This window comes from Nocardioides sp. zg-1230, assembly GCF_013155335.1.
GTDB lineage: Bacteria > Actinomycetota > Actinomycetes > Propionibacteriales > Nocardioidaceae > Nocardioides.
Window position 1 is genome coordinate 508456 of the sequence record NZ_JABJQZ010000002.1, and the last position, 55572, is coordinate 564027.

Sequence of the window (55572 nt, forward strand, 5' to 3'; positions counted from 1 at the left end):
ACCGTGGCGGGGTCCATCAGCGGCTCGGTGCCCGGCTGGTGCAGGTCGGTCTCCGTCGTGTCGGGGTTGACCCCCTCGCCCGCGGCCGGGATGCCCGACGGGGTCACCGGGCCGTCGTCCGTGATGGCCTCGACCTCGTCCTCGCTGAGACCCAGCGCGGGAGCGAGCACCGCGGCCTGCTTTGACGGTGCCTTCTTCGCGGGCGTCTTCTTCGCGGGCGCCTTCTTGGCCGCCGCCTTCTTGGCCGCCGCCTTCTTGGCCGGAGCCTTACGGGCAGGCGCAGGCGCAGGCGCAGGAGTGGCGAGGTCGGCGGCGAGGTCGGCGGGGACGTCGGCCGTCGTGGAGGTGCCGACGACCGGGTCGACCGGGGACGGGGCCGTGCGCTCGCCGGGCCACGGGGCCGCCGGGGCGGGGCCCGCGCCCGACGCCTGCTCGATCACCCGGCCGACGATGCGAGCCGTCGTACGCACTCCGGTCGTCGCGACGCCCACCGAGGTGCCGATGACGGCTGCGGCGGCGTGTGCGGGGAGCGTGAGCGCTCCGGTGACCAGGCGGATGGGGTTCACCAGCGGTTCCTCTCGTCAGGTTCTGCGTCCGGGACACGTCAGTACCCCGTTCGGTGTCGCACCAGACCGTGACATGCGCCACGAGCCCGCAGGCACCCCACTCCGGGTGGGAGCAGTGCGTGCGCCACCGATCCGAGGGTACGGAGCGGGTCCCACGCCGAGGTCGTTCGGCACCCGAGAGGAGCACACCATGACAGAGGACACCCGTCTCCGGTCGAGGTCCACCGCGTCCGGTTCGCCCGTCCAGGCGGCGGCCGCGCTGGTCGGTGCGGCCTTCCTGCTCGTCGGCGTGCTGGGGTTCATCCCCGGCATCACGACCGACAGGGGCAGCATGGAGACCGCAGGTCACGAGTCGCACGCCCTGCTGCTCGGCCTGTTCCAGGTCTCGGTCCTGCACAACGTGGTCCACCTCCTCTTCGGGGTGGCCGGGATGGCCCTCGCGCGGACGCCAGCAAGCGCGCGTGCCTTCCTCGTCGGCGGCGGTGCGGTCTACCTGCTCCTGTTCCTCTACGGGCTGGTCGTGGACAAGGACTCGCAGGCCAACTTCGTCCCGCTCAACACCGCGGACGACTGGCTGCACCTCGTCCTCGGCGTCGGCATGATCGCGCTCGGGGTCCTCCTGGCGAAGCGACCCGGCGCCACCGGCGTCGGTCGCTGAGCGCGGAGGCGTGACGGTGACGACCGGGGACAGGCTCCACTTCATCGGCACCGCCACGACGGTGATGTCGTTGGGCTCCTTCACGCTGCTGACGGACCCCAACTTCCTGCACCGCGGGCAGCGGGCCTACCTGGGGTGGGGCCTGTCCTCGCGTCGGCTGACGAACCCGGCGATCGAGCCCGAGGCTCTGCCGACGCTCGACGCGGTGCTGCTCTCGCACCTGCACGGCGACCACTTCGACCGGGTCAGCCGCGAGCGGCTCGACCGGTCCACACCGGTGCTGTCCACGCCGCACGCGGTACGACGTCTCGGCTCGTGGGGGTTCGACGCGCACGCGCTGGAGACGTGGGACCAGCACACCCTGACCAAGGCGGGGGAGCAGCTGCGGGTGACCGCGGTCCCGGCGGTGCACGCTCGCGGCCTGCTCGGGAAGATGCTGCCCCCGGTGATGGGGAGCGTGCTCGAGCACATCGCGGACGGGCAGGTACGACGCTGCGTCTACGTCAGCGGTGACACGCTGACCGGCGCCCACGTGGACGAGGTCCGCGACCGGTTCCCCGCCATCGATGCGGCCGTGGTGCACCTCGGCGGCACGCGCGTGCTGCTGCGCACGGTCACCATGGACGGGCCGATGGGCGTCGACTTCGTCGAGCGCTCACGACCGAAGGTCGTGGTGCCGGTGCACCACGACGACTACACCGTCTTCCGGTCCCCGCTGGGCGACTTCGTCGAGCGGGCGGGAGCCGCCGGTCTCGCCGCGGACCTCCGCTGCCCGGCGCGGGGCGAGGTCGTCAGCCTCGCTCCCGGGGCGACCGGCGACTGAGACTTCGCGCGGCCCTGAGTGCACACGCAGAACCGGCCCGCCCCCAGATGGGGACGGGCCGGTTCTGCGTCGTGCTCAGGACTGCGTCTGCGAGCGGACCTCGTCCACTCCCGACTGCCCCTCGGACTTGACCTTGCCGGCGCTGTCGGAGGCGGTGTCCTTGACCTCCTGGGCCGCCTCGGCGGCCGTCTCCTTGACGTCGCTGGCGACGTCCTGGGCGACCGACTTCGCCTGGTCCACGACCGGCTGGCCGTGCTCCTTGGCGGCGTCGACGACGTGACCGGCCGCGACGGCCTCCTTCTCGGAGGCGGGGATCAGTGCGGAGACGATCATGCCTGCGCCGAAGGCGACCAGGCCGGCCGCGAGCGGCGAGCCCTGCACCTTGTCCTGAGTGCCGCTCACGGCGCCCTGGGCGGTGCCCCTGACGGAGTCGACGGCACCGCCTGCGGAGTCCCTGGCGGACCCTGCCGTGCCGGACGCCGACGAGCTGACCCCGTGGGCGGTGCCCATGACCTTGTCACGCACGCCGAGCATGCGGCCGCGGGCCGCCTGCTTGCGCCGCTCGACGATGGCCGACGGGCTCACCCGGTCCTGCAGGGCGTCGACGTCGGTCGTCATCGACTGCCGCGTCTGCTCGATCTCTGCCCTCAGTTCTTCTGTGCTCTGGCCCATGCTGCGTCCTCCTTGAGTGTCTGCTGCGTCTCCGGCAGCTGCGGGTTCGTGTTCTTGAGCTCCTTGCGGCCCCTGGCCGCGAGGACGGCGCCGACGATCGCCCACAGGATGGTGACGATCAGGAACGCCAGCTCGACGGGCATCCAGTTGTCGAGGAGGTAGGCCAGGGCGAACGAGCCCAGGATCAGGGCGAGCAGGCCGGACACGCCGGCACCGCCGAGCATCCCGGCACCCTTCCCGGCCTTGGTGGCCTCCTCCTTGAGCTCGGTGCGAGCCAGCTCGAGCTCCTGCTTGACGAGCGTGGTCAGGTCGTTGCTCAGGTCGCCCACGATCTGGCCGAGACTGCGCTCGTCCTCCACGCCCGCGCTCGCCACGTGGGAGCCCGGGCGGGTGGGGGTCGTCGGGGGCACGGGATCGAAGCCCTGCGCCCCTGTCACGGCGTGTCCTGCGTGCGCTGGCCCGGGACGCCGGTCGAGCTGGAGTCCAGGCTGGACGGCATCGTCTGCGTCGGGTGCTGCCCGGGGGTGTCGTACCCAGCGCCGCCGGTCGTGGCCATCGGTCCCGTCCCCACGCCAGTGGTGCCGTAGGTCGGGGCGGTGCCGTACGTCGTGCCCGACGCGCCGGTGGTGCCTCCGGACTCGGCCAGCGAAGCCGCTGCCGCGCCGTCGGCGGTCGCGCGGAACATCCGCCCGGCCACGACGCCCGCAGCCAGGGCGCCCACCAGGAAGGTGCCCGGACGGCGACGCGCGAAGTCGCGCGCGTCGTCGAGGAGCTGCGCCGGCTCACGGTTCTCGAGATGGCTGCCGAAGGCGCGCACCCGGTCGGAGACCTGCTGCGCCAGGTCGGTCGCCATGCCCTGGGACGGGCCCTCGCCCTGCGCCATCTTCTGCAGGTCGTCGCCGAGCGTCCGGAGGGTCTCCGACAGCTTGTCGCGACCGGTGGTGGCCTGGTCGTTCAGCTGCGTGGTGACCTGCTGCTTGGCGTCGCCCACGACGTTGCGGGCCTGCTCGGCCGCGGTTCCGGCGACGTTGAGTGCCTCGTCCTTGGCGGTACCGGCCACCTGCTTGCCCTGGTCGGCCGCCGTGGAGGCGGTGTCCTTGGCCTTGTCGGTGGTGCCGGAGTTGTTGCCCGACGAGTAGCCGCCCGCGTCGTAGCCGCCGGTGGTTCCGGTGGTTCCGGTGGTTCCGGTGGTTCCGGTGGTTCCGGTGGTTCCGGTGGTTCCGGTGGTGCTCGGGGTGGTGGTGGTCAGTGGGTCGTTTCCGTAGGTCGTCATGCGTCCTCCTCGGAGTGGGTGGTGGTGGTGCTTGCGTCCGGATCGGGGTCCGGGTCGCTGGCCGGTTCGGAGCCCGGCCGCAGCTGCCCTTGGTCGGGTTCCTCCCCGTCCGGCGTCGGCGGATCCGCGTCCTGGTCGTGGTGGGATTGCTCGGTCATGGCCGCTCCGTACCCCCGGGGTCGGGGGTCTCAGTCCACCCGTACGGAGGGCATTTGCGAGATGCATGGGAGCGCCGGAACGGGGCACTGGGAGCGATGGTCGCTTTCCTCCAGCACACCCCCACACGTCGGTCGTACGCCGACCTGACCGAGGCCGAGGTCGACGAGATCGGCCGCACCCTGGACGCCCTGCGCGCGGAGGTCATCGCCGACCGCGGCGCGAGCGACGCGGCGTACGTCCGCCGAGTCATCGCCGTCCAGCGCTGCCTGGAGGTGGCCGGGCGGCTGGTCCTCCTCGGCAGTCGCAGCCGCACCGCGTGGTGGCTGGGCACCACCTCGCTCGCGCTGTCGAAGGTGCTCGACAACATGGAGATCGGGCACAACGTGCTCCACGGGCAGTGGGACTGGATGCGGGACCCGCGGATCCACTCCTCGACCTGGGACTGGGACCACGCGTCCGCCCCGGAGCAGTGGCGGCGTGCCCACAACGACCGGCACCACGTCAACACCAACGTGCTCGGCAAGGACAACGACCTCGGCTACGGCATCCTGCGCGTCGACGAGGCCCAGGAGTGGGAGCCGCGCCACCTCGCCCAGCCGCTGTGGAACCTCGTGAACGCGTGCATCTTCGAGTACGGCATCGCGATGTACGACCTCGACCTCGGTGAGTCCCTCCGCACGGGCAGCGGCTTCTCCGAGCAGCAGAAGGGCGAGATGCGTACGACGGGGCGCCGGGCCGCCCGCAACGCGTTCCGCGACTACGTCCTGCACCCGCTGCTGTCCGCGCCGACCGGCTCGGCCCGCACGACCCTGACCGCCAACCTGGTGGCCAACCTGGTCCGCAACGTGTGGAGCCACTCGGTGATCATGTGCGGCCACTTCCCCGAGGGCGTGGAGACGTTCGAGGTCGCCGAGATCGACGAGCACGAGACGCGCGGGCGGTGGTACGTCCGGCAGATGCTGGGCTCCGCCGACATCTCCGGGCCGCCGCTGCTCCACGTGCTGTGCGGCAACCTCTCGCACCAGATCGAGCACCACCTCTTCCCGGACCTGCCCAGCAACCGCTACCGCGAGGTCGCCGGCCCGGTCCGCGAGCTCTTCGAGCGCCACGGCCTCGCCTACAACACAGCGCCGCTGTGGAAGCAGGTCGGCAGCGCGTGGAAGAAGGTCCTCCGGCTGTCGCTGCCGCCGAGGCGCTGAGTGTCGTCACACGTTCCGCCCCACGCACCGGGAGGCGAGTTCACCGTCGGCGTGGAGGAGGAGCTGATGCTCGTCGACGACGCCGACGAGCTGATGGGTGCGGCGGCAGGGCCGCTCGTCGAAGCCATGTCGCAGACCGGGTCGGACGAAGGCGTGGTCACCGGCGAGATCTACGTCGACCAGGTCGAGCTCAACACCCCGGTGTGCCGCAGCGCCGAGGACGCGTGGAGCTCGTTGCGCGACCTCCGTGCCCTCGTCGCCAAGCAGGGTGGCCAGGTCCTGGCCTGCGGGGTGCACCCGACCGCGCCCGTCGGCGTCCCCGACATCACCACCTCGCCGCGCTACGACCGCATCATCGACGAGTACGCCGGCCTGCTGCGCACGCCGACCGCGGCCCTGCAGGTGCACGTCGGGCTGCCCGACGAGCACACCGCGATGCTGGCCTACCGCGGCCTGCGCAACCGCCTGCCGCTGCTGCGCGCACTGGCCGCGGGATCGCCGTACTGGCACGGGCTGGACTCGGGTCAGGCCACGGCACGGGCGGCCATCATCCGGTCCTACCCCCGCACCACCATGCCGCCGCTGCTGCGGTCGTGGAACGACTACGTCGCGCGCACCGAGGCGCTGATGACGGCGGCCGAGGCGTCCGACCACACCTACGTGTGGTGGGAGATGCGTCCGCGACCGCTGCTGGGGACGTTGGAGGTGCGGGTCATGGACGCCGTGCCGTCCCTGGCGACCGTCGCTGCGTTGACCTCACTGGTGCAGGGCATCGCCCGACGCGCGGTGGAGTCGCCCGACGAGGTCGACCTCGACGACGACGTGCTCGCCGTCAACGACCACCGGGCGGCGCGCTACGGCCTCGACACCCGCGTCGTGGACGTGGACGGATCGCTGCGCCCCCTGCGCGAGGTCGCCGCGAGGGTGGTCACCGAGGCGCGGGACGTGCTCGCTGCCGACCGCCTGGACGCGCCGCTCGAGCAGCTCGAGCGCGAGCTCGCGGGGGAGACCGAGCCCAACCGCCAGCGACGGGTGGTCGCGGCCGGCGGAATGCCCGCCCTCCTCGCCGACCTCGTCGCCCGCACCACCGACCTCGACGGCTGAGCGGCGTACGCCGACGGCAGTCGCGGCCGACAACGGGGAGGATCGTCCTGACATGTCGAGGACGATCCTCCCCACTGTGCTCAGTACGTCGTCGAGTCGACTGCCGTGCGCGCCGTGCCGAGCACGGCGCGGCGCCGAGCGTCGAGGGCGGACGAGCGGCGGGAGAGCCGCTGGTCGAGCAGCTCGGCCGCCTCCGTGGAGCGTCCCGCCATCGCCAGGACGTGCACGAGCGTGTCCTCGACCACCTCGCGCTGGGCCCGGCTGCCGCCCAGCGGCGCCATCGTCGCGACCACACCGGTCAGCGTCGCCGCGGCGGCGTTCCACCGCTCCTCGACGACCTGGACGAGCCCGGTGCACAGGGGAGCGACGACGTCGCGAAGACCCGGTCGTCGCTCTGCCGGGCGTGGGCCTCCAGCCCGGTGAGCGCGGTGGCGTCGCCGTCGGCGGCGAGCAGCACGGCGCTGTGCATCGCGGCGAAAGGCGTCGGCGGCGCGGTGAGCCACTCCGCGGGGGCCTGCGCCCGGACCTCGGCGACGGGGAGGTCGTCGGTCCACGCACCGGTCACCCGGCCGCGCCACAGCAACGACCCGCTGTCGACCACGACCCTGCTGCCGCTGACGACCGAGGGTGCGAGCTCCCGGGCCCAGCGGCGGCGTACGGCCGCGACGTCGTCCTGCATGAGCTCGTGGAGCGCCGCGTGCCAGGAGAAGTGCGAGCGGTGGTTGGCCTCCGGCCCGCGGGTGCGGATCCACTCGTCGAGCCAGGCCAGACCGGCATCGTGGTCGCCGGTCTCGTAGTGGACGTGGGCGCGGGCGTGGACGGCATGCCCCGAGGCGGGCTCGACGGACAGGGCGTAGGAGGCCAGGTCCTCGGCCTCGCCCCAGCGCTCCTGGTCCTGGCGGACGAACGCCAGCTGGCCGGCGTACCACCAGTCGTCGCCGTAGGACCGGCCGAGGGACTCGACCAGCTGCGCGGTCTGGGTGCCGCTGGTGAGACCGCCGAAGGCGACGGTCGACACCGTGACGCTGACCGCGAGGGCGTCGCGGGGGAAGAGGCGTACGTGCCGGAGCAGGGCCGCTGCGCCCGTCGCCTCGTCGGCGCGCAGCCGGGTGGTGACGGCGTCGAGGAAGGACGACTCGCGGTCGTCGAGGTGGCGGTCGGACGCGGCCCGGTGGGCGGCACGCAGCGACTCGCGCCAGTGCGTGGTGGCGCCCCACTCGTGCCCGAGCAGCGCCAGGGCCGCGTGGGCCTGGACGAAGCCCCCGTCCGCGGCGACCGCCGCGTCGAGTCCCTCCTCCACGCCGTCCTGCAGGCGCAGGAGGCGACCGAGCGCGGCGTTGTAGAGCTCGGCGGCGTCCTGGCTGGCGGAGAGGGTGAGTCCGTAGGGGTCGACCGGTCGGCGGCGGGCCTCGCCGTGCAGCGACCGTGCGACGATCCGAGCCACGTCGTAGGCCTGCTCGCGGATCTCCGGCATGGCGGTGGACTCCCACAGGTTGCCGCGGCGCAGCGAGCCGACGGCGAGGAAGGGGAGCGTGTCGGGCAGGGTGCCGAGGATGCGTCCGTCGTCGGCGGTGTCGATTCCCAGTCCAGCCGGGCCGGGACGGACCAGGCCCGACTGCGCGAGTCGGGTGAGCAGCGGGTCGGCGGCGATGGTGCCGACGGGGCCGGTGCAGTTGACCACGGCCGCCACCCGCAGCGTCGTCCCGTCGTCGAGGGTGACGTGGAGTGCGGACCGGTCGGCGCGTACGGCGGCCAGCGTGCCGCGGTGGCGCACCAGTCGCCCCACGGTGGCGACGGCGTCGAGCCGTCGCGACGTGGCCGGCGCCATCCGGTGGCGGTGCACGTCCCACGAGCGGGCGTCCTCGGTGATGAAGCGGCGCTTGTCGGCCTCCGACAGGCCCCGCCAGAGCTGGGCGGTGACCGGACGCAGGCCGTCGACGGCGGCGCGCCAGTCGCCGGTGGCCGCGACGGTCTCCTCCACGTGCGCGGCGAGCGTCGCGCGCAGCGTGTCGAGGTCCTGGGTGCGCGTGATCCCGGGCGGGGGCGGCACGGGGGGAGTCGTGGGCAGCACGTGCGGGTGCGGCACGGCGTCGGTGCGCGAGACCACGTGGATGGTGCGGTCGGGGCGGTCGGCGGTGATCGCGAGGTCGACCATCGTCAGGCCCGACCCGAGCATCAGCACGTCACCGACCTCGGGGATCTCCTGCGTCCACGGGTCGGCGACGAGCCGGGGGTCGGCCGCCAGCTCGGGCGGGGCCCAGCCGGTGCCGGGCCGGCTTCCGGTGGCCAGCACGACTGCGCGTGCCTCGAGCTGCTCCCCGTCGGAGAGCTCGACGACGAACCTGTCGTCGGCGCGAGTGACGTCGGCGACCTCGGCGTGGCGGCGTACGAGCCGGGCGTTGCCGGGGAACTCGGTCGCGGTGGTCAGCAGGCTCTCGACGTAGCGGCCGAAGACCGCGCGCGGGGCGAAGTCATGGGGCTGGAACCTCGGGTCGTGGTGGTTGCGGAGCCAGCGCAGGAAGTGCTCGGGGTCGCGGGGGAACGCGCTCATGCCCGAGGCCGGGACGTTGAGGAGGTGTCGCTCGTCGGTCGTGGAGTAGGCCTGGCCGCGCCCTGTGCTCGGCGCCGGGTCGACCAGCTCGACGCGGAAGCGCGAGGACAGGGCCGTCACCAGGTGGGTGGCCACCAGGGTGCCTCCCGCACCGGCACCCACCACGACGACCCGACAGTCACCCTCGTTCGTCCGCACGCCCGCTCCCCTCATAGTCCACTGAGTTACTTGACAAACGGTAGCAGGGCGGTCGCTCCCGCCGACTCGGGGGAGCGAGCGGGCGTGGCGCGGCACGCGCGTAGGTCGTGCCGCGCCACGCGCCGGTCAGCGGTCGATCAGCTCCTCCATGAGCTCGATCTCGGCTGTCTGGCTCTCCTCGATCGACTCGGCCAGGGCGATGGCGTCGGGGAAGAGGCCCTCGGCCTGCTCGGTCTCGGCCATCTCGATGGCGCCCTCGTGGTGCTCGATCATCATCTGCATCCACATGGTCTCGAACATGTTGGCGCCGGAGTCGCGGAGCTCGGCCAGGTCGTCGGGGTCCATCCCCATCCCGTCGCCCATGCCCATGTCGCCATCGCCCATGTGACTGTTGACGTGGTCGCGGGAGGTCTCGGGGACCTCCTCGCCCCAGTCGGTGAGCCAGTCGGCCATCATCTCGATCTCGGGAGCCTGGGCCTCCCGGATGTCCTCCGTCAGGCGGGCGAACTCCGGGGACAGCCGGCGACCCTGCGTCATGTCGACCATCACCAGGGCGTCGGCGTGGTGCGGGATCATCTCGGTCGCGAACTCGACGTCGGCGTCGTTGTAGACGTCGCCGTTGGCTGCGGTGTGCTCGGCGGCGGGGGTGCCGCCCGAGGCGTCGTCCTCACCGCAGCCGGCGAGGCCGGCGCCGGTGAGGGTCAGGAAGAGCGCTGCCGCGGTGGCGCGGCGCGCGCGAACATGCGTGCGTGCGGACATGGGGGTCTCCTTGTCGGTGGTGTCCGTGCTGCTGTGAGGTCGCGTCAGCCGGCCGGGCCGGCGGGCGGCTCAGCAGCGGAGGACCGACAGGGCGTGGAGGTCCGGTGGGGCGTGGGCGTTCCTGGCTGCGACCGGGGCGGTCGCGCTGCGCAGGGCCCGCGGACGTACGGCGACGAGGCCCGGCGCGGGGCGGACGAGCCGGAGCAGGGCGATCGCGGCGGTAGCGAGGACCGCGACGCACAGCCCGAGGACCTGCATCGCGTGCTGGCCGCCGTCGTGGCCATCGCCGTCGAGCGTCGCCACGGGCGTCACCGGCGCCGCGTCGCGCGCTGCGTCGGGTGTTGCGTGCTGGGCACCGTGGTGCGCCGGGTGGTGCGCCGCGTGGTGCGCGTCCGTCACGCTCGACACGCTCTGGGTCGAGGCTGGGACTGGCACGGGGATCGGCTCGGCCGCGCTGGCGTGCGACGCAAGGCCGTGCATGGCGAAGATCGCCAGCAGGGCGAGCGCCGCCCACCACGTCCGGAGCATGCCTCCAGCCTAGGTCGCGCGTCGCATCACCACACGAGGGAACCTCGCCGAGGTGGCCTCGGTGCGTGCGGCGAGCTCGAAGCCGGCGTCCTCGAACAGCTTGCGGGTGCCGACGTAGGCCATCGTCAGGTCGACCTTCTGCCCGCGGTTGTCGACCGGGTAGCCCTCGACGACCGGCGCGCCCTGCTGGACGGCGTACGCCACCGCACCCTCGAGCAGGACGTGGGAGATGCCGCGGCCCCGGTGCCCGGGACGAACCCGGATGCACCAGGCCGACCATGCCGGCTGGTCGTCGACGTGCGGGATCTTCGTGGAGCGGGCGAACGGCAGCTCGGCACGGGGCGCGACGGCCGCCCACCCGACGACCTCGTCGCCGTCGTAGGCGAGCACCCCGGGCTTGGTGCGCCTGCGCGTCAGGGACTCGACGTACGCACCGCGCGCGGGGCCGGCGAGCTCGCGGTTCTCCTTCGCGGGGATGCGGTGGCTCAGGCACCAGCACACGCTGGAGGCCGGGTTCTTCGGGCCCACCATCGTGCGCACGTCGTCGAACCGGGCGTGCGTCGCCGGGTGGACGACGAACCCGCGGGACCTCACGAGCGGCGTGCTGGCCATGTCGCCACGCTAGCCCCGCGCGCCGACACGCCCTGTTGAATGGAGGCATGGGTACCGGACCGAGGATGCGCAGGATCGGCCTGCTGGGCGGGATGAGCTGGGAGAGCTCGGCCCTCTACTACGAGATCCTCAACGCGGCGGTGCGCGAGCGCCTCGGTGGCTACCACTCGGCGCGCGTGCTGATGTCGTCGGTCGACTTCGCGGAGGTCGAGGCCATGCAGGCCGCGGGGGAGTGGGAGGCCGCCGGCGCGCTGCTCGCGGCCGAGGGTGCCGCGCTGGAGGTGGCGGGCGCGGAGTGCCTCGTGCTCTGCACCAACACGATGCACAAGGTCGCCGACGCGATCGAGGCGGCCACCGACGTCCCGCTGATCCACATCGTCGACGTGACCGCCGAGGCCGTCCGGGCGACCGGCTTGTCGCGGGTCGCGCTGCTCGGGACGCGGTTCACCATGGAGCAGGCGTTCGTCCGCGACCGGCTCGCCACGCACGGCATCGAGGCGCTCGTCCCGCCGGGGGAGGACCGCGAGCTGGTGCACGAGGTGATCTACGGCGAGCTCGTCCACGGTGTCGTCCGCGAGGCGTCGCGGGCGGCGTACGTCGACGTGGTGGACCGGCTGGTCGCCGACGGGGCCGAGGGCGTGGTCCTCGGCTGCACCGAGATCGAGCTGCTGCTGCGACCCCAGGACGTCGACGTCCCCGTCTTCGCCACCACGCGGCTGCACGCGTTGGCGGCCGTCGACTTCGCCCTCAGCCGAGGGTGACGTCGCGCACGACCAGGTCGAGCCAGTCGTCGAGGCGCCCGAGCTGGTCGGTGCGGCCGAACAGTGGCCGCTTACCCGGTGGCGGGAGGTAGCCCACGGCGTCCATCACGAGCCAGTGGGCATCGGCCCGGGTGCCGGTCTCGGCGGCGTAGTGCTGGAGGAGCTCGAGCGCCGGGTGAGTGCCGTACGCCAGTGCTAGGTTGGACGCCGCGTGGGCCGCGTCGAGCCACGCTGGGCCGGTCGAGGTCTCCACCCAGTCGACCACCCCGGTGATCGCGTCCCCGGACCACAGCAGGTTGCGGTGGCTGAAGTCGCGGTGCAGGAACGTCGGTTCGTACGCCGGTGCCGGCCCGGCCAGCACCTCGAAGGCGCGGCGCCACGACTCCGGGTGACGCGACCAGGATGGAACGACCCACTTCTCCTCCCACGCCCAGGACTGGAAGGTGCGGAACGGCTCGGCCGGATGCTGGTCGTGGATCGTCGCCAGCAGGTCGGCCATCGCCCCCAGCTGCCGGTCACCGGGCTCGTGGCTGTCCTCGAGCAGCTCACCGTCGAGGCGGGACATCAGGTGCGCGGCGACGCCGGCCACCCTTCCGTCCGCGTCGAGGGCGAGGCTCCTCGGCGCCGGCACGGGCGTCTCGGCCATGGCCAGCTGCGCGTCCCGCTCACGGCTCGTCAGCGCGGCTCCGTGGGTGCGCCACGGCTCGGCGGTCATCAGCCGGAGCACCGACTCGCTGCCGTCGTCGTGCCGCAGCGCGAGCATCGTCGACGTCAGGCCGCCGACGAGGGCGTCGTACGACGTCACCCGCGACCCGGTCGCGGAGCCGGCCCAGGCGAGTGCGGTTGGGAAGTCCACGTCGTCCGGCACGCCGCGACGGTAGCGGGTGCCGCACGTGCGGCGGCTCTGGCCCTCGAACGGCCGATTCGAGGGCAACATGCGCCGCACGTGCGACGGGCTGGGGCCCGACCGCCACACGTGTCCGAGATGTCGCCCTCGGATCGGCAACCGAGGGGCGACTTCACGGACACGTGTCCAGGGAGCGCTCAGCCCTGGGCAGGCCAGAGCGAGTGATAGGCGTTGATCGCCGGCTGCCCGCCGAGGTGGGCGTAGAGCACGTGCGAGTCGGCGGGGATCTCCCGGGAGGTGACCAGGTCGATCAGCCCGGCGAGGGACTTCCCCTCGTAGACGGGGTCGGTGATCATCGCCTCGAGCTGCGCGCCGAGCGCCATCGCCTCCATCGTCGAGTCCACGGGCAGGCCGTAGAGCTCGCCGGCCCATCCCTCGAGGACGGTGATCTCGTCATCGCGGAGATCCCGGCCGAGCTCGATCAGCTCCGCGGTGTGGCGGGCGATGCGGGCCACCTGGTCGCGGGTCTTCTCGATCGTGGCGCTGGCGTCGATGCCGAGCACGCGACGTCGTACGCCGGTGAGGTCCTCCAGTGCGGCGAACCCGGCGATCATCCCGGCGTGCGTGGAGCCGGTGACCGTGCAGACCACGATCGTGTCGAAGGTGACGCCGAGCGCCTTCTCCTGCTCGGCCACCTCGAAGGCCCAGCTCGCGAACCCGAGACCACCGAGGCGGTGCTCGCTGGCGCCGGCCGGGATGGCGTACGGCGTGCCGCCCCCCTCCTCGACCTCGCGGATCGCGTCCTTCCAGGAGTCTCGGATGCCGATGTCGAAGCCGTGGGGGTCGAGGCGCGAGTCGGCGCCCATCATCCGGCTGAGCAGGATGTTGCCCACCTGGGTGTTGGTCGGGTCGTCCCACGGCACCCACTTCTCCTGCACCAGCCGGCACTTGAGACCGAGGTGGGCGGCGACGGCGGCGACCTGGCGGGTGTGGTTGGACTGGTAGCCGCCGATGGACACGAGCGTGTCGGCGCCGGAGGCGAGCACGTCGGGGACGATGTACTCCAGCTTGCGGACCTTGTTGCCGCCGAACGCGAGAGGGCTGCTCACGTCCTCGCGCTTGGCCCACACGGTCGCACCGCCACCCCGGCCGGCGAGGTGCTGCGTCAGCCGCGTCAGCTCGTGGATCGGGGAGGGGCCGAACGTCAGCGGGTGACGTGGGAACTGGTCGAGGATCACGGGGTCTCCTGGGAGTCGGTCGGGTCGGGGATCAGGTTGGCGAGGTTCTGCCAGGTGCGGAAGGCGACGTCGGCCGCCGCTTGCTCGTCGCCGCTGGCGCAGGCCTCCACCAGTCGCGCGTGGAGGTCGACCGACTCCGTGCCGGCGTGGCTGGCGAAGCGGCGGCGCTCGAGGCGGCGTACGACCGGGGTGAACTGGTCGAGCACCGTGGCCAGCGCCCGGTTGCCGGACACCTCGACGGCGACGCGGTGGAAGGCGTCGTCCGCGCTGAGCGCGGCGTCGGTGTCACCGGCACCGATCGCCGCGGCGAAGCGCTCGTTGGCCTCGCGCATCCGGTCGAGGTCGCCCGCGGTGAGCCGGGCCACCGCCTCGGTGACGGCGAGCCGATGCATGGCGACGACGACGGCGTGGGCCTCGCGCACCTCGGCGAGGTCGATCTCGGCGACGACGGTCGAGCGTCCCGGGGCCGACCTGACCAGGCCGGTGTCGCCGAGTCGCAGCAGCGCCTCGCGCACGGGCGTACGACTCACGCCGAGCCAGGCAGCGAGCTCGGTGTCGCGGACCACCTCGCCCGGCGCCAGCGTGCCGTCGACGATCGCGTCGCGGAGCCGGTCGTGGACGGTCTCGCGTAAGAGGCTGGGTCGCAGTGGGTTGGGGGACGTGGGCACCGGCATGCAATATATTGCACATCGCAGGGCCGTTCCCGTCAAGCGGTAGTCCAGTGGCAAATGGTCGCGAATCTGCCGATCTGACGGCCGTTTCCCACTGGACTACCCACCCGTCGCGACCGTTGCCTACTGGACTACCCCGGCCGGCGAGGGCGGTCAGGCCCGGGAACAACGCCGGTGGTTGAGCGTTGGACCAGGCATGAAGAAGATCGGGTTCTTGAACTTCGGCCACTGGACCGACTCGCCGCAGTCCGCGGTGCGCTCGGCGTCGGACACCCTGCTGCAGTCGATCGACCTCGCGGTCGCGGCCGAGGAGCTCGGCGCGGACGGGGCGTACTTCCGGGTGCACCACTTCGCGCGCCAGCTCGCCTCGCCGTTCCCGCTGCTCGCCGCGGTCGGCGCGCGCACCAGCCGGATCGAGATCGGCACCGGCGTGATCGACATGCGCTACGAGAACCCGCTCTACATGGCCGAGGACGCCGGGTCCGCCGACCTGATCGCGGGCGGCCGGCTCCAGCTCGGCATCAGCCGGGGATCACCGGAGCAGGTGATCGAGGGCTGGCGCTACTTCGGCTACGCCCCCGCCGCGGGCGAGGACCAGGCCGACATGGCCCGCCGCCACACCGAGGTGCTCCTGCAGGTGCTGGAGGGGGAGGGGTTCGCGCAGCCCAACCCGCGCCCGATGTTCCCCAACCCGCCCGGCCTGCTGCGCATCGAGCCGCACTCCGAGGGCCTGCGCGAGCGCATCTGGTGGGGTGCCGCCTCCGACGCCACCGCCCGCTGGGCGGCCGAGAAGGGGATGCACCTGATGAGCTCGACGCTCAAGGCCGACGAGACGGGCGAGCCCTTCCACGTCCAGCAGCGCAAGCAGATCGAGGTCTTCCGCGAGGCGTGGCGCGAGGCCGGCCACGAGGGTGAGCCCCGCGTGTCGGTGAGCCGGTCGATCATGCCGATCACCACCGACCTCGACCGGATGTACTTCGGCCACGAGGGCTCGAGCTCCGACCAGTTCGGCCAGATCGAGGCCAACCTGCGCGCCGTCTTCGGCAAGACGTACGCCGCCGAGCCCGACGTGCTGGTCAAGGAGCTCGCCGACGACGAGGCGGTCGCCGCCGCCGACACCCTGCTGCTCACGGTGCCCAACCAGCTCGGCGTGGACTACAACGCCCACATCCTCGAGACGGTGCTCACCGACGTGGCGCCCGACCTCGGCTGGCGCTGACGCCTCACGCCGCGCAGGTCACGACGGGGCGGCCGCCCGCAGCTTCTCCAGCAGCGGGCCGGCCGCCTCGCTGATGAAGCGGTCCTGCCCCTCGTCGCCGACCTGGACGAGGGCCACGTCGGTGAAGCCCGCCTCCCAGTAGGCCGAGACCGCCTCCACGATCTTGTCGAGGTCGGGGCCGCAGGGGATCGACCCGGCGACGTCCTCGGGGCGGACGTACGTCGTCGCGCCGGAGAATCCGGCCGGGGTGGGCAGGTCGGCGTTGACCGACCAGCCGCCGGCGAACCAACGGAACTGCTCGTGCGCCCGCTTGACGGCGGTGTCCTCGTCGGGGTCCCAGCAGATCGGGATCTGTCCGACGGCGCGAGCCTCCCGGCCGATCCGCGGGGCGCCCTCGACCTCGTTCCACGACTCGACGATCTCGGCCTTCGGCTCGACAGCAACCAGGTGGTCGCTCAGCGGCGCGAAACGCTCGATCGCCCGGTCGCCGGCAACGGCGACGCCGATGTCGACGCCCTGCTCGGGGAGGTCCCAGATGCGGGCGGAGTCGACCTGGAAGAAGTCGCCCCGGTGGTCGACCAGCTCGCCCGTGTGCAGCGCGCGGATCACCTCGATGGCCTCGGCGAGCATGTCCTGGCGCTCGGCGATCGCGGGCCAGCCCTCACCCACGACGTGCTCGTTGAGGTTCTCGCCGCTGCCCAGCCCGAGGACGAAGCGGCCCTCGGCGAGGATCTGCAGCGTTGCGGCCTTCTGCGCCACGACGGCGGGGTGGTAGCGCAGGGTCGGGCACGTCACGTAGGTCATCAGGCCCACGCGCTCGGTCGCCTGTGCCACGGCACCCAGCGTCGTCCAGGCGTACGGTGCGTGCCCCTGCTCGGTGAGCCACGGCGAGTAGTGGTCGCTCATCACCTCGAAGTCGAAGCCGGCCTGCTCGGCGGCGACGGCGTACGACACCAGCTCCCGCGGGCCGCTCTGCTCGGTCATCAGCGTGTATCCGAAGCGCGTCATCCTGCGACCGTAGCCAGCCGCCCGGGGCCACCCACCGCCCGAACAGGTGAGCCGCTCAGGTGGCCGGTGCTTGTCTGGACGCATGGACACCTCAGACGGACAGGACAAGAAGACCGACCAGGACGGCCAGGAGGGCCAGGTCTCCGAGATGGCAGCGGACGCCCCGGAGCCGATCAGCTCCGGCGACTCCGTGGCCGGCCAGCCCGACCCGCAGCCCGGTGAGGTCGACGAGGGCTCGCAGGGACCCAACGCGATCCCGGACGACCCCACGGGCGAGCACCCCCACAAGCCCTGACCTGCGGTAGAACGGCCCCATGAGCAAGCCAGTGATCGTGGTGGTGGGCGCCGGGCCGGGCGTGAGCGGGTCGGTGGCACGCCGATTCGCCGACGAGGGCTACGACGTGGCGCTCCTCGGCCAGGACCAGCACGTGCTGGACCAGCTGGCCGCCGACCTCGGCGCCCGCGGTGCCGCAGTGGGCCATGCGTGCGCCGACGTCACCGACGAGCAGGCCGCACGCGACGCCGTACGCCGCTTCGGTGAGCACACCGGGCGCATCGACGTCCTGCACTTCAACCCCAGTGCCTTCCGCGAGAAGGACCCGCTGACCCTCACGGTCGAGGAGCTCCTCGAGGACGTCGCGCTCGGCGTGGGCGCCCTGCTCAGCGTCGTGCAGGCCGCCCGACCCTTCATGTCCGCAGACGGGCGGATCAGCGTCACCGGCAGCATGGCGGCCGACGACCCGTGGGAGGGCGCGGCGTCGCTGGGCGTGCAGAAGGCGGGCGTGCGCAACCTCGTGCACAGCATCGACAAGACCCTGTCCGGCGACGGCATCCGCGCGGTGTCGGTGACGGTGCGCGGGGCGCTCTCGCGCGAGGGCGCCTTCACTCCCGACCGGGTGGCCGACGCGATCTGGGACGCGGTCGCGAGGCCGGACGCAGACTGGAGCAGCGAGGTCGCCTTCGAAGGCTAGTCTCGAGGACGTGCAGCCGATCCATCCCTCCCGTCGTGCGACCCGCCGCCTCGCCGCGCTGGGGTCGGCGGCCGTGCTGCTCGTCGGAGCCGCGGCCTGCGGGGCGGACGAGACCTCCGAGCCTGCTGGCGCATCGTCGTCGGCCTCGGACGGCGCGGCGCCGATTCCGGCCGCCGACGCGCTCGCGCGGGTCGCGGACGGCGCCGAGGTCGTCGACGTACGCACCGCCGAGGAGTTCGACTCCGGCCACCTCGACGGCGCGGTCAACATCGACTACCAGGCGGCTGACTTCGCCGAGCGGATCTCCGAGCTGCCCCGCGAGGAGTCCTACGTCGTCTACTGCGCGTCGGGTCGTCGCGCGACCGGCGCGGTCGAGCAGATGCGCGACCTCGGGTTCACCGACGTCGTCAACGGCGGGGGCTACGCCGACCTCGCCGGCTGACCCGGCGGGTCAGCGCTTGCGACCCCAGAGCAGGTAGGCGATCGGCCCGACGGGCTGCACCGACAGGGCCGGGACCCAGAGCAGCTTGGGTCCGCGCACGAGCTCGGCGGGGCGCTGCTTGAGATCCTTGGCGCACCACGCGGTGACGGCGACCTCCACGATCCCGGCCACGGCGACGAGCTTCTTCTGCGCGGGCGTCATGTCGCCCCAGGACTTCTTCTGTGCCATGGCCCCGAACCTACCGGGCGCCGGCATGGTGATCACGCACCGCCGAGCCCGTTGATCAACAGCCAGGAGACGACGACGCCGGCGAACGCCGCGGCCAGGCCCCACCAGGCGCCCGTCAGCGCGCGGCGCCCGGTCGGCGCGCCCTCGCGGGCCAGGCCGGGCAGCGCGATCGTGACCGCCGCGCCGACAGCGGCCATGGCGAGCAGCTGCACCGGGACGATCCAGTTCTCCGTGCCCGGGTCGTCGAGGACGTACGCCGTCGCCGGCAGGCTGAGCATCCCCAGGACCAGCAGCACGACGATCCCGACGAGGCGCTGCGCTGACCGGCTCACGGCGCGAGGGTAGTGCTCAGCCCTCCTTGGCCACCAGCGTCAGCACGTCGTAGGTCGCCACCGGCTCGTCGTCCTGGTTGGTGACGAGCGCGTCCCAGCGGACCTCGCCGTAGTCGGCCGAGGAGCGCGGGGTGACCTGCTTGACGGTGAGCGTCACGCGGATCGAGTCGCCGGCCTTGACCGGGGTCAGGAAGCGCAGGTTGTCGACGCCGAAGTTGGCGAGCACCGGCCCCGGGGCGGGGTCGACGAAGAGCCCTGCTGCCATCGACACGATGAGGTAGCCGTGGGCGACGATGCCGCCGAAGAGCGGGTTCTGCGCGGCCGCCTCCGGGTCGGTGTGGGCGTAGAAGGTGTCGCCGGTGAACTCGGAGAAGTGGTCGATGTCGGCGCGGGAGATCACGCGCGGCTGCGAGGCGATCGTGTCGCCGACCCGCAGCGTCGCCAGCGAGTGGCGGAACGGGTGCTCCGGCGTCTCGGTGCGCCGCGAGCCGCGCGTCCATCGACCGGTGATCGCGGTGAGCATGTCGGGGGAGGCCTGGATCGCCGAGCGCTGCATGTGGTGCAGCACGCCGCGTACGCCGCCCAGCTCCTCGCCGCCGCCGGCGCGTCCCGGGCCGCCGTGGACCAGCATCGACAGGGGAGAGCCGTGGCCGGTGCTCTCGGGGGCGTCGTCGCGGTCGAGGACGAGGATGCGGCCGTGCCAGGGAGCGAGCCCGAGGACCAGGGTGCGGGCGACCTCCGGGTCGTGGGTGACCACCGAGCCGACCAGCGATCCCTTGCCGCGCGCGGCCAGGGTGACGGCCTCGTCGAGGGAGTCGTACGACATCACGGTCGACACCGGGCCGAAGGGCTCGACGTCGTGCGGCTCCACCGCGCCGGCGCGGGCCCGGAGGAGGACGGGCGCCATGAAGGCGCCGCGCTCACCGTCACCGGCGAACCCCGTGGTGGCACTCGGGTCGCCGAGGACGACCTCGGCCGAGGAGCGCAGCGCCTCGACGGCCTTGCGGACCTCCTCGCGCTGCCCGAGGGAGGCGAGCGGACCCATCCGGACGGACTCGTCGTCGGGGTTGCCGACCGTGATGGTCGACAGCTTCGCGGCGATCGCGTCGGTCATCTCGTCGGCCACGGCGGACGGCACGATGACGCGGCGGATGGCCGTGCACTTCTGCCCGGCCTTGGCGGTCATCTCGGTGACGACGCCCTTGACGAAGAGGTCCCACTCCGGGTCGCTGGACGTCACGTCGGGGCCGAGCACCGAGCAGTTGAGCGAGTCGGCCTCGACCTGGAGCGTGCAGCCGCCGTGGAGCACCGAGGGGTGCTGGCGCAGGATGCCGGCGGTGTGGGCCGAGCCGGTGAAGGCCACGGAGTCCTGCACGCCGAGGTGGTCGAGCAGGTCGCCGGCCGAGCCGGCGAGCAGCTGGAGCGAGCCCTCGGGGAGGATGCCCGACTCGATGATCCGCCGGACGACGAGCTCGGTGAGGTACGCCGTCTGGCTGGCGGGCTTGACGATCGACGGGAGCCCGGCGACGAAGGCCGGCGCGAGCTTCTCGAGCATGCCCCAGACGGGGAAGTTGAAGGCGTTGATCTGCACCGCCACGCCGGGGCGCGAGGTGTAGACGTGCTGGCCCATGAAGACGCCGGTGCGGCCGAGCTGCTCGAGGTCGCCGTCGCACACCACGATGTCGTTCGGCAGCTCGCGGCGGGCCTTGGACGAATAGCTGAACATCGTGCCGAAGCCGCCGTCGATGTCGATCATCGAGTCGCGTCGGGTCGCGCCGGTGGCGAGGGAGAGCTCGTAGAGCTCGTTCTTGAGCCCGGTCAGGTGGGCGGCCAGCTCCTTGAGGAGCAGGGCTCGCTCGTGGAAGGTCATCTCCCGGATCGCGGGACCGCCGACCGTACGGGCGTGGTGGGCCATCGCGCCCAGGTCGAGCCCGGCGCTGGAGATCCGCGCGACCTCCTCGCCGGTGGCCGCGTCCAGGAGGGGGTGGCCCTCGGCGGAGGCGGCGTACCAGCGTCCGGCGGCGTAGCTCTCGAGCAGTCGGGTCACGGGGGACTCCCTCGAAGTCGGGTCGGCGTCGGGTGGGGGCCGCGGTGTTTGCGTGCCCGGGGTGACGGGTGACACACTAATAGCAGACCGATCGGTCAGTAAATGTGGTCGCAGACCCACGTCGGAGGACGCATGACACTCACGCAGACGCCGCCCGCGGGCGATCTCGAGGCCGGCTTCGAGGCCACGATCGCGCGCAACGAGCGGATCGAGCCCCGCGACTGGATGCCGGAGGGCTACCGCAAGACCCTCGTGCGCCAGATCGCCCAGCACGCGCACAGCGAGATCATCGGCATGCAGCCCGAGGGGAACTGGATCACCCGGGCGCCCAGCCTGCGCCGCAAGGCGATCCTGCTCGCCAAGGTCCAGGACGAGGCCGGGCACGGGCTCTACCTCTACTCCGCGGCCGAGACCCTCGGCGTCTCCCGGCTCGAGCTCACGGAGCTGCTGATCGCCGGCAAGCAGAAGTACTCCTCGATCTTCAACTACCCGACGCTGTCCTACGCCGACGTCGGCACGATCGGCTGGCTGGTCGACGGCGCCGCGATCTGCAACCAGGTGCCGCTGTGCCGCACCTCCTACGGTCCCTACGGCCGCGCGATGATCCGCGTGTGCAAGGAGGAGTCCTTCCACCAGCGCCAGGGCTACGAGCTGCTCGCCACCATGATGCGCGGCACCGACGAGCAGCGCGCCATGGTGCAGGAGTCGGTCGACCGCTTCTGGTGGCCGGCGCTGATGATGTTCGGCCCGCCCGACGACGCCTCGCCCAACACCGCCCAGTCGATGGCGTGGGGCATCAAGCGCCACACCAACGACGAGCTGCGGCAGAAGTTCGTCGACATGTCCGTGCCGCAGGCCGAGGCCCTCGGCGTCACGCTCCCCGACCCCGAGCTCCGGTGGAACGAGGAGCGCGGCCACCACGACTTCGGCCAGCCCGACTGGGACGAGTTCATGGAGGGCGTGAAGGGCAACGGCCCCTGCAACGCGCAGCGGATGGCCCACCGCCGCCGCGCCCACGAGGACGGCGCCTGGGTGCGGGAGGCCGCGACGGCGTACGCCGCCAAGCAGCGGGCGGCCGGGCAGAGGAAGGCGAACGCATGAGCGAGCTCTCCGCCGAGGGCGGCCACGGGGCCGTGCCGCTGAAGGACGTCCCGACCGGGCAGGGGGTGACCCCTCCGGAGCCCGAGTGGCCGCTCTACGAGGTCTTCGTCCGTGGCAAGCGCGGCCTCAACCACGTCCACGTCGGCTCCCTGCACGCCGCCGACGACCGGATGGCGCTGCTCCACGCCCGCGACGTCTACACACGCCGCAACGAGGGCGTGAGCATCTGGGTGGTGCGCGCCGACGCGATCACCGCCTCGAGCCCCGACGAGAAGGACCCGATGTTCGCCCCCAGCGGCGACAAGGTCTACCGCCACCCGACGTTCTACGCCATCGCCGACAACGTCCCCCACATGTGATGGAGGACCACGTGCACACGACGCCCGAGGACGAGCACGACAACGCCTACGCCGGCCTGCTCGTCAACGACGCCCACTGGGCCTTCGGCACCGACTTCGAGGACCCGCTGGCCGGCGTCGACACGACCATCCCCGAGGGCGTCGACGCGCCCACGCTGGCGGCGTACGCCCTGATGCTGGGCGACGACGCGCTGGTGATGTCGCACCGGATCTCGGAGTGGACCAGCAACGCGCCCGACCTCGAGGACGACATCGCGCTGTCCAACATCGCGCTCGACCTGCTCGGCCAGGCGCGGCTCCTGCTCGCCCGCGCGGCGAAGGCCGACGAGTCGGTCGTCCCGCGGCTGCCCGAGGGCTCGCCGGCACCGCCCGAGGACGCGCTCGCGTTCTTCCGCGAGGCCCACGAGTTCCGCAACGTGCGGCTCACCGAGCTCGTCAACGGCGACTTCGCGGAGGCGACCGTCCGGGTGCTGCTGTTCTCGGTCTGGCGGCTCGCGACCTTCGAGCGCCTGCGCTCCAGCCGCGACCACGTGCTCGCGGCCGTCGCGGCCAAGGGCGTCAAGGAGCTGGCCTACCACCGCGACTACTCGGCGCGCTGGTTCGTCACGCTCGCGCAGGGCACCGACGAGTCGCGCCGCCGGCTGCTCGCCGCGCTCGACGGGCTGTGGCCGCTGTGGCCGGAGCTCTTCGACACCCACCCCGTCGAGGCGGCGGCCGCCGCTTCAGGCGTCGGCGTCGACCCGGCATCGGTCCGCGAGGCCGCCGAGGACGTGCTCGACCAGGTGCTCATCGCAGCCGGCGTGCCGCGCCCCGAGGCGCCCCGCCGGGCCGGGGTGCTGGGCCGCACGGGTCGCGACGGGATGCACGGCGAGCCGCTGAGCCGCATGCTCGCCGAGATGCAGTCCGTGGCTCGCGCCCACCCGCTGGGTCAGTGGTGACGGGAGTGAGGCTGATGAGTCGTACGACGGAGCGCGCGCGTCGCGTGGCCGAGCGGGTCACGGACCCCGAGCTGCCCATGCTCACCCTGGCCGACCTCGGCGTGCTCCGCGACGTCGACGTGGTGGGCGACTCCCACGTCGTCGTCGACATCACCCCGACCTACTCCGGCTGCCCGGCGATGGCGGCGATGCGCGACGACCTCGTCCGCGAGCTGCAGGGCGCCGGGTTCGACCGCGTCGAGGTGCGGGTCAGCCTCGACCCGGCCTGGACCACCGACTGGATCACGCCCGAGGGCCGGACGGCCCTTGCCGCGGCCGGCATCTCCCCGCCCGGCCCGGCGCCGTCGACGTCCGGCCCGATCCCGCTGACCCTCCTCCCGACCGCCCGCCAGGTGCGCTGTCCGCAGTGCGACTCACCCGCCACCGAGCTGGTCTCGGAGTTCGGCTCGACCGCCTGCAAGGCGCAGTACCGCTGCACGTCCTGCCTCGAGCCGTTCGACCACGTAAAGGAGATCTGAGTCGTGGCAACCACCTTCCACCGGCTGACGGTGCGCGACGTCGAGCCGCTGACCGACGACTCGGCCGCGGTCACCTTCGACGTGCCCGACGACCTGCGCGAGCTGTTCGCCTTCGAGCCGGGGGAGTCGCTGACGCTGCGCCGGGTCGTCGACGGCGTCGAGCACCGCCGCTCCTACTCCATCTGCGCCCCGGCCGGGGCAGCTCCGCGCATCGGCGTGCGCGAGATCCCCGGCGGGATGTTCTCCTCCTGGCTCATCCACGACGTCGGCCCGGGGGAGCCTGTCGAGGTGGCCCCGCCGACCGGCAGCTTCCGCGCCGACCCGGCCAGCCCCGGCCGCCACCTGTGCATCGCCGCCGGTTCCGGGATCACGCCGATGCTCTCGATCGCGGCGTCGGTGCTGGCCAACCCGGCCAGCAGCGTCACGCTGCTCTACGGCAACCGCGAGACCACCTCGGTGATGTTCGCCGAGGAGCTGAGCGACCTCAAGAACCTCCACGGCCCGCGCTTCGACCTCGTCCACGTGCTCTCGCGCGAGCCCCGCGACGTCGAGCTGTTCTCCGGGCGCCTCGACGCCGACCGGCTCCGCCGCCTGCTGCCGCTGAAGGTGCACCTCGCCTCGGTCGACCACGTCTGGCTCTGCGGCCCGCACGGCCTCATCGACGACGCGCGCACCGTGCTGGCCGAGCTCGGCGTGCCGAAGGAGAAGGTGCACTTCGAGCTCTTCTACGTCGACGAGCCGCCGCCGGAGCTCCGGCACGCCGACCGGGTGGTCGAGGGCGTGACCAGCGACGTGACCGTGGTGCTCGACGGACGTACGACGACCACGCCGATGCCGCGCAACGCGACCGTGCTCGACTCCGCTCAGGCCGTGCGCAGCGACCTGCCGTTCGCCTGCAAGGGCGGCGTGTGCGGCACCTGCCGGGCCAAGGTGGTCGAGGGCGAGGTCGAGATGGTGCGCAACTACGCCCTCGAGCCCGAGGAGGTCGAGCAGCAGTTCGTGCTGACCTGCCAGACCTACCCCGTCAGCGACGCCGTCACCGTCGACTTCGATGCCTGACGCCCTGCAACCGGCACGCGACATGTGGGCGGCCGACGCCGCCAGCGCGGCGCTGGGGATGCGGCTCGTCGAGCTCGGCCCGGGCGAGGCGCGCGTGACGATGGCCGTGCGCGCCGACATGGTCAACGGCCACGACCTCTGCCACGGGGGCCTGGTCGCCTCCCTCGCCGACTCGGCGTTCGCGCTCGCGTGCAACTCCCGCGGCCCCGTCACCGTCGCCGCCGGGTTCGAGGTCGACTTCCTCGAGCCGGCGCGCCTGGGCCAGGTGCTCGACGCCCACGCGCGCGAGGTGGCGCTGCGCGGGCGCTCGGGACTGTACGACGTCACGGTGCGCGCCGGCGACACCGTGATCGCCGAGTTCCGGGGCAGGAGCCGCTCGCTCAGATGACCCGCACGGTGGGTCCGACGGCCCTACCCGGGCGGCGACGGAGTCCCTAGCCTCGGAGCAGGACGCGCCGGGTGCGCGGGTCCGTCTGGAGGCACGTCATGAGGATGTCGTGGATGTCGCCGTTGCTGGCGCTGGTGCTCGCCCCGGCGCTGGTCGCCCCGTCGTCCGGTGGGGCGGCGCCCCCGGCGTCGGTGACCACACCGCCGCCTACGCCGGTGCTCGTCGCCGTGCGGGCCGCCCACCGCGGCGACGTCGACCGCGTCGTGTTCGAGTTCCGTGGCGGCCTGCCCGCGAAGCGCCAGGTCGGCTACGTCGACCGGCTGTTCGCCGACGGGTCCGGTCGACGCGTCCGCGTTGCCGGGCAGGCGCTGCTCCGGGTGCGGTTCGAGCCGGCCCAGGCCCACGCCGACGACGGGTCGCCGACCGCGGCCCCGCGCCGGGTGGCGTACGCCCTGCCCAACGTGATGACCGCCGTCCGAGCGGGTGACTTCGAGGCGGTGACGACGTACGGCATCGGGCTGGCGAAGCGGACGCCCGTCCGGGTCACGACGCTGCAGGCGCCACCCCGCGTGGTCGTCGAGGTCGGCGCCGGCTTCGCCACCGTCCAGCGCAAGGTGTGGTTCTTCCACCGCGACCGGTTCGTCGACAACCGGGAGCCGTTCTTCGTGGCCCGGACGCGACCGGTCCGGCCCGGCACGCCCGCCACCGGCCCCATGGACCGGCTCTACGCCGGTCCGCTGCCGCGTGAGCGAGCGAACGGCCTGCGGGTGCTGCGCTCCGGCACGACGGGGTACGACGACCTGACGGTCTCCGGCGGCGTGGCCGACCTGCGCCTCACCGGCCGGTGCAGCAGCGGCGGCTCCACGGTGAGCATCGCCGGTGAGATCCTGCCGACCCTCAAGCAGCTGCCGACCGTGGACCGCGTGGTCCTGCGGGACAGGAGCGGCAGCACGCTCGACCCCGACGGGCCCGGCGACTCCACCCCGGCGTGCCTCGAGCCCTGAGCCCGTCCCGAACCCGCTCAGGCGCGGTGCCGCACCAGGCCGTCGAAGGCGAGCGAGGTGACCGTGTCGGCGAGGGCGTGGCCGTCGCGGCCGTCACGGAGCCACTCGGTCATCGAGTTGACCATCCCGAAGACGAGGCGGCTGGCCAGGAGCGGGTCGATGTCGGCGCGGATGGCCCCGGTGTCCGCGGCCTCGCGCACCATCTCCGCCAGGCGGTGGTCGATCTCGCGTCGGCGTGCGAGTGCGTGCTGCTCGGCCGGCGTGTTGCCCCGCACCCGCAGCAGGAGCGTGACGGCGGGCAGGTGCTCGGTGAGCACGACGACGCTGCTGCGCACGGCGGCCCGGAGGCGCTCCTCGGGGGTGTGGGACCGGTCGGCGTGGACGGTGTCGAGCGCGGCAGCGAGCTCGTCGAGCGCCTCGTCGAGGGCGCGCTCCAGCAGGTGCTCCTTGCTCGGGACGTGGTGGTAGATCGCGGACTTGGTCAGGCCGAGCTCGCGAGCGAGGTCGCCCATGCTGGTCGCGTCGTAGCCTTGCCGGTTGAAGAGCTCGATCGCGACGCGCAGCACCGTCTGCTGGTCGTGGCCGGGCCGGCCCCGTCGTACGGGCTCTGACATGGATGAACGTTCTCACGACCCCCTGCGCGCGACCGGAGGACCACACCGTGCTCGACCTCTCTCCCCAGCCCGGCGACCTCGAACCGATCGAGACGGCACCCGTCGAGGAGCTGCGCGCCCTGCAGCTCGAGCGGCTCCAGTGGTCGGTGCGGCACGCCTACGACCACGTCGCGCACTACCGCCGGGCCTTCGACGAGGCCGGCGTCGGCCCGGACGACGTACGGTCGCTGGCGGACCTGGCCCGGCTGCCGTTCACCACCAAGGCGACGCTGCGCGACAACTACCCGTTCGGGATGTTCGCGGTGCCCCGCGAGGACGTCGTACGCCTCCACGCCTCGAGCGGGACGACCGGCAAGCCGACCGTGGTGGGCTACACGCGCGACGACCTGGACATGTGGGCCGACGTCGTGGCACGGTCGATCCGGGCCGCGGGCGGTCGGCGGGGGATGATCCTGCACAACGCGTACGGCTACGGGCTCTTCACCGGCGGGCTGGGCGCGCACGCCGGGGCCGAGCGCCTCGGGTGCACCGTCGTGCCCGTCTCCGGTGGGATGACCCAGCGCCAGGTGCAGCTCATCCGCGACTTCGAGCCCGACATCATCATGGTGACGCCGTCCTACATGCTCTCGATCCTCGACGAGCTCGAGGCGCAGGGCGTCGACCCGCGCTCGACGTCGCTCAAGGTCGGCATCTTCGGCGCGGAGCCGTGGACCAACGACATGCGCCGCGAGATGGAGGAGCGCACCGACATGCACGCCGTCGACATCTACGGCCTGTCCGAGGTGATCGGCCCCGGCGTGGCGAGCGAGTGCGTCGAGACCAAGGACGGCCTGCACGTGTGGGAGGACCACTTCTACCCCGAGGTCATCGACCCCGTGACCGGGGAGGTGCTGCCCGACGGGGAGGAGGGGGAGCTGGTCTTCACGACCCTCACGAAGCAGGCGATGCCCGTGATCCGCTACCGCACCCGTGACCTGACCCGGCTGCTGCCGGGGACTGCGCGGAGCATGCGGCGGATGGAGAAGATCACCGGCCGCACCGACGACATGATCATCCTGCGCGGGGTCAACCTGTTCCCCACGCAGATCGAGGAGATCGTGCTCGGCATCCCGACCCTCTCGCCGCACTTCCAGTGCCACCTCGACCGCACCGGCAACCTCGACACGCTCACCGTCCGCGTCGAGCGACGCGACGCCACCACCGACGCCGAGGCCACCGCTGCTCAGGCCGAGCTGGCGCACCGGATCAAGGCGTCCATCGGCGTCAGCGTCGGGGTCGACGTCGTCGACGTCGCCTCCATCGAGCGCTCGGTCGGCAAGATGCGCCGGATCGTCGACCACCGCGCGGCGCGCTGAGCGGGATAGTTACCGGCAACGGGCCCCCGGGGGCTACAGTGGGGGACAGCGTTCCAGACGCCGTGCCGCTGTGATCACCCCCGATCCGCCGGACACCGCGCACCTGACGCCCGCTCCACACCTCCACGCCGTGGCGTGCAGGCAGAGCCGCACGGGCTCGCCTGTCCTACGACGCGTACCCGAGTCCGGGAGGACACCTTGGCCCAGCGCCAGCGTCAACGCGGCAACCGCCGCACCCCTGCGCACGCCCGCCACAAGGACAACGAGGGCATCGTCCCCGTCCTGGCGCGTGCCGTGCGCGAGCTCGAGTCGGCCGTGCAGCGCGGCCCGCTCGCGCCCGGCCAGCGGGTGCGCTTCCAGGTCGTCGCGCTCCTCGTGCGCGAGCACCGCAGCGACGTACGCGCCTCGGCCGAGCTCACCGACGCCCAGAAGGCCGACGAGCTCAAGCGCCTCGACGGGATCGCGACGATCCTTGCCAAGACCGCGACCCGCGACCCCTCCCTCTTCGGGCTGCTCTCGGAGGAGGCCGTCGTCACCGACAGCGCCCGGGACCTGCGCCTGGAGATGCTGCGCAAGGCCGGCGTCGAGGTGGCGCCGGAGGAGCCGAAGCCCGACGACGAGGCCGGCCCCGGGCTCGGCGAGCGCCGTGTCGTGCCGCAGTCGGTCCTCCAGCACCAGCTGGCCAACCCGTTCCTCAAGCCCGACTTCGGCATCGGCCGCGAGCGTCGCTCGGTCCACGGACGGCTGTCCTCCTGGGAGCTGCTCGGCCCGCTGTTCCGCTCCTTCGAGCTCGGCGGCTCGTCCTCGTGCATGGACCTCCCCGAGGCCACCTCGCTGAGCGCTCCCGGCAAGCTCGAGCTGATGCCGCACCAGGCGCGCATGATCGCCGCGGCCGCGGACGGCCACCGCACGTTCCTGCTGGCCGACGAGCCCGGCCTCGGCAAGACCGCGCAGGCGCTCCTCGCCGCGCAGGCCGCGGACGCCTACCCCCTCCTCGTGGTGTGCCCCAACGTCGTCAAGACCAACTGGGCCCGCGAGACCGAGCGCTGGACGCCGCGTCGCCGCGCCACCGTGATCCACGGTGACGGCGGCCAGGTCGACGCCTTCGCCGACGTCATCATCGTCAACTACGAGATCCTCGACCGCCACGTCGGCTGGCTCGGCTCGTTCGGCTTCCGCGGCATGGTCGTCGACGAGGCCCACTTCATCAAGAACAAGACCTCGCAGCGCTCGCGCCACGTGCTCGAGCTCTCCGAGCAGCTCCGGTCGCGCACCGCCCGCCCCCTGCTGATGGCGCTGACCGGCACGCCGCTGATCAACGACATCGAGGACTTCCGCGCGATCTGGCAGTTCCTCGGCTGGGTCGACGACACCAAGCCGCTGGCCCGGCTGATGGAGTCGCTCGAGGAGACCGACCTGACCCCCGCGGACCACGCGTTCTACCCCGCGGCCCGCAAGGCGGTCATCGACATGGGCATCGTGCGGCGTCGCAAGGTCGACGTCGCCGAGGACATCCCGGCCCGCCGCATCGCCGACATCCCGGTCGAGCTCGACGACGAGGACACCCGCTCGATCCGGGCGGCCGAGGAGGACCTCGCCCGGCGGCTGGTCCAGCGCTACAAGGCGGCGCTCGAGACCCGACGTACGGGCTCCGTCGTCGACGGCATCGACCACGAGCTCGTCCGCCGCGTCGCGACGTGGGAGCGCGAGGAGATGGACCAGGGCACCGGCGGGGAGAACGTCTTCTCGATGTTCCGGCGCATCGGCCGCGCCAAGGCCGGCCTCGCCGCCGACTACGCCGCGCAGCTCGCGCGCAACGTCGGCAAGGTGGTCTTCTTCGCCCGCCACGTCGACGTCATGGACATCGCGGAGGAGACCTTCACCCGCCGCGGCCTCAAGCACACCTCGATCCGCGGCGACCAGACCCCCCGCGCGCGCGAGCGGGCCATCGAGGCGTTCGTCAACGACCCCGACGTGCAGGTCATCGTCTGCTCGCTGGCCGCGGCCGGCGTCGGCGTCAACCTGCAGGTGGCCTCCAACGTCGTGCTGTCCGAGCTGTCGTGGACCGACGCCGAGCAGACCCAGGCGATCGACCGCGTGCACCGCATCGGCCAGAGCGACCCCGTCACCGCGTGGCGCATCATCGCCGCGCAGACCATCGACACCCGGATCGCGGAGCTGATCGACTCCAAGGCCGGACTCGCCGCCCGGGCGCTCGACGGCTCGGACGAGGAGGTCGGGTCCTCGGCCAACATCCAGACCGAGGCCCTGGTCGCGCTGCTCACCGACGCCCTGGAGCGCGAGCTCGGCTGACGGGCCGCTCGGCCCTTGTCCGGGCCCGTCTCCTCCGGTAGGCCTGTACTCATGAGTGAGGAACGCGAGACCTACCTCGACATGTCGGTCGATGACGAGGATCAGCTCCAGCCCGGTGACACGCTGGACGACGGTGACCTCGAGGACGTGCTCGACCGGGGCTACTCGCCGCCCGACCGGGCGCCGAAGGGCTACGACGACTACCCCACCGAGGCCGAGCGCCGCCGGGGCGAGTCTCTCGACGAGAAGCTCGCCGAGGAGGAGCCCGACATCGACCCCTACGCCGAGGACGACCGCGACGACGACCGCGAGGACGAGAACGCCCTCGACGAGCAGCTCGGCCTTGACGAGGCCGACCCGCGCACCGGCCGCCTGGTCGCGCCCGACTCCGGGCTGGGGGAGGACGTCGACAAGCAGGAGGTCGCCTACGACGTCGGCATCGACGGTGCCGGCGCCTCCGCCGAGGAGGCGGCCATGCACATCACCCGCGAGCCCGAGCCGTCGGAGGGTGACGACTACTGAGCGGCGACACGGTCAGGTTCCGGCTCTGGCCGCCGGTCGCGATCGGCGTACCCCTCCTGGTCGGGCTCCTCGCCACGTCCCGCTGGGGTGACCCGGTCGCGCTCGGCGGCTGGCGGGTCCCCGCCGGGTGGGCTCTGGTCGCCTTCTTCCTGGTCTGGAACGGGTGGTCGCTGTGGCCCTTCGCGCGTCACCGGACGGGGCTGCTGCCGGGCGGGGCGACGATGGCGCTGATCGAGGCGGGGCCCTACCGGCTCTCGCGCAACCCGTTGTACGTCGGCCTGCTCGCGCTGCACCTCGGGGTCGCACTGCTGGCGTCCAGCTTATGGGCGGTGGTGGCGCTGCCGGTCTCGTGGTGGCTCGTGTGGTGGGGCGCCGTCCGTCCGGAGGAACGGTTCCTCCGCGAGCGCTTCGGTGAGGAGTACGACGCCTACGTCCGCAGGGTGCGTCGCTGGTTGTGAGGTGGTGGTGAGGTGTGCGCGGCGCCTCAAATGACCCGGCTCGGGCATGGCTCCGTCGCGGGGGACGAGCGAAGAATGCACCTGCCAGGGTGCCGTCCGGGCGTCTGGCGCTCGTCGGGCCTGGAAGGAGCACGACCATGAAGCGCATGATCGCGATGTCAGCAACGGCAGCAGCAGGACTGGTGCTGGCGACAGCCGGCGCTGCGAGCGCCGGAGAGGTCAACGGCAACGGGGAGGACATCCCCGCGCCCGGCAACGCCGCGTCGGAGTGCGTGTTCTCCGGACTGGACACCGTCGACTCCGTCGAGCAGAACCCCCCGGGCTTCGACGACGACGCGCTCGCCGTGCGCGGCAACCAGAGCCCCGGTGGCGTCGACCGCTACCACGGTATCCAGAGCTACGGGATGTTCGTGCGGGCCGGGCTCAAGGAGTTCGTCCCTTCGCCGGGACAGGCGTGCAACGGCAGCTGACGCTGCAGCCCCCGGCCCGCCCGGGCCTGACCTGGGCGGCGTCAGCGGTGGGCGACGACGTTCACCACGTTGCCGTGCGGGTTGCTTTCCTGCGTCATCACCTGGAGCTAGGCGGCGGGCTTGTCGGCCGATCCCAGGTTGCCGACCCAGCCCATGATCTAGCACCACCGCTCTTGTCGAGTGGTTCGAACAGGTGTACGATTGGTGTAGCACGCCGACCCGCAAAGGACTCGTCTGAGGCGACGATGTTCCCGGGGTCGGGACAGTCACCCATAGAACCCGTCCTGGTGCTGGCGGGATGCCGTCGAAAGGCGAGCTCACAGGTGGCGACCGTGGCGAACGGGCCGGCACGTCTCACCGCACCACCCCGGGACTGGGTGGGTGTCCGTGAGCGCGTGCGAGGAGGTGGCCTGAGTGCATCCCATCATCGGGTGTGCCGCGGAGGTCCAGGCCGCACTCAAGGCCGCCGCGTCGGTGGAGCCGACGTTCATGACGGTGGGGGAGAAGCAGACGGCGCTGGTGGCGCTGGCTGAGATCCGCTCGCAGCTGGATGCGTTGACCGCGCGGGTGCTGGCCGCCTCCGACGACGTCGGAGAGCAGCATGGCGTGCGCGACGCGGCGGCCTGGGTGGCGATGCAGACGCGAACGACGCAGCGTGAGGCGCGGCGTGACCTGGCGCTGGGCCGGGCCCTCGAGCAACACCCGGCGGTGGCGACGGCGCTGACGTCGGGTGGGCTGCGTGCGGAGCAGGCCCGGATCATCGCGGAGGCGGTCGACGCGCTGCCGGCCCGCGTGGACAGCGAGACCCGCGAGCTCGCGGAGACCACGCTGTTGCAGCTCGCGATCAAGCACGACGCCCGCGACCTGCGCCGGATAGGCAAGCGCATCCTGGACGTGGTCGCACCCGAGGTGGGGGAGTGCCACGAGCAGTCGGTGCTGGAGGCGGAGGAGGCCCGCGCGACCGCGGGCGTCGAGCTCGTGATGAGCGACGACGGCAACGGCCGGAGCCATGGCCGGTTCACGGTGCCGTCCCACGTAGGCGCGATGCTCAAGCGCCACCTGCTGGCCCTCGCGAACCCCGCGCGGCACACCGAGGCCGAGCTGCGGGCCGAGTCCGGCGAGCTCAAGCCCCTACGCCGGCGCCTCGGCGAGGCGCTCATCGAGTACATCGAGCGCTACCCGTCCCACGCCACGCCGCAGACCGCGGGCGTCAACGCCACCGTGGTGGTGACCATGACCCTCGAGCAGCTGCTCGCCGAGCACGCGACCGCGATGCTCGACGACGGCTCACGAATGTCCGCCGGGCAGGCGCGGCGGCTGGCGTGCGAGGCGGGCATCATCCCCGCCGTGCTGGGCTCGGGCGCCCAGCCCCTCGACCTGGGCCGGGCGGCACGACTGTTCACCAAGGCTCAGCGCATCGCGCTCGGCCTCCGCGACGGCGGCTGCACTGCTCGGGGGTGTGAGACGTCGGCGTCTGGCTGCCACGCCCACCACGACGACCCCTGGTCGCGCCGCGGCCTCACTGACCTGGCCAACGGCCGGCTCCTGTGCCCGCGCCACCACCGCCTGGCCCACGACTCCCGCTACGCGATGACCGTCCACGCGGACAACAAGGTGACCTTCGCCAGGCGGACGTAAGCCGATGCGCTGCAGGGTTCTTCTGCTGCCCGAGTGGGGGCGCGACGGGGGCGCTCGTAAGCGACACTTCGCCCAGAATGGGTCACATGCGACTGCGTAGCTCAATCAGCCGGTGCACCCTGCGTACGGCCTCGAGATCACCGGCGCGGAGTAGACGCATGTGTGCAATCCGATGACGCACATGAAGCACCTCCGAGCGAACACGCTGCCACTCGTCGGCGCGCAGACCAAGTACAGGTGCCACGGCACACAAGCGCTCGGCAACCGTGATCAAGTCCGCCAATTGCATCCAATCGAGTGGACTGCGTATGCGATCAACCTCGACGGCTGACGCAATCCCGTCTCGACGCGCAAGTTCAACCAATCCAGCGGCAAACTCGTGCAACCCGTCCGTCTTCCAGGTAGGACCGAACTCTTCCTCCAACCGAACCGCCACCGCGCCGCGAAGCTGACGTTCCAGGGTGAACAGTTCCGATGCTACCCGGATCCAGGAGTCCGGCGCCTTAGTACAGCGGGCGACGGCGTCAGCCAACGAGTCAATCCAAATCTGACGATTTTCGAACGGTAGAATTTGGAGAAGATCACGGTCGCCCATACGAACTAACCCACTACCGATCAAGCTGGCCAGGATTGCTTCGTTCGGGACCTCTTCTGGCGAGATGTGTTCTAGGCAGGATTCGAACACCCACGAATCCATCAAACTGAGGAGGTCGGGGCCGAGCTGATCCCATGCCCGGCTAGCAACTTCTTTCTCTGCAGCCGCGGCAGCCCGACGCTTTTCGTTCGCGCCCCCAGCGAGCGAGTCCACAGCCGCAAATTCCTCTAGAAGCGCGCGCGAACCACCAGCGAACCGGACCACGCGCTCTGCCGTGGCCTCATCTTCAACGAGCGGGAGCACGCATGCCTTCGCGAACTCGTCACTCACAAGGCGTAAGCGCACCGTCTCGGCATCTGCCAACAAGGAGCTCGCGGCCAGAACGGGGAATCGGGATAGCGGATAGTCCGACATGAACCAGATGCTTGCCCCACGGCCACGTGCATCGGACAGTCTCTCGCGAAGTTCGGAGAGTGCGTCCTCGATCAACCGATGGCCGTGCGAGGGGTCACCTGGGCTGACGATCGCGATCTCGGCCGCATTCGCGGTTGCCGCCCAGGCGCGCAGGGCGGGATCCGACAGGTCGAAGTAAGTGGTCTCGGCCGTCGGATCCACGCTCCATAGGGCATCTAGAAAGTCACGCGTTTGATGAACTGCTGCTACGTGGGTGAACGCTAATGAACCACTTCGAGCGAAGAAGCTCGACAACTCTGGGTACCAGTCCTTCGCAGAAGGGCTCACAACACTCGCGCCTGGTGCAGGACTTGGCACAACGATCCGAAACTGAGGTCCCCAGCAGGCGCCTCTGCAACCAAAGCGAGATCTATCAAACGGCCCATCTCGATCGGGTACTCGGCCTCCAAGCTCTCGAGGCTGGCGTCACCTGCTGCCGCAAGTCGCAGCAGGCTTGCTTCGGTCGGGTAGTGGCGTTCGAACGAACCGAACATTTGTGCAAGACGCTCGGCTACGCCGCGGCGCCACCGCTTCTTCACCGCTTCGACATTGTCGCTGCTGACCAACATCGGGAACGTATCCTGCGAGAGAGTGTCAACAACGGTGGCAGCTAGGGTTCGGTGCAAAAAGACATCCCCAAGACAGATCTCATACATGGTGTCGAGTGCGTCCGAGGACCATTGAACGCCCATACGGCGACCTACGTCGGTGGTAAGTCCGTCCACCTCGATTCGAGAGAGCGGCTCGAGATAGTAGGAGCGCGCCCAGTTGAACAGCGGATTCTCCACTCCGAATAACTGGCCCCGGTGAATGATGGCGCTGGTGATTCCTGAGATCACTACATTGAAGTTGGAGTGTTCTTGTACCAGCGATCGAAGCGCTCCTAGCGCTTCGGGAACTTCTGGTCGGGCGTCATGGCGGAGGGTCTCTGCATCACCGACTAGCGACTCAATTTCATCCAGCGCTAAAACGACTTGGATTCCGCGTTTTTGGCAGTCATTGAGACTGATCGCGAGCGCGCGCTTGAGGTCGCCCACCGAGGCTTCTAAGCCAAGGTCGTTTAGGTCTCCCCTCCGAACCTGCTTTGCACGGAATCCCTCAAGGAGACCTTGGCGCAGTTCTTGAACGAGCTCCACCCTCAGGCGCCCGCTCTGCTGGGGCAAACTCTCAAGGTCGCGCAAGACAAAAATGCGCTTGTCGTTACCGCTTACGAAGCGTTGGCCCAGCTCTTTGACGAGGGACGTCTTCCCAGTTTTACGAAGTCCGAAGACGCCGCAGACCTTTCCCTGCCGTAATTCTTCCTGCAGGTTCGTCAACTCCGTGCGCCGACCGAAGAAGTCTGCTCCCGTGACGGGGAGTGTCTCGTCATACAAGTTGCGACTTGCGAGCTTGCGCTGCATCTCCGCGATAAGAGTTCGTGCGATGGCGTCAGGCGTACTCCGGTGGGGTAGGTGAATGCCTAGCGTTGGCTCGCTTTGTGCCCACGCGTGCAACTTCGCCGCGGCATGGGGGTCACTGCTGGCGACCAGGATGAAGTGGTCTTCGCACGAGAAGGTTCGGGGCAGCTCGTCGCGGCGCTTCTTTGCGGACCCCAGGATGGCTGGTTGTAATTCGTGCGTCGGCGAATACATGACCATGACGTCACGAGTGAGTCCGAATCTGCCGGCGAGCGCCTCACCGGTGTTCAGGAGAAGCACCCATGTGCCATCTGCGTACTTACGGATGAAGCGAATCTCAGCGCCGAGCAGCCTGAACGCCTGGCGATGCTCAACCACTGCCGGGATCTTCTCGCGCATCCTGGCAAACTCGTTCGAGAGTTCGCCATCCACAAAGGGTCCCGGGTCGGTCACCTCTTGTATCTATCATCCCTGTCGCCCGATGAGGCGGTTTCAGGACATGTTGGCGGCCAGACTCGCGAGCCGTTCAAGCTTCGAGGACGTCACCTCAGGGCGTCGTCACCTCGGTCGCCTCGACCTCAAAACGCTCTACCGCGGCGGGCCTGCAGCCCTTTCGGCACGTCCACATCCAGCCGCTTGTGCCTGTGCGACGCGATGACTATGCGCTCACTTCGCCCCTTCAGGGTCAGCGTCGAGGTACGCGAGTCTCGGGCCTAACAGCCTGGTCGATGTTTCGAGACGGCTCAGGCCCATACGGGCGTGCCCATTGCTGCCGAACTTCCCAGCGGCGTGAAGCGCTGCGACCAGGGGACCGTTGAAGACCACCTCATGCTGTGTGCCACGCTTCCTCGAGAGCTTCAGCACAATGAGGGCTGCGGTGGCGCGGTTCGACGTCTGACGTATGGCAACGCTGCTCGAACCGTACGTCGCTTTGATCTCGACCTTTCGTCCGTCGCCGGCGACGCGTCATGTCCGGTGGACGACGCCGGGACAAACGTGATGTCGAAAAGGGCCTCAGCGCCCGCCTCGCCGATGGAACCGACGAGGTGGCCGTTCAGCGGAAACTTCCGTCCCGCGTGCATGGCATCAAGTCGTCGACAACTGAGTGAAGTTGCTCAACCAGCAGCGCCGTTTGAACGGACCGCTCTGCGTGGTTAACTCGGCCGCACTGTCCCACGCCCGGTGCTGTCATGGGTTGATGATCCCGGACTCCCGGCGGGGATATGCGACGAGCTTCGGTCAGCGACGGCGGCCGGCCTGGCTCCAACAGGTCAGCCGAGCGAATCGGCCATTGGCGGACCTACCCCGCCCGCCGCGAGGTCGTCGCCGGTTCGGACCTCGGGGACGCCGTCGGGGCGAATGCGGTGACGCTGCCCCGGTGTCGGCCCCAATCGCCGGACTAGGTCGACGGTGGCCTCGGCCATCGCTGGAGGCGGACTGTCCGGCGACTAGACGAGGTGGTTGAATCACCTGACGACGTGCTGGCGGCGATGCCCCGGGCAAGACCGATACGACTGGTCGGCATCCCGCCTCCTAGCGGTGGGCGGTTGTCGATCCGTACTCGGTCACGACCCACGCGTCATCGCCGATGGCGGAGCAGGTTCCGACGACGGCGCCCGGGCGCTCCTTCCGTCTGCTGACTTTCACACCGGCACGGCTTAGGTCGCCTAGTGTGCCGCTCTCGATTGTCTCCGTCGGAGTAGCCGTGGCGCCGGCCACGTACAGCGTGTGGCCGCGGCTCACGATTCGAGCGATATCCGCCTCAGTTGGAAGCGAATCGACTTGCGCCGTGTACGGGGCTGCCGCCACCACGCAATCGGCCGCGGTCAAACGGTTCCAAATGTCTTCGTGGTCGCCGTTCTGGCTTCCGTGGTGGCCCAACTTGACGAAGGTCGCGGGATTCCCGTGTAGAGGGAGCAGAGCGCCGCCCCAGCCGCGGTCCTGTGATCCAATGCGATCATCGTGCTCCAAGTCCCCGCACAGCAATATGGCCCGGTCGCCAACTTGTAGGTGGATGGCGGCGCTAGCTCGGTTGAGTAGCGGTCTCGGGAGGGTTTGCGGCGCGTTCCCCGCGAGGATGGGAGCTACCTGAGCGGTGAACTCGGTGATCGTGTCCTCGCAAGGCGCCATGCCGTATGTGGTCGGCGTGAGCGATCCCCCCTGCAGATTGCGTAGTAGCGACTGGTCCCTTCGACAACGTTCGAGGACCCGTCCACCGGTACCGGGCGGATCGATCAGAGCGAGGAGGGTCCGCAACTCTCGAACGCCTGCGTCGCCGCCTTTCCCGGGGCGGTCGGCCAGTCTGAGATGCGCCAGGAACTCGCGGGCGGCCATAGCTCCGGACAAGACGAGTCGGGCGTCCCGGGCGGTTTCGGCGAAGAGTCGTGATGCTCCCCGGACATGGTCGATGTCGAAGTGGGAGATGACCAAGGCGACGACTCGATCCATCCCGACACCGATCGAATCCAGGTAGTGCAGAGCTGCTGGGACCACCAACCCGTCTCCGTCACGCATATTGAAACTGTCGACGACGATCCATCGGTCTTCTCCGATGTGGACGACGATGGACTCGCCGACGCCTCTCCCGAGGACCGCGACCTGGACTTCGTCTTCGGCTGGCCTTGTCCCTGCCGTCAGGCCGGAGAATGCGCTATCCAAGGCTGGTGTCGCTGTCGTCGACGGTTGCCAGAATCGAGTCTGCCCAGTCGAATGCGGCGTTCACCTCGTCGTCGGACACTGCCAGCGGGGGCATCACCGTGAGCGTCGGGCCTCTGCTCCCATCCAGCCCGGCACCCAGGTCGAGCAATGCCGGTGCGCCGACCTCGAGCTCGTCGAGGACGAACTCGCGTGGGACCGTCAGCATGAGCTCCTCGCCGGTGTCGGGGTCTCTGGCCTCGACCAGAACAACGGCTTCCGAATTCTCGACGATGTACACAACGAGCGTTCCTCCGGCGGAGTCGTCGACGTTAGGGCGGCGCTCGGCGGTCGATTCATCCAGGGCCTGCTCGGTTTGGTCTCCGGCGTCGTCGTCGAGCGCGGGATCCGGCTGTGGTCGCGGCTTACCGGGATATAGGAAGCCGGCCACCTCGTCGCGAATCTGGCTGAGAGCGGTTGTGGCCGCATCCGCTGCCCGTAGCGCTGTAGCGGCATCTCGGAGGAGCAGCACAGTCGAGTTGTCTTCTGTCCTGCCTGAGACGGTGAACGAGGCCTCGGGGTGCGACAGCAGCAGCCTGGGGACCACCAGCCGCGCTTCGTCGGCAGCGGCGTTGAATCCACCTATAGACCGACGCAGCAACGCCGAGACGCGACGCGCGACCTGGCTATTGCGGTCCACAGGGCTGATTCGCCTCTGCCCGTTTACACGCCAGTGATCGCCGGCGATTTCGACGACGGGTCCCCAGTGTTTGATCTCGATGACGAAGATCCGGTTCGAGCCAATGATTAGGAGGTCGACGTCGTCACGTTCGCGGGTCGGGAGCTGGCACCCTGCGATCAGCGTCCAGGCGTCGGGTAGGTCCTGAGACAGCGCTTCGGCCGCTTCTTGTTCGCCAGGCCCCTTGTAGGCGACAACCGCGAGATCAGCCACGAATTCGAACCTCCCGGGATGCGTCTGGGGCACCCGCCCGAGTCGAGGCTTCGTCGGCACGAGTCGCGCTCACGCCGGACCGCTCGGTTGCTTCGTTGGCTTGCCGTGCGACGGATGGAGCGTCACTTTCCGATCCCAACGTTACACCTGGTGAACGTCGAGGGGGTCGTATAAGCCCTCGCGCGCTAGGTGGCGACCTTGCCGGCGACAGGTGGGTAGGCCGGTCCTGCTCCGTTATTGAGCGGACCGTCGCGTTGCCGTCCAACCGGTTGCCACGCTGCGGGCTCCGTCCGGCCATGCCGCAGACAGTGCGCGTAGGAGGCACGTCTTTCCGCCGCGTGCCGGTGTAGCTCGACCTGACCGCTTGGGCCTTGCTGCGAACGACTAGCGCGGTTGATCGAGGCCGGTGACTATCTCCTCACGCGCAAAGCGTGCCGATGAGGAGGTTGCGGGCACAGAGCAGCGCGCTAAGCGCTCGATATCCTGACCGTCCATCTCGAGAAGGGCCGGCACGCAGCCGATGTTCGCCGGTCTCGTGGCGGCAGCACGCCCTTCGTCCGGCGAGACTGGTGGAAAACCGTACTAGTGTCAGCGGGTGGCACGCAGGCTCGCGGATCCGCCGAGTAGCGCACCTCGAACCCTTCTCCCTCGGCTTCGAACCACGCGCCACGACAAGTAGTCGACTCGTAAGGTGGTCAGGGTGACGAAAGTGACCGACTGGGACTCGGAGGTCTTTGCAGCTTTGTTGCCACTGGCGCTGGGTGGCTTCGCCCTTTGGGTAATGCAGGGGGACGGTTGGTGGGCCGCAGTGGTGAAGTGGGTATCCGAGGGCACTCTCATGGTCCCGGCAGTGCTCCTCTGCTTCGCCATGCTGCGGCGGTCCCACCACTTTGAGAGTCAGCGGGCACGTAAGATCTGGAACACAGTTTTGGTAGTAGCGACCGGTGCGGTATTGGTGATCTTCGTTGGGTCAGTGCAACCAGGGCAGAGGGCCCACACGCAGACTGCGTTCGCCGCGTACAACGCCGTTCTTTACGCCGTGGTAGTTGGGTTCTGCGTTACCGTGGCGAAGACCAAGGTCAATGAGGTCGACGCATGACCACGTTGCTGATATCTGCTGGAATCGCTCTATTCGGCGTATTGGGCGCTGTCCTTCTTACGGTCGCTGCGCGCGAGGAGCGTGCAACGCGCGAAGGGGCGGCGGCTCCGACGGTGGGCAGTTCCGAGGCCAGAAACACCCACATCGGCGGCCAGAGAGTCCCAAGCGGCGCTTGGACGATGGAAGACGCCCGCCTGGTCGAGATGGCCGACGCCCTGGGGCGTCAGGTGTCTACCGGCAGCAATGACATCGCCGGCTATCTGACCGGCAAGCGTGTCCTCGTCACCGGAGCGGGCGGGTCGGTCGGTGCGGAGCTGGCACGTCAGATTAATCGTTCCAGCCCGGGAAGCTTGATCTTGCTTGACCGCGACGAGTCTGGCCTGCGCGACGTGCAGCTCTCCATCTACGGCCACGGTCTGCTAGACAGCCCCGACACCGTCCTGGTGGATATCCGCGACCAGGCCGCGCTTGCGCGGGTTTTCGCCGAGCACAAGCCCGAGATCGTGTTCCACGCGGCAGCGCTCACGCATCTGCCGATGCTCGAGCGATTCCCCGACGAGGGTTGGAAGACAAACATCCTGGGCACCTTGAACCTGCTTCGGCTCAGCGCGCGGCACGGCGTGGAGCACTTCGTCAACATCTCAACCGACGAGGCGGCCAACCCGTCCAGCGTGCTCGGCACGACAAAGCGGATCGCGGAGCAGTTGACGGCGTGGCAGGGCGAGCATATCAAATCAAGGCACTACGTCAGCGTCCGCTTCGGTAACGTGCTGGGCTCTCGCGGCTCGGTGCTGAACACCTTCAACGCCCAGATCAAGGCCGGAGGGCCGATCACCGTCACCCACCCCGATGTCACGCGCTACTTCATGACCATCCAGGAGGTCTGCCAGCTAGTCCTGCAGGCGGGAGCGATGGGAGGCTTGGGTGCCGTCATGGTGCTGGACATGGGGGAGCCGGTGAGAATCCTGGACGTCGCCAAGCGAATGATCGCCCTTTCCGGCGCAACCGGGGTCGACATCGTCTTCACCGGTCTCCGTCCGGGCGAAAAGCTCCACGAGACGCACCTCGCCGACGACGAGCACGCAACTAGGACCGACCACCCCAAGATTATGAGCGTCACCGTGCCGCCACTCGACCCTACTGACCTCACCGACCTAGCAGCAGGTCGTCTCTCGCACGGAGTGTCCGGGGCTTAGCCAGAGACGCCACATGCGCTTGCCATCGCCGCCCTGCCAACCTCACGTCGGCTTCCGACGCGGACTACAGGTCGACTGGTGAGACCCGGGAGAGCCGAGATCGCGAGGTGGTGGTGCGACGCGCAGCGGCAACATAGGTGCCGTCCGCGGACACCGCGCGCGGCAGTCGGCACGCGACAGCCGGGTTACGACGATCGCCCCAAACGTGAAGTCGCTGTGTGCGACCAGACCCATCCGGTCTGCTCGCAGATTAAATTGCCGGCGGGTGCACTGGGCAGCGCTGTGTGCTCTGATCGCCCATCTTGGACCTTTTTACGTAGGACTGAGTCCTCACTAGGCCAAGTTGCGACATGCAGCTCAAGCGCTGGCGCATGCGCATCTTTCCGCCGCGATTGCATAGCCGTTTCATCGCAGGCTCGTTGATGCCGGACACATCGGCGACACTTGCGACATCACCTTGCTGCGCTTTGGAGCCAATCGAAGATCAGACGTCGACCGCTTTCGTCTAGGAGGAGCGCACGCTTGCGCAGCGCTGCTGCGATTGTGGCGACGTGTACTGCCTGCCGTTCAAGGTCCCTTCCGCTGCGGATGCCGTGCTCATAGAGAACCTCAATGACCTCGTACTTCAACTTGGCGGTTCCGCTAGGGGCATGTACCAGGATTTCGGCCAGCCCGCGCAGTCTCCTGACAAGGACGTAGGTCCTGACGTCGCCAATTGTCGCCAACTGCGATATCGAGAGAGCCACGAGGCTTCGCGGCGTTGTGAGTCCCGCCGCGCGCAGACGGTAGGCGTGGGGCTTGAACGGATCGACATCGAGCATGTCCGAACGCGGTGTGCCTGGGTAGCGGGTAAGGAACTCCGTGCTCTTTGCGAGGTCGATCAGGAATGGATCGCTGGATACTTCGTCGCGGCCACCAGTACCCGCCATCACGGGCGCAAGCCGATTGATTGCTTCCTTCGTATCGCCTTGTTCGGCGTACAGACAGGCGAGGTCGTAGTCCAGGGTCGTCGACCCGAGTGCTGAAGTGACGACAGCATCCGGGACGTAGCCGTACGCGATGCCGTGCAGCACCTTGGCGACTGGTCGCAGTGACCGACCGAATGGGTCCTCTACGGAGAGTTCGGCCACCTCAGCGAGCAGCAAACCGGCTAGTTCCTTCCCGCAACGCCGCGCCTGGTCCTTCTGCTCACCCGCCAGCTGGTGCCGGCGGTTCAACGTCACCGCGGTAGCCGTGTGCAGGAGCCGGACGCGGATGGGTCGGCACTTTGTGCCAGCATTCTTCGGCTCGACGACCCGGGCGTAGAGCCATGCCACATACCGCTCTAGTACCGCGTCATCGGCGCTTGATCGATCGAGCTCGTGGCGGAACGCGATTTGCGCAGCTAGATTCTCCGGGTCCACGTCGATGGCGTGTGAAAGGAGGTCGATTTTTTGGTCTTTCTTGAAGTCGCCGGTTGTCGCCGCGTACTGCCACCCGACGCTGCGCCAGTCCTGGGCGCCCACAAGACCGTCGAATCCAGATCCGTACCCGTCGCTTAATCTAAGTAGCACGAACGCTGCGGCCATGTCGACGGTGTCGACTGACGGTCCCGCGCTACCGAGCGGGCACTTCTCAAGGACTGCGGAACCGACGTTCCTCCCGTTGCGAGTCATCACCGCGTGCGCTTCTCCGCTTTGGCGTAGGTCGACAACGACTCTCCATGGGGTAACCCCCAGGAGCACCTGCATGGCCGTGAGTGCGGCGGCGAGCCAGCCGTTCTTAACGTCCGTGATGGCTTTGCCATTTAGAACGTCCACATCTGTGCCGCGGGGCACTTCAAGTCCCGCCGGTGGATCGCCACCGAGTTCGCGCAGCATCGCGATGAGCTGGGTTGCCGCGCCTTCATCTTCCTTGCCCGCTGCATCGCGTACTTGGACCGTCAAGCGCATGCGGCTGCCCAGCACGATCGCCCACGAGACAGCGCTCGCGGCGTAGATCGCAATCGTCCAACCCACCAGCCACGGCTTGGCGGAGTCCAACCACCATGGTGACGCCAAAGCAACTATTGCGGTGACCGCACCCGCTACCGACAACATCGTGAGCGCCTTCAGTGTGAAGCGGGGCCACGTCCCCGACCAGAGAAGCAGTAGTAGGCGAGCAGCGACGGCGATGCCAAGGACGACGGCGAGTCCTGCGAGCAGCAAGGTCGATAGGGGGTCGACGACTGACTTCTTGAACTTCTTCCATTCCGACTCGTCAGCGTCGACCCGTGTAAACGCGTTGCTGTCAACTGCTTGCTCGGCCGCCTTCGGGATATGCGTGTCGGCACGGTCACGGATGCCTTGGGCCTCAACGTTGTCAGCATCGATCGCCAGCACTGCGTTCGCGGCTGTGAGCGCCGCACGCCACCCCTCGACGAGCGCCGCCTCGTCGGCGCCGTCCAGATCTTTGGCGTCCGTCTCCGCCTTCGTTGCGGCTGGCACGAGAGTGGCTGCCTCCGCTACCTTTTCGGCAGCGGCGGACTCTTCGGGTCCACAGATCGCTGGCAAGGCCGCGTCGTCTCGCGCGGCCGCGATAAGGGCGAGTGCTTTCTGCGGGTGATGCGCATCCGTCAGGTCCTCAGCAACCGGGCATACAGGAGAGTCCGAGGCAGCGACCGCTGGCGGAGCCGGGAAAGCGAGCACGAATACACCGGCGGCGAGCACAAGCAGAGGTGTACCAAGACGCTTGGAGTTGACCATCGAAAGGCCCCCGAAATCTCCCAATTCACCACCGAGGGACCCAGCAAAGTTGGACCGTTGACGAGAGCGGCGTACAACGCACAGATGTACCGCATTCAGGGGCTACACCCACCTCTGGGGGCGTCGATGGACATCACCGCCGGCTGAGCGCGCTCCAGACCCTCGCGAGCCGCTCGGGAAGAGCTCGACGTCGCGCACGGCGGGTGCCCTAGCGAAACGACGACGTAGGTTCGTGTGTTGGCTCACGACATTCCTGTGGCCGCGTGGCGTTTCCACATGGCGCGCCGCCACCGACGGCGCTGCCAGCCCGAGCCCGGGTAGCGTGCTTGGCCGCGTCATATCGCCGCGATGCCTGTCCGACTGAGTCTTAGGCAACGGCGCGGACCTAGCCTCGGGCAAGTGCCTCGTCCTCATTCGGCGGACCAGGTCGGGGCTTGCCCGACTCCGCCAGGGTGACACCGATGAACACGATCCTGCCGTTCCAGCCCGATGCGATGACGCCAGCCCAGCTCGCGGCCGTCTCCTATCTCGCCCGCTACTCCGGGCACACCCACACGTTGTACGCCTCCCAACTGCGGCGCTGGTTCGTCTGGTGCGAAAGCAACGCCCTCGACCCGCTCGTCGGGATCCGGCGAGCCCACATCGAGCTCTACATCCGACACCTCGCACAAGCCGGCCTGATCGCGTCCTCTGTCATCACCTCGATGCACGCCGTCCGCGGCTACTTCAAGTACGCCCACATCGACGGACTCATCGTGTCCGACCCGGCTGTCTACGCACGCCTGCCAAGAGTGCACCGCGACGAATCCCGCACCCAAGGACTGGACCGGCTCGAGCTCATCCGCTTCCTCCAAGTCTCCCAAACGCTCACCGTCCACCACGGAGCGCTGGCATTCCTGCTCGGCATCAACGCCCTACGAGCATCCGAGGCAGCCGCGGTCCGGATCGAGGACTACGCCGAAACACTTCGCGGGCATCGAGTGCTGCACCTCGTCGGGAAGGGCGACAAGCCCGCCACCATGCCCATCACCGTGCCCGTGCTGCGCGTCCTCGAAGCCTGCCGCGGCAGCCGGACCGAGGGCCGACTCATCCTGCGCCCCGTGTCGGGCAACCCCATCGACCGCCGAGACGCCTACCGAATGGTCGCCCGCATCGCGAAAGCGGCGGCCATCCCACGTCACATCAGCCCACACTCGCTACGCCACGCCGCGATCACCAACGCTCTCGACGCCGGCGTGCCACTGCGCGACGCGCAGATCCTCGCCCGCCACGCCGACCCGCGTACCACCGAGCACTACGACCGTGCCCGCGGAAACCTAGACCGTCACGGCGTCCACTTCCTCACCGCCTACGTCGCCGGGGTTTAGATGGGGGACATCGGTGGCAATGGAGGGCATGCCAACGTCCACTAAGACGCACACCCCAGCGTCGTGTTGTGCGTCTGTGACGGTACCGCCACGCGATCAGCTCGTCGCGTCTTGGATCGCCTGTTCGAAGTGCTCCGTAGTGCCCAGCACGAACAACAGGCCGTCGATCAGGCCGTCAACTACTTCGCGAGAGGACTCCTCCAGTTGTCCGTTCGAGACATGGAGTGTCTTGCCTCAGCCTGTCCCATTCCGCCGCATCGGTGAAACTACGACCCGCGTCGCGCGCGTGCAAGGACGAGGCGACTCGGTTTGGCACTTGACGAAGCACCTCAGGCGTTAGAACCGAGGGACAGTGTGGCCCAGTCGCTCTTCAACTGCTCTCTCGATGGCTGTGCCCAGAGCGGCGTGGGTCCGCCTTACCCAATCCGTCGCAGCCTTCGCGTCGGCGTCGTCCTCCCCGAGGAAGTCGAGCAACCGCGGGTTGTCGTACTCGCGCTGGTAGTGGAACACCTGGTTGCGGAAGCGCCGCAGACGGTCAGCGTGGTTGTCGGCCAATAGTGCATCGACGTCGGGGTCGGCGAGTTTCGCTTGTCGCCACCCTTCGATGACGACGTAGAGCGTGGCGTACCAGAGGCTCATTGAGATCTGGTCGTCCATGAAGGTGACGGGATCGATTGCTTCCGATGACTGCGCGCGCCTGACCCTGCGCATGAACACGTCACGAAGGAAGCTTGCGTTGAGGAAATAGCCATGTAGCGCCAGCAGTTCAAGAACCTGTTCGCCGTCAGCGCCTTTGGAACTAGCCACTTAGAGATCGTAGGGGTACGCGCCGCCCCTGACGCCCGGCGTTGTCGCTGCGAGGTGCGTCCTTCGGCTGCGGTCCCCCGAGCGTCAGCCAAGCCGCCCTGTGTGCCTGCTTGACAGGCCAGGACTGAGTAACGGCCACGCCCTCAAGTCACCGCCTGTCCGCGCGATCTGGCCCGACTCGCGCTGGGCCTCTGGCGGGGACTTGCTGCGGCGGAGAGAATCGCTAGGTGCGGACTCTCTTCGTGGGCCTCTCGGGTCCGATCGGGTATGACTATCAACGGCCGCGCGGACGGCGGGAGCATCTACCCAACCCAGTCTTGGAGGACGTGAACGGGCTGCTGCTTTGTTACGACCGCCTGCTGTTTCTGAGTCGCGCCACGTGTCCGTCAGATATGCGCAAGTTGGAGTATGTGGAGTTCCTCGAAGACGACGATCAACTGATGAAGACGGCATCCGTGGCGGTCGAACAGTTCGTTGAACTGTCAGAGCAGGCCCAATACGGCGACTTCCGCTGGGATGGCTGGCAGCAAGCGCTCTTCAGCATCACAGGAGGCGATCCTGCGTGCACCATCGACAACCACTCGAGACCGCTACAGGCTCTGCCGCCGGGCCTACCGATCACCGGAAATGCCGCAGATGTGCGGACAGCTTTCGCTGATATAGGTATCGCGGCGTCACTGCAACGCGAGGGAGTAGACGTGCTGACAAACAGTCTCGCTGTTCAGTCTCTGGGCGGAGCCCTCGAAGAGCTAGCGCCACCACCACGCTCAACCTTCACCGAGCAGCACATCGATGTGGCCCACGAGCTCGGGTCGATCCGTGTCCCCAACCGATGGAATCGTCGCGGTAGCTATCACCGAAGCATCGAGGAACTTCGTGGCCATCCCGAAGTTGAGTCGTTCCGCCGGTTCTTGTCGCAGGAGATAGACGACAGCGGAGAAGAGGCGAGCGAACGTGCGCGATCGATCACGCGCCTCGCTGATGAGTACGCAAGGAAGGCACTACGCGACTTGCCTGCGAAGGCGAGCCTCCGGGAGACCGTCGGCCGAGCTGGGATCCCGCTGCTCAATCTTGCTCTACCGCACGCTGGGACAGTGACCGGGGGGTTACTCAAGGTGTTTGACTGGAAAAAGCATCGCGATGAAGTCGACCGGACTGGCTGGGCGCGATTCGTAATCGACGTGAACCACCCAAGCGACGAGTAGGAACCCGCGTCTATCCGCCGCCTTTCGAATGTCCGGATCTGTAGCACCCGAATCACTCGAAGCGTCGCCTGGAGCTTCGCGGTGTTCCGTCAGTCGGCGGTCGTCCGTTCGCGCAACCAGTGGTCGCCACCGATCTCCTCATCTTCGAGGTAGGTCTTCGTGGCGAGTGGGTTCAAGGGCTCGTTCGGGGAATGTTTGCGCCGCGCCAGCCTGTCGCGCATTCGCCGCCAGCGGATCCGTGCCGGCGCCAGCCTGGTGCCGGCCAGCCACACCCGGTACGCCGGATCCTTCAAGATCTTGTCCTCAGCCGCGCGTCTTGTCGACGGTGAGATGATCCGGTTGTCCTCAGGTTCGGGATACACCTCCCCGTTCGCGAGTGCCGCCTCGGTGAGGTCTGCGCGATAGGCCGGATCCATGTTCCAGCGTCGAATCGCGTCGGTGACGTCGACGGAGAGGTCAATCCGAGGTTCACGCGGCCGGCCGGACTCGTCGGGCTCCTCGTAGTCTCTGTCCCACTCCATGTAGCGACTAATGAGCAGAAGCAGCCCGATGGCACCTCTTCCCATTACGTCGGCGAAATGAGTGAAGTCCCTGAACCTCACAAGGACGGGGTCGCCAACGGCCAAGAGGTGAACGAACTCTCTGGTGGCCGCGTCCCGGCGGCCCCGAATGGACTCGTTGCGATCCGACCGCCAAAGGGCGATGGCTAACGAAGCTGGCACGAGCGAGGCGAGGACTGTGACAACTAGATTGAGCCAGTCGAACCAGTCCGGATGCATGAACGCGAGGTTATCGGTCGACCCGATTCGCAACTGCTCTTTCGACCCCTGATCCGCGGGTTCAACGTGCCGCGCCGTCGGGGCGCTAGCCCGCACCCATCACCGCATCCTTCCGCCGCCTGTTGGCGCCGATTCGAGGGTGCCGCGGATGGCGTCCACTCAGTGCTGCCTGGCGTCAAGCCATGCGTCGAAACTCGGAAGCCTGGGCTGAAAAAACGGAAGTCGCGAACGCGCGGCCCACGCATCGATCCACTTCAGGCAGTCCAGCAAGTAGCGACGCGCGGTTTCGTTCCATTGCTCGTCGTGTTGGCTCAGTTCGTGCCCGACCATTCGGTCGTCGAGGCTCGCTAGCGCAACACCGCCGAGAGCTTCGCCAAGTGCCATCCGGACGGAGCGGCTCATGTGCTGTGCCGACTCTGGTAGGCGCGCCCGATATTGGTCGAATGTCGTCTCCCACTGCATGAGGTGAGCTGAGACCTGCTCGGGCAAGATCGTCCCATCGGCGGCACCGTCCAACGTGGACAACGCCGCAAGCAGGGCCTCGCGGAGAATCGATAGGACGGTCTCTTCGGTCGGGTGTGTGTTCACGGCTTCTTCCACTCGCGCGGGCTGGTTCCTCGACCCTAACGACGCCGAGCGACACCCGGGAGTTGGCTCCGTCCCGCGTCCTTTCGCCGCCTGCCGGGGACGTCCGGTCTGCCTGCGGGCGACTCTGAGCCGTACTGTGAAGGCGTGGGTGAGCAGCGTCCAAACCTCCGCGGCATGACGGTGAACGAAGCCCTCGTAACAGCGGACCTAATCGAGCAGTGGGATGCCGCGATCGAAGCGGGCGATCGAAATGCGGCGATCGAGGTCTTGAGGGCGGTCTTCAGCGATAGCAGCGCTGCCGCCACCGTGGATGCGGTCCTGGCCGAGCCGCAGAAATACGGATACCTCCGCGGAGTTTGAATCGCCGTACCTGCCCGCAATGGGTGCGTCGTTTCGCCCCTGGGCACGTCCTTCCGCCGTGTGGATGGGCCAGCACCCCCGCCGGCGCGTTGGATCACGAGTTGCTCGCCTGCCCTCCGTAGATGGAGCGGATTCGCTCAGACAGCAGCCGCTGAGCCTCTTCGAGCAGCTCAACTGCGGCTAGAAGTTCCCTCTCGGCCTGGGTCTCTGGTCGGCTTGTCGCCCCGAGCCGAGCAACAGCCGAGGTGAACTCGCTGACCTTAGTCCTAGCAGCCTCGTCCATGACGAGCCCCACGAGCGACTGGACGCGTCCGTTCGTGTCAAAAAGGGCCGCGTTGACGTCCTCTGGAAGTTGCGTACTCGGCATGGTCGCACTTCCGTTCTCTCGTGCTGCCATGAGGTCGAAATGATGAGCCCTGCCCGCCGCGCGCCCCAGGTCGGCTAGCGCGGCTTTGAGGTCCGTCAAGGTCTGCAGCTCAAACGCGCGCCGCTCTGCGGCGTGCGCCACGCTCAGCGCATCCTCGCGGTCTTCCTTGGCGATGCGGCGATCACGGCTGCCCCGTGCGGCTTCGGTCACCAACGTGCCGACGTAACCGATGACGAGCGTGACGACGGGCAGGACTGCGTTCCACCACTCCATTGCTGGGCTCTCTTCCATAGCGGGTGGGCAGCGCAGTCGTTTGGCCAACCGCGAGCACAAAGTCGAGGAAGAGTATCGATTGCTCGACCTGGCAGCGCGTCATGCCGCCGCTATCGCTCAGTCATCGCTAAGCCCCGAGCCGTCGCCATTCGGCCCGCTGACGCCTAGCGCGAGGCGGTCGATCAGCCGTCGATCCCGTAGACGCCGGCGACAAGGTCGGCGTGAGCGTCGAGGCCGATGCGACGAAGGTGAGCGAGCAAGATCGGGATTGGCGGCCAGTTTCGTCGCGGCGTGGGACTTGAGACCCCCGAGTAGGCCCCGCCCCCAACCCCGGTATAGAGACCGCCGCCAACGCCCGTGTAGCAACCGCCGCCAACACCGGTGTACAGGCCACTGCCAACGCCGGTGTAGCAACCGCCGCCAACACCGGTATAGAGGCCACCACCGACCCCGGTGTACGCCCCTCCGCCAACACCCGTGTAGGCACCACCACCGACACCTGTGTAAGCGCCGCCACCGACTCCCGTATAGAGGCCGCCACCAACTCCGGTGTACTGGCCGCCACCCACACCTGAGTAGCGATCGCGAGGCCAGCCGTTTGGGTCGATCCAGTCAGTCATGAGTTCAGTGTGCAGCCAGCCACCGACACTCAACGCGCAGCGCGTCATTCCGCCGCGTGAGCGTCAGGTCCCGGACGAGGTGCCGCGCCCGCTGAATCACCGGGGATGTCGTCCTGTGGCTCGGCGGGTCGAGCCGGGGCTACCGATGGGCGTCGCCTGGCTCGTCGTCCTCGCGGCCTGCTCGGCGCTGTGCCTGCGTGTAGGTGAACGCGGTCAGGCCGCTCAGAAGCATAAGGAGCAGGAGCATGTCGCGGCGGTCGTTGTCGTGCTCCTGCTGGGTGGAGAGCAGGTTGAGGTACTCGATGGTGGTCCAGCCGTTGACGACCTCTTGCTGCGGCGCTCCCTCAGTGCGGGCGTTGTTCGCGTCGTCCATCGACTCGATGTCGCTGCGCGCGTCGGCGAAGGCTCCGCCCTCGGGCGCGGCGGTGTAGGCCCAGACGGCAAGGACAGCCACGAGCGCCGCGACGAGCGGGACGACGATCTTGCGCCAGTCCGCTCCCCCGCTCGGCGACTTTCCCGGCGCGAAGACCGGCTTGGCCGGCGGCGGAGGGGCTGCTTGCTGACCAGCCACAGGTACGTCGGCAGGCGGCTGCGTCGGGGCCGTCGTCGTGTCTGCGGGCGGGTAGGGCTGGTCGTTCATTGGTCCCCCGTGTGTTGGTGGTGCCGCTGTTCCGCATCACGGAGTGGCGACTTGTCGACCCGTGAGGCTAGACACGGGAATAGGCCGCCGTCAGCGGAACGGCGCAAGGAGTTCCTGACGTCGGCGCAGTGCGCACCTGCTCCGGCGGGCTTAGTGCACGGCACGAATCCAGTGAACTCCAGCAACCGTGTTGACGAGCCGGAGCGTCGTTCCGCCGCCTGTCGGCGCGTCTCGGAGTAGTGGATCTTCCTCTAATGTGCCGGAGCTCGGGTCAGGCACTCGTTGGTCACCAACTCCAAACCGACGGTGACGGATTAGCCTGTCGCCCTTAGAAGTGCAGACATCGACAAGTGCAAGCCTGCCCCTCAGGACTCGCAGCGCGTGCGAACCTCAGCCCTGCACTGATCGGTTGCGTCCCGCCCGTCGGCAACGTCGTGCCCGCGACCACCTCGCAGACGGTCGCTCCGATCGCTTCCAATCAGCCGGTCGTTGCCAGCTCTGCCGTATATGGCCACGCCACCACGGACGACGGCGCTGTCCAGTGAATGAGCGATGAGTCGATCTGCACCACCGCCGCCATCGATCTGGGTACCTGCGCCAGCGCCCGTGATGATGATTGTCACCCAGTCTCGCCCACCGCCCATCCGCACGTCGACCTTCCACCGATCCTCCACGAAGAAGACCGGGCCTCCGAGCGTCTCGCCCTGGCTTGAGCCCCGAAAGGTGAAGGGTCCCTGGATCCCCGGTAGTGCCCTGAAGATCTCAAATCCGTCCCACTCCATGACGACGTCATCGTTCAGGCGCAACTCCTCACGGACATTGTCGACAGCCACAGCAACACCACGCGGCGCGATCGCGGGCCAGTAGATGAGGTCGCGACCGGCGCCACCAGAGCTAGTTGCCGCCAACGAAACTGGGCCGTTGAGGTTGAGGTGGTCGCGGCCTCCACCTAATTCGATCTGGTCTTGGCTAGCGATGGCGCCACGTTCCTGGCTACCGGTCGCCACATAGTCGTTGCCCCCACCGGTGAAGATGATGTCGCGATCCACCTCGCCCTCGGCTTCATCATCCGCGTAGACATAGTCGTCTCCAGAGAGGTTGCCCAGGAGCTGATCCGATCCGGGGCCAAGCACGACGGACGCCCCGAACGGAGGAGCCTTTCCAGTGACGCACACCAGATCGTCCCCGCCGTGCGCGTCGACCTCGATAGCGCCGTTCGTGACGATCACGTCAGCACCGTCAGTGCCTTCGAGCAGTTCCATCTCCGGCCTACCGACGATCGTCGCCACCTGAGCGAGGCAGGTCGCCTCTATCCCTATTGGCGAACCGGATCCGCTCCCCGCCCCATGAGGGCTGGCGACCGCCAACGACGTAACAAGCCAGAGTGCATGCATTCTGATGCCAACGCTCATTGGCTCCCCACCCTCCCGGACAACTCATACACACGGCCCGCGGCCGGCGTGTTTGGGCATCAGCTCGCTACTCGCTCTCGCGATCTGAAAGCTCCGTAGCTTGAGCCATGCAATTTTGGGAGTTGGGTTGTTCAACTCCTGTACTTCATGGTGCGCCCGGTGAGGTCGTGCAGACAACCAAGCCGCGTCATACCGCCGCGAACCGGCGCGCACCGACCGCGGATAGTCGGTCACTGTCGGGTCCAGCGCCCTGCCTCAGTTTGCGTTAACTAGGGCGCGCTAGGAGTTCTTGACGCCGAATGGGACGTGGACGCTGGGTACCAAGCTCCGAGTCCCTTCGAGGTGCGACATCTGGTCGTCGAAGAAAATGTGTGGTTTCAAGATCTCCAACACGGAGCTCTTCTCCCAACCGCCCAAGAAGAATCCGTCGTTGACGCGCAGTCCCCATGACTTCAACGACTTGATGGCTCGTGCGTATGCGGGCGCGTTCCGTGCCGTGACGATTGAGACGAAGAGGCGGCGGGCGTAGCTGTCATCATCCTTCGCCCTCGCATCTTCGAGGTCCTGGATTCGGTTGATGGCCGCGAGCAGGTCCTTCATGGGACCGGGTGGCAACGGGACCTCGGCCATGGTCGTTTCATGCTCGTGATAGCCCTCGATGCCCTCGGCGACGTAGACCTTCTCCGCCGAGTCGTCCGCCAGGACGGCATCGAAGTCGAAGGCGATTCGTAGATCGCGGTCGTCAGGATCGTCGGCGGCCAGATCGCCCACCGACCCCACGACCTGTCCAGCCGGGAAGTCGAGCCCAATAGCTTCCGCGACGTCCTTCGGATTCGCGGAGAGGAAGAGCTTCATCCCAAAAGCCGGCATGTACTTGTATGGCGAACGTCCCTGCGTGAAGACAGCCCTCGTCATCGGGAGTCCGTGCGTCTCGATTGACCGCATGACTCGAGCCCCGGTCTCAGGGTCATTTCGCGACAGGACGATCACCTCGACTACCGGTGATTGCCCGGTAGCCAAGTCGTTCAGACCGAGCAGGCGCCTGATGAACGGGAACGCGATGCCGGGCGCGAGCTGCTCTTCGTACTGCGCCTCTTGAAAAGCCCTGTACTCGTCCTCGCCGTATTCGTCGAAGACGGCATGCGATTCGGTCAAGTCGAAGAGTGCGCTCGAAGCCACCCCGATCACGAGGGTGTCGGTCCACATCGTTGCCACGGCTCCAGCGTACGAGTTCAACAGTGCCGTAGGAGGGACTGCTGTCGGCGCGGAGCCAGACGTGTTACGCGAGATCGGCGCGGAGCCAGACGTGTTACGCGAGAGCGGGATGGGGCAGGGCGGGAACGAGCGGGATGGGGCAGGGCGGGAACCGAAGCGAGGCTCAGGAGCTACGGCATTCCGCCGCCTGTCGGGGACGTCCGGATCTGCCGAGACTCGGTTATTGAGGCGTCGGCCGCGACCGGCGTCGACCAGGCGGATCGGACGATCACAGCCTACGAGCGAGGACCAGGCAATGAGGCTGCGCCCTCGTGGCATGGGCGCCACCAACAACCGGGAGTAGCGTTGTCGACCATCCCATACCACCGGGAGGAGTGTCATGAACAAGAGACTCACGGGGCTGACAGGGCTAGCGTTCGCGCTGATCTATTTCGTCTACTTCACCATGCTGGACACCCCTGACATCTCGACTTCAAATCAAGGTGCCCTCGACTTCTGGACCGACTCCGAAAATCGGGTTCAAGCGATCGTTGCGGCCACGCTGTGCGGGGTCTCCGTGCTGCTGTTCATCGCGTTCGTCGTCGGATTGGCTCAACTCCTTCATAAGGGAGGCGCTGGCCAGGCGTCACACGGCGTTCGGATCGCAGGCTCCATCACTGCGACGGTTCTTCTGGTCGGCGGCGCGATCTTCGCGGCCCCACCCCTGGCCTTGTCCTTGAACAACGAGTCGGTGCCCATGGACGCGGAGCTCGGGCTGGCAGTTCGAGTGTCCTCCTTCGTTGCTCACCCCATTGTGCTGTGGTTCGCTGGATTCGGTGGTGCCGCACTCATTGCGGCGACTACCGCGGGCAGGAACGCGCTCGGCTGGCGCCGCTGGACCATCGTCCTGGGAGTAATCCTCGTGTTGGCCCTTCTCGCGCCGCTTGTCTTCGTCGGCCTCATGCTCATGGTGTTGTGGGTCGGCGGCGTGTCCATTGGGTTCCTGCTACCAGACTCGGGCCGACCGTCTAGGGCAGGTGGTAAGTCGACGTCGTCGAACCGAGAAGACGTGTTGCCCGGCGGTGACCGTTAGAACTCCACGATCCATACGCGCAAGTCTGGACGCGCCGATGCGAACGTCCGGATCTGCCCGCGATCAGTGCACGAATTCTTATTGATTCGCATTAGCCTCAGTTCGTGTCCCAGAAGTCGGATCGTCGCGAGGCACGCGAGGCGGTAGCGGCCTACCACGAAGCGAAGCTCGCCGAACTCTCGCGCACGCAGCCGAAGCGATCGACCGGTTCCGCA

At 69.0% G+C, this 55572-nt stretch carries 59 protein-coding genes (1 of these 59 only partly in view); 28 read left to right on the forward strand and 31 right to left on the reverse strand.

Translation table 11 applies throughout. The features are described from left to right. A protein-coding gene (locus HOO61_RS10445) for a hypothetical protein (RefSeq protein WP_172258220.1) crosses the window boundary here: on the reverse strand, positions 1 to 566 show its 5' portion. It extends 61 nt beyond the left edge of the window; the window shows 566 of its 627 coding nt (coding positions 1-566); its start codon is at positions 564 to 566; the stop codon falls past the left edge of the window. 190 nt (positions 567 to 756) lie between these two features. On the opposite strand from HOO61_RS10445, the gene HOO61_RS10450 reads away from it, so the two are divergent. Further along, a complete protein-coding gene (locus HOO61_RS10450; protein WP_172258613.1) occupies positions 757 to 1224 on the forward strand; it encodes a DUF4383 domain-containing protein in 468 nt (155 codons plus the stop codon). 16 nt (positions 1225 to 1240) lie between these two features. Next, positions 1241 to 2047 carry an MBL fold metallo-hydrolase gene (locus HOO61_RS10455; protein WP_216658780.1) on the forward strand — a complete coding sequence of 269 codons (807 nt, stop codon included), beginning with the start codon at positions 1241 to 1243 and terminating at the stop codon, positions 2045 to 2047. 75 nt (positions 2048 to 2122) lie between these two features. On the opposite strand, the gene HOO61_RS10460 is transcribed toward HOO61_RS10455, so the two are convergent. From HOO61_RS10460 to HOO61_RS10475, 4 genes are read right to left on the reverse strand one after another with little or no spacing between them, the layout of a single operon-like run. Continuing rightward, positions 2123 to 2719, reverse strand: a complete 597-nt coding sequence (locus tag HOO61_RS10460) for a DUF3618 domain-containing protein (protein ID WP_172258614.1) — start codon at positions 2717 to 2719, stop codon at positions 2123 to 2125. Then, a complete protein-coding gene (locus HOO61_RS10465; protein WP_216658781.1) occupies positions 2695 to 3156 on the reverse strand; it encodes a phage holin family protein in 462 nt (153 codons plus the stop codon). The genes HOO61_RS10460 and HOO61_RS10465 overlap by 25 nt, the downstream gene beginning before the upstream one ends. Continuing rightward, positions 3153 to 3992: a hypothetical protein gene (locus HOO61_RS10470; protein ID WP_172258615.1), complete on the reverse strand. Its 840-nt coding sequence runs from the start codon at positions 3990 to 3992 to the stop codon at positions 3153 to 3155. The genes HOO61_RS10465 and HOO61_RS10470 overlap by 4 nt, the downstream gene beginning before the upstream one ends. Next, complete coding sequence (locus HOO61_RS10475) at positions 3989 to 4150, reverse strand: hypothetical protein (protein ID WP_172258616.1); 162 nt, start codon at positions 4148 to 4150, stop codon at positions 3989 to 3991. The genes HOO61_RS10470 and HOO61_RS10475 overlap by 4 nt, the downstream gene beginning before the upstream one ends. 96 nt (positions 4151 to 4246) lie before the next feature. On the opposite strand from HOO61_RS10475, the gene HOO61_RS10480 reads away from it, so the two are divergent. Together HOO61_RS10480 and HOO61_RS10485 are read left to right on the forward strand one after the other, a co-directional pair. After that, positions 4247 to 5350, forward strand: a complete 1104-nt coding sequence (locus HOO61_RS10480; RefSeq protein WP_172258617.1) for an acyl-CoA desaturase — start codon at positions 4247 to 4249, stop codon at positions 5348 to 5350. Continuing rightward, positions 5351 to 6454 carry a YbdK family carboxylate-amine ligase gene (locus tag HOO61_RS10485; protein WP_172258618.1) on the forward strand — a complete coding sequence of 368 codons (1104 nt, stop codon included), beginning with the start codon at positions 5351 to 5353 and terminating at the stop codon, positions 6452 to 6454. An 80-nt stretch (positions 6455 to 6534) separates the two neighbouring features. Here the strand turns inward: HOO61_RS10485 and HOO61_RS10490 are convergent, their stop codons facing one another. The 5 genes from HOO61_RS10490 to HOO61_RS10510 form a co-directional block, all read right to left on the reverse strand. Next, a complete protein-coding gene (locus HOO61_RS10490) occupies positions 6535 to 6747 on the reverse strand; it encodes a hypothetical protein (protein ID WP_172258619.1) in 213 nt (70 codons plus the stop codon). Positions 6748 to 6752: 5 nt separating this feature from the next. Then, positions 6753 to 9203, reverse strand: a complete 2451-nt coding sequence (locus HOO61_RS10495) for an FAD/NAD(P)-binding protein (protein ID WP_172258620.1) — start codon at positions 9201 to 9203, stop codon at positions 6753 to 6755. Between the two features lie 126 nt (positions 9204 to 9329). Beyond that, positions 9330 to 9962: a DUF305 domain-containing protein gene (locus tag HOO61_RS10500; RefSeq protein WP_172258621.1), complete on the reverse strand. Its 633-nt coding sequence runs from the start codon at positions 9960 to 9962 to the stop codon at positions 9330 to 9332. Between the two features lie 69 nt (positions 9963 to 10031). Next, the gene (locus HOO61_RS10505; RefSeq protein ID WP_172258622.1) at positions 10032 to 10490 is read right to left on the reverse strand and encodes a DUF6153 family protein; all 459 of its coding nucleotides are present in this window, start codon (positions 10488 to 10490) and stop codon (positions 10032 to 10034) included. Between the two features lie 9 nt (positions 10491 to 10499). Next, a complete protein-coding gene (locus HOO61_RS10510; RefSeq protein WP_172258623.1) occupies positions 10500 to 11102 on the reverse strand; it encodes a GNAT family N-acetyltransferase in 603 nt (200 codons plus the stop codon). Between the two features lie 47 nt (positions 11103 to 11149). Between HOO61_RS10510 and HOO61_RS10515 the strand changes: the two genes are divergently transcribed. Then, positions 11150 to 11863 (forward strand): aspartate/glutamate racemase family protein, encoded by a 714-nt coding sequence (locus HOO61_RS10515; protein WP_253942245.1) that lies wholly within the window; start codon positions 11150 to 11152, stop codon positions 11861 to 11863. Here HOO61_RS10515 and HOO61_RS10520 read toward each other — a convergent pair. The 3 genes from HOO61_RS10520 to HOO61_RS10530 all read right to left on the reverse strand — a co-directional run bounded on the left by HOO61_RS10520 (position 11850) and on the right by HOO61_RS10530 (position 14622). Further along, positions 11850 to 12731 (reverse strand): aminoglycoside phosphotransferase family protein, encoded by an 882-nt coding sequence (locus HOO61_RS10520; RefSeq protein ID WP_172258624.1) that lies wholly within the window; start codon positions 12729 to 12731, stop codon positions 11850 to 11852. The genes HOO61_RS10515 and HOO61_RS10520 overlap by 14 nt on opposite strands. A 176-nt stretch (positions 12732 to 12907) precedes the next feature. Next, positions 12908 to 13948, reverse strand: a complete 1041-nt coding sequence (locus HOO61_RS10525; protein ID WP_172258625.1) for a 1-aminocyclopropane-1-carboxylate deaminase — start codon at positions 13946 to 13948, stop codon at positions 12908 to 12910. After that, positions 13945 to 14622, reverse strand: a complete 678-nt coding sequence (locus HOO61_RS10530; protein WP_172258626.1) for a GntR family transcriptional regulator — start codon at positions 14620 to 14622, stop codon at positions 13945 to 13947. The genes HOO61_RS10525 and HOO61_RS10530 overlap by 4 nt, the downstream gene beginning before the upstream one ends. A 193-nt stretch (positions 14623 to 14815) precedes the next feature. Here HOO61_RS10530 and HOO61_RS10535 point away from each other — a divergent pair, with 193 nt between their 5' ends. Continuing rightward, positions 14816 to 15838 (forward strand): LLM class flavin-dependent oxidoreductase, encoded by a 1023-nt coding sequence (locus HOO61_RS10535; protein ID WP_172258627.1) that lies wholly within the window; start codon positions 14816 to 14818, stop codon positions 15836 to 15838. Between the two features lie 18 nt (positions 15839 to 15856). Here HOO61_RS10535 and HOO61_RS10540 read toward each other — a convergent pair whose 3' ends face one another. After that, positions 15857 to 16846 carry an LLM class F420-dependent oxidoreductase gene (locus HOO61_RS10540; RefSeq protein WP_172258628.1) on the reverse strand — a complete coding sequence of 330 codons (990 nt, stop codon included), beginning with the start codon at positions 16844 to 16846 and terminating at the stop codon, positions 15857 to 15859. Positions 16847 to 16928: 82 nt separating this feature from the next. On the opposite strand from HOO61_RS10540, the gene HOO61_RS10545 reads away from it, so the two are divergent. Genes HOO61_RS10545 through HOO61_RS10555 form a run of 3 tightly spaced genes read left to right on the forward strand, consistent with a single transcriptional unit; the run spans position 16929 to position 18259 of the window. Next, on the forward strand, positions 16929 to 17141 hold the full coding sequence (locus HOO61_RS10545; RefSeq protein WP_172258629.1) for a hypothetical protein: 213 nt from the start codon (positions 16929 to 16931) through the stop codon (positions 17139 to 17141). A 19-nt stretch (positions 17142 to 17160) separates the two neighbouring features. Continuing rightward, entirely contained in the window at positions 17161 to 17817 is a 657-nt protein-coding gene (locus tag HOO61_RS10550; protein ID WP_172258630.1) for an SDR family oxidoreductase, read from the forward strand. Between the two features lie 10 nt (positions 17818 to 17827). Beyond that, positions 17828 to 18259 (forward strand): rhodanese-like domain-containing protein, encoded by a 432-nt coding sequence (locus HOO61_RS10555; protein WP_172258631.1) that lies wholly within the window; start codon positions 17828 to 17830, stop codon positions 18257 to 18259. 9 nt (positions 18260 to 18268) lie between these two features. On the opposite strand, the gene HOO61_RS10560 is transcribed toward HOO61_RS10555, so the two are convergent. Genes HOO61_RS10560 through paaZ form a run of 3 tightly spaced genes read right to left on the reverse strand, consistent with a single transcriptional unit; the run spans position 18269 to position 20866 of the window. Beyond that, complete coding sequence (locus HOO61_RS10560; protein ID WP_172258632.1) at positions 18269 to 18487, reverse strand: PLDc N-terminal domain-containing protein; 219 nt, start codon at positions 18485 to 18487, stop codon at positions 18269 to 18271. A 32-nt stretch (positions 18488 to 18519) separates the two neighbouring features. Next, the gene (locus tag HOO61_RS10565; protein WP_172258633.1) at positions 18520 to 18819 is read right to left on the reverse strand and encodes a hypothetical protein; all 300 of its coding nucleotides are present in this window, start codon (positions 18817 to 18819) and stop codon (positions 18520 to 18522) included. A 16-nt stretch (positions 18820 to 18835) separates the two neighbouring features. Then, entirely contained in the window at positions 18836 to 20866 is a 2031-nt protein-coding gene (paaZ, locus tag HOO61_RS10570) for a phenylacetic acid degradation bifunctional protein PaaZ (RefSeq protein ID WP_172258634.1), read from the reverse strand. 132 nt (positions 20867 to 20998) lie between these two features. Between paaZ and paaA the strand changes: the two genes are divergently transcribed. The 7 genes from paaA to HOO61_RS10605 all read left to right on the forward strand — a co-directional run bounded on the left by paaA (position 20999) and on the right by HOO61_RS10605 (position 26233). Then, positions 20999 to 21967, forward strand: coding sequence for a 1,2-phenylacetyl-CoA epoxidase subunit PaaA (gene paaA / locus HOO61_RS10575; protein WP_172258635.1), 969 nt, complete (start codon positions 20999 to 21001; stop codon positions 21965 to 21967). A gap of 65 nt (positions 21968 to 22032) precedes the next feature. Beyond that, on the forward strand, positions 22033 to 22326 hold the full coding sequence (paaB, locus tag HOO61_RS10580; protein WP_367650133.1) for a 1,2-phenylacetyl-CoA epoxidase subunit PaaB: 294 nt from the start codon (positions 22033 to 22035) through the stop codon (positions 22324 to 22326). An 11-nt stretch (positions 22327 to 22337) separates the two neighbouring features. After that, complete coding sequence (gene paaC, locus HOO61_RS10585) at positions 22338 to 23264, forward strand: 1,2-phenylacetyl-CoA epoxidase subunit PaaC (protein WP_216658782.1); 927 nt, start codon at positions 22338 to 22340, stop codon at positions 23262 to 23264. Between the two features lie 14 nt (positions 23265 to 23278). After that, positions 23279 to 23782 carry a 1,2-phenylacetyl-CoA epoxidase subunit PaaD gene (gene paaD, locus HOO61_RS10590; protein ID WP_172258638.1) on the forward strand — a complete coding sequence of 168 codons (504 nt, stop codon included), beginning with the start codon at positions 23279 to 23281 and terminating at the stop codon, positions 23780 to 23782. A 3-nt stretch (positions 23783 to 23785) separates the two neighbouring features. Continuing rightward, positions 23786 to 24841, forward strand: a complete 1056-nt coding sequence (gene paaE / locus HOO61_RS10595; RefSeq protein WP_172258639.1) for a 1,2-phenylacetyl-CoA epoxidase subunit PaaE — start codon at positions 23786 to 23788, stop codon at positions 24839 to 24841. Beyond that, complete coding sequence (gene paaI / locus HOO61_RS10600) at positions 24834 to 25229, forward strand: hydroxyphenylacetyl-CoA thioesterase PaaI (protein WP_172258640.1); 396 nt, start codon at positions 24834 to 24836, stop codon at positions 25227 to 25229. The genes paaE and paaI overlap by 8 nt, the downstream gene beginning before the upstream one ends. A gap of 113 nt (positions 25230 to 25342) precedes the next feature. Next, positions 25343 to 26233 carry a hypothetical protein gene (locus tag HOO61_RS10605; protein WP_172258641.1) on the forward strand — a complete coding sequence of 297 codons (891 nt, stop codon included), beginning with the start codon at positions 25343 to 25345 and terminating at the stop codon, positions 26231 to 26233. A 17-nt stretch (positions 26234 to 26250) separates the two neighbouring features. Here HOO61_RS10605 and HOO61_RS10610 read toward each other — a convergent pair whose 3' ends face one another. Further along, positions 26251 to 26847, reverse strand: a complete 597-nt coding sequence (locus tag HOO61_RS10610) for a TetR/AcrR family transcriptional regulator (protein WP_172258642.1) — start codon at positions 26845 to 26847, stop codon at positions 26251 to 26253. Positions 26848 to 26894: 47 nt separating this feature from the next. Between HOO61_RS10610 and paaK the strand changes: the two genes are divergently transcribed. The 6 genes from paaK (at position 26895) to HOO61_RS10640 (ending at position 33603) form a co-directional block, all read left to right on the forward strand. Then, entirely contained in the window at positions 26895 to 28202 is a 1308-nt protein-coding gene (paaK, locus tag HOO61_RS10615) for a phenylacetate--CoA ligase PaaK (RefSeq protein WP_367650119.1), read from the forward strand. 198 nt (positions 28203 to 28400) lie between these two features. After that, entirely contained in the window at positions 28401 to 30515 is a 2115-nt protein-coding gene (locus HOO61_RS10620; RefSeq protein ID WP_172258644.1) for a DEAD/DEAH box helicase, read from the forward strand. A 51-nt stretch (positions 30516 to 30566) separates the two neighbouring features. Continuing rightward, positions 30567 to 31037: a DUF5709 domain-containing protein gene (locus tag HOO61_RS10625; RefSeq protein ID WP_172258645.1), complete on the forward strand. Its 471-nt coding sequence runs from the start codon at positions 30567 to 30569 to the stop codon at positions 31035 to 31037. Between the two features lie 56 nt (positions 31038 to 31093). Continuing rightward, a complete protein-coding gene (locus HOO61_RS24090; protein ID WP_301539035.1) occupies positions 31094 to 31495 on the forward strand; it encodes an isoprenylcysteine carboxylmethyltransferase family protein in 402 nt (133 codons plus the stop codon). A gap of 137 nt (positions 31496 to 31632) precedes the next feature. After that, positions 31633 to 31965, forward strand: a complete 333-nt coding sequence (locus HOO61_RS10635; protein WP_253942246.1) for a hypothetical protein — start codon at positions 31633 to 31635, stop codon at positions 31963 to 31965. 414 nt (positions 31966 to 32379) lie between these two features. After that, positions 32380 to 33603 (forward strand): HNH endonuclease signature motif containing protein, encoded by a 1224-nt coding sequence (locus HOO61_RS10640; RefSeq protein WP_172258646.1) that lies wholly within the window; start codon positions 32380 to 32382, stop codon positions 33601 to 33603. 82 nt (positions 33604 to 33685) lie between these two features. Here HOO61_RS10640 and HOO61_RS10645 read toward each other — a convergent pair whose 3' ends face one another. From HOO61_RS10645 to HOO61_RS10660, 4 genes are all read right to left on the reverse strand, one after another. Then, positions 33686 to 34813, reverse strand: a complete 1128-nt coding sequence (locus tag HOO61_RS10645) for a hypothetical protein (RefSeq protein ID WP_172258647.1) — start codon at positions 34811 to 34813, stop codon at positions 33686 to 33688. A gap of 122 nt (positions 34814 to 34935) precedes the next feature. After that, positions 34936 to 36501 carry an AAA family ATPase gene (locus HOO61_RS10650; protein WP_172258648.1) on the reverse strand — a complete coding sequence of 522 codons (1566 nt, stop codon included), beginning with the start codon at positions 36499 to 36501 and terminating at the stop codon, positions 34936 to 34938. Between the two features lie 1080 nt (positions 36502 to 37581). Then, positions 37582 to 38706, reverse strand: coding sequence for an MBL fold metallo-hydrolase (locus tag HOO61_RS10655; protein WP_172258649.1), 1125 nt, complete (start codon positions 38704 to 38706; stop codon positions 37582 to 37584). Beyond that, positions 38699 to 39634 (reverse strand): nuclease-related domain-containing protein, encoded by a 936-nt coding sequence (locus HOO61_RS10660; protein WP_172258650.1) that lies wholly within the window; start codon positions 39632 to 39634, stop codon positions 38699 to 38701. The genes HOO61_RS10655 and HOO61_RS10660 overlap by 8 nt, the downstream gene beginning before the upstream one ends. A 700-nt stretch (positions 39635 to 40334) precedes the next feature. Here HOO61_RS10660 and HOO61_RS10665 point away from each other — a divergent pair. Together HOO61_RS10665 and HOO61_RS10670 are read left to right on the forward strand one after the other, a co-directional pair. Continuing rightward, positions 40335 to 40733 carry a hypothetical protein gene (locus HOO61_RS10665; protein ID WP_172258651.1) on the forward strand — a complete coding sequence of 133 codons (399 nt, stop codon included), beginning with the start codon at positions 40335 to 40337 and terminating at the stop codon, positions 40731 to 40733. Then, the gene (locus HOO61_RS10670; RefSeq protein WP_172258652.1) at positions 40730 to 41929 is read left to right on the forward strand and encodes a polysaccharide biosynthesis protein; all 1200 of its coding nucleotides are present in this window, start codon (positions 40730 to 40732) and stop codon (positions 41927 to 41929) included. The genes HOO61_RS10665 and HOO61_RS10670 overlap by 4 nt, the downstream gene beginning before the upstream one ends. A gap of 452 nt (positions 41930 to 42381) precedes the next feature. Here the strand turns inward: HOO61_RS10670 and HOO61_RS10675 are convergent, their stop codons facing one another. Then, the gene (locus HOO61_RS10675) at positions 42382 to 44652 is read right to left on the reverse strand and encodes a hypothetical protein (RefSeq protein WP_172258653.1); all 2271 of its coding nucleotides are present in this window, start codon (positions 44650 to 44652) and stop codon (positions 42382 to 42384) included. Between the two features lie 461 nt (positions 44653 to 45113). Here HOO61_RS10675 and HOO61_RS10680 point away from each other — a divergent pair, with 461 nt between their 5' ends. Further along, positions 45114 to 46019: a tyrosine-type recombinase/integrase gene (locus HOO61_RS10680; RefSeq protein ID WP_172258654.1), complete on the forward strand. Its 906-nt coding sequence runs from the start codon at positions 45114 to 45116 to the stop codon at positions 46017 to 46019. 336 nt (positions 46020 to 46355) lie between these two features. Here the strand turns inward: HOO61_RS10680 and HOO61_RS10685 are convergent, their stop codons facing one another. Beyond that, positions 46356 to 46826, reverse strand: coding sequence for a hypothetical protein (locus HOO61_RS10685; RefSeq protein WP_172258655.1), 471 nt, complete (start codon positions 46824 to 46826; stop codon positions 46356 to 46358). Between the two features lie 326 nt (positions 46827 to 47152). Between HOO61_RS10685 and HOO61_RS10690 the strand changes: the two genes are divergently transcribed. Next, on the forward strand, positions 47153 to 48031 hold the full coding sequence (locus HOO61_RS10690) for a hypothetical protein (RefSeq protein ID WP_172258656.1): 879 nt from the start codon (positions 47153 to 47155) through the stop codon (positions 48029 to 48031). Between the two features lie 89 nt (positions 48032 to 48120). Here the strand turns inward: HOO61_RS10690 and HOO61_RS10695 are convergent, their stop codons facing one another. Next, positions 48121 to 48810, reverse strand: a complete 690-nt coding sequence (locus HOO61_RS10695) for a hypothetical protein (protein ID WP_172258657.1) — start codon at positions 48808 to 48810, stop codon at positions 48121 to 48123. Positions 48811 to 48969: 159 nt separating this feature from the next. Next, positions 48970 to 49410 (reverse strand): hypothetical protein, encoded by a 441-nt coding sequence (locus tag HOO61_RS10700; RefSeq protein WP_172258658.1) that lies wholly within the window; start codon positions 49408 to 49410, stop codon positions 48970 to 48972. 132 nt (positions 49411 to 49542) lie between these two features. Here HOO61_RS10700 and HOO61_RS10705 point away from each other — a divergent pair, with 132 nt between their 5' ends. Further along, entirely contained in the window at positions 49543 to 49758 is a 216-nt protein-coding gene (locus HOO61_RS10705; protein WP_216658783.1) for a hypothetical protein, read from the forward strand. A 94-nt stretch (positions 49759 to 49852) separates the two neighbouring features. Here the strand turns inward: HOO61_RS10705 and HOO61_RS10710 are convergent, their stop codons facing one another. From HOO61_RS10710 to HOO61_RS10730, 5 genes are all read right to left on the reverse strand, one after another. Then, complete coding sequence (locus tag HOO61_RS10710; protein WP_172258659.1) at positions 49853 to 50398, reverse strand: hypothetical protein; 546 nt, start codon at positions 50396 to 50398, stop codon at positions 49853 to 49855. Between the two features lie 182 nt (positions 50399 to 50580). Next, the gene (locus tag HOO61_RS10715) at positions 50581 to 51018 is read right to left on the reverse strand and encodes a hypothetical protein (RefSeq protein ID WP_172258660.1); all 438 of its coding nucleotides are present in this window, start codon (positions 51016 to 51018) and stop codon (positions 50581 to 50583) included. Between the two features lie 139 nt (positions 51019 to 51157). Then, positions 51158 to 51658 (reverse strand): hypothetical protein, encoded by a 501-nt coding sequence (locus HOO61_RS10720; RefSeq protein ID WP_172258661.1) that lies wholly within the window; start codon positions 51656 to 51658, stop codon positions 51158 to 51160. A gap of 365 nt (positions 51659 to 52023) precedes the next feature. Further along, on the reverse strand, positions 52024 to 52947 hold the full coding sequence (locus HOO61_RS24855; RefSeq protein ID WP_172258662.1) for a hypothetical protein: 924 nt from the start codon (positions 52945 to 52947) through the stop codon (positions 52024 to 52026). Between the two features lie 402 nt (positions 52948 to 53349). Then, positions 53350 to 54276 (reverse strand): 5'-nucleotidase, encoded by a 927-nt coding sequence (locus HOO61_RS10730; protein WP_172258862.1) that lies wholly within the window; start codon positions 54274 to 54276, stop codon positions 53350 to 53352. 388 nt (positions 54277 to 54664) lie between these two features. On the opposite strand from HOO61_RS10730, the gene HOO61_RS10735 reads away from it, so the two are divergent. Next, the gene (locus tag HOO61_RS10735; RefSeq protein WP_172258663.1) at positions 54665 to 55357 is read left to right on the forward strand and encodes a hypothetical protein; all 693 of its coding nucleotides are present in this window, start codon (positions 54665 to 54667) and stop codon (positions 55355 to 55357) included. The last annotated feature ends 215 nt before the right edge of the window (positions 55358 to 55572 follow it).

Coding starts and splice junctions, on each gene's coding strand:
- HOO61_RS10505 (WP_172258622.1), bottom strand. CDS start 10,490: ATGCTCCGGACGTGGTGGGCGGCGCTCGCCCTGCTGGCGATCTTCGCC.
- HOO61_RS10680 (WP_172258654.1), top strand. CDS start 45,114: ATGAACACGATCCTGCCGTTCCAGCCCGATGCGATGACGCCAGCCCAG.
- HOO61_RS10535 (WP_172258627.1), top strand. CDS start 14,816: ATGAAGAAGATCGGGTTCTTGAACTTCGGCCACTGGACCGACTCGCCG.
- HOO61_RS10540 (WP_172258628.1), bottom strand. CDS start 16,846: ATGACGCGCTTCGGATACACGCTGATGACCGAGCAGAGCGGCCCGCGG.
- HOO61_RS10720 (WP_172258661.1), bottom strand. CDS start 51,658: ATGAACGACCAGCCCTACCCGCCCGCAGACACGACGACGGCCCCGACG.
- HOO61_RS10530 (WP_172258626.1), bottom strand. CDS start 14,622: ATGCCGGTGCCCACGTCCCCCAACCCACTGCGACCCAGCCTCTTACGC.
- HOO61_RS10545 (WP_172258629.1), top strand. CDS start 16,929: ATGGACACCTCAGACGGACAGGACAAGAAGACCGACCAGGACGGCCAG.
- HOO61_RS10670 (WP_172258652.1), top strand. CDS start 40,730: ATGACCACGTTGCTGATATCTGCTGGAATCGCTCTATTCGGCGTATTG.
- HOO61_RS10710 (WP_172258659.1), bottom strand. CDS start 50,398: ATGGAGTGGTGGAACGCAGTCCTGCCCGTCGTCACGCTCGTCATCGGT.
- HOO61_RS10515 (WP_253942245.1), top strand. CDS start 11,150: ATGGGTACCGGACCGAGGATGCGCAGGATCGGCCTGCTGGGCGGGATG.
- HOO61_RS10610 (WP_172258642.1), bottom strand. CDS start 26,847: ATGTCAGAGCCCGTACGACGGGGCCGGCCCGGCCACGACCAGCAGACG.
- HOO61_RS10635 (WP_253942246.1), top strand. CDS start 31,633: ATGAAGCGCATGATCGCGATGTCAGCAACGGCAGCAGCAGGACTGGTG.
- HOO61_RS10715 (WP_172258660.1), bottom strand. CDS start 51,018: ATGACTGACTGGATCGACCCAAACGGCTGGCCTCGCGATCGCTACTCA.
- HOO61_RS10550 (WP_172258630.1), top strand. CDS start 17,161: ATGAGCAAGCCAGTGATCGTGGTGGTGGGCGCCGGGCCGGGCGTGAGC.
- HOO61_RS10730 (WP_172258862.1), bottom strand. CDS start 54,276: ATGTGGACCGACACCCTCGTGATCGGGGTGGCTTCGAGCGCACTCTTC.
- HOO61_RS10695 (WP_172258657.1), bottom strand. CDS start 48,810: ATGCATCCGGACTGGTTCGACTGGCTCAATCTAGTTGTCACAGTCCTC.
- paaD (WP_172258638.1), top strand. CDS start 23,279: ATGAGTCGTACGACGGAGCGCGCGCGTCGCGTGGCCGAGCGGGTCACG.
- HOO61_RS10625 (WP_172258645.1), top strand. CDS start 30,567: ATGAGTGAGGAACGCGAGACCTACCTCGACATGTCGGTCGATGACGAG.
- paaA (WP_172258635.1), top strand. CDS start 20,999: ATGACACTCACGCAGACGCCGCCCGCGGGCGATCTCGAGGCCGGCTTC.
- HOO61_RS10675 (WP_172258653.1), bottom strand. CDS start 44,652: ATGGTCAACTCCAAGCGTCTTGGTACACCTCTGCTTGTGCTCGCCGCC.
- HOO61_RS10560 (WP_172258632.1), bottom strand. CDS start 18,487: ATGGCACAGAAGAAGTCCTGGGGCGACATGACGCCCGCGCAGAAGAAG.
- HOO61_RS10480 (WP_172258617.1), top strand. CDS start 4,247: ATGGTCGCTTTCCTCCAGCACACCCCCACACGTCGGTCGTACGCCGAC.
- paaI (WP_172258640.1), top strand. CDS start 24,834: ATGCCTGACGCCCTGCAACCGGCACGCGACATGTGGGCGGCCGACGCC.
- HOO61_RS10500 (WP_172258621.1), bottom strand. CDS start 9,962: ATGTCCGCACGCACGCATGTTCGCGCGCGCCGCGCCACCGCGGCAGCG.
- HOO61_RS10450 (WP_172258613.1), top strand. CDS start 757: ATGACAGAGGACACCCGTCTCCGGTCGAGGTCCACCGCGTCCGGTTCG.
- HOO61_RS10605 (WP_172258641.1), top strand. CDS start 25,343: ATGTCGCCGTTGCTGGCGCTGGTGCTCGCCCCGGCGCTGGTCGCCCCG.
- HOO61_RS10475 (WP_172258616.1), bottom strand. CDS start 4,150: ATGACCGAGCAATCCCACCACGACCAGGACGCGGATCCGCCGACGCCG.
- HOO61_RS10510 (WP_172258623.1), bottom strand. CDS start 11,102: ATGGCCAGCACGCCGCTCGTGAGGTCCCGCGGGTTCGTCGTCCACCCG.
- HOO61_RS10735 (WP_172258663.1), top strand. CDS start 54,665: ATGAACAAGAGACTCACGGGGCTGACAGGGCTAGCGTTCGCGCTGATC.
- HOO61_RS10460 (WP_172258614.1), bottom strand. CDS start 2,719: ATGGGCCAGAGCACAGAAGAACTGAGGGCAGAGATCGAGCAGACGCGG.
- HOO61_RS10470 (WP_172258615.1), bottom strand. CDS start 3,992: ATGACGACCTACGGAAACGACCCACTGACCACCACCACCCCGAGCACC.